General features: G+C 59.4%; 39 protein-coding genes and 2 pseudogenes. 28 read left to right on the forward strand and 13 right to left on the reverse strand.

What is annotated here, in order from left to right; translation table 11 throughout:
• The 5 genes and pseudogenes from MUW49_RS07135 to MUW49_RS07155 form a co-directional block, all read left to right on the forward strand.
• A pseudogene (locus tag MUW49_RS07135) lies at nucleotides 1–121 on the forward strand (ISAs1 family transposase); the annotation flags it as partial.
• A 53-nt stretch (nucleotides 122–174) separates the two neighbouring features.
• The gene (locus MUW49_RS07140) at nucleotides 175–486 is read left to right on the forward strand and encodes a PilW family protein (RefSeq protein WP_348521184.1); all 312 of its coding nucleotides are present in this window, start codon (nucleotides 175–177) and stop codon (nucleotides 484–486) included.
• Nucleotides 483–926: a type IVa pilus pseudopilin TppD gene (gene tppD / locus MUW49_RS07145; protein ID WP_069785400.1), complete on the forward strand. Its 444-nt coding sequence runs from the start codon at nucleotides 483–485 to the stop codon at nucleotides 924–926. Before MUW49_RS07140 ends, tppD begins: the two co-directional genes overlap by 4 nt.
• Before the next feature lie 11 nt (nucleotides 927–937).
• Complete coding sequence (locus MUW49_RS07150) at nucleotides 938–4,510, forward strand: PilC/PilY family type IV pilus protein (RefSeq protein ID WP_128296386.1); 3,573 nt, start codon at nucleotides 938–940, stop codon at nucleotides 4,508–4,510.
• Nucleotides 4,507–4,791, forward strand: a complete 285-nt coding sequence (locus MUW49_RS07155; protein WP_128296385.1) for a TapY2 family type IVa secretion system protein — start codon at nucleotides 4,507–4,509, stop codon at nucleotides 4,789–4,791. Before MUW49_RS07150 ends, MUW49_RS07155 begins: the two co-directional genes overlap by 4 nt.
• Before the next feature lie 13 nt (nucleotides 4,792–4,804).
• Here the strand turns inward: MUW49_RS07155 and MUW49_RS07160 are convergent, their stop codons facing one another.
• Nucleotides 4,805–5,308 carry a GspH/FimT family pseudopilin gene (locus tag MUW49_RS07160; protein ID WP_010673109.1) on the reverse strand — a complete coding sequence of 168 codons (504 nt, stop codon included), beginning with the start codon at nucleotides 5,306–5,308 and terminating at the stop codon, nucleotides 4,805–4,807.
• A 137-nt stretch (nucleotides 5,309–5,445) separates the two neighbouring features.
• Here MUW49_RS07160 and MUW49_RS07165 point away from each other — a divergent pair, with 137 nt between their 5' ends.
• From MUW49_RS07165 to luxS, 4 genes are read left to right on the forward strand one after another with little or no spacing between them, the layout of a single operon-like run.
• Nucleotides 5,446–7,068, forward strand: coding sequence for an NAD+ synthase (locus MUW49_RS07165; protein WP_124243877.1), 1,623 nt, complete (start codon nucleotides 5,446–5,448; stop codon nucleotides 7,066–7,068).
• A gap of 9 nt (nucleotides 7,069–7,077) precedes the next feature.
• Nucleotides 7,078–7,416, forward strand: a complete 339-nt coding sequence (gene glnB / locus MUW49_RS07170) for a nitrogen regulatory protein P-II (RefSeq protein ID WP_005308848.1) — start codon at nucleotides 7,078–7,080, stop codon at nucleotides 7,414–7,416.
• Between the two features lie 46 nt (nucleotides 7,417–7,462).
• Entirely contained in the window at nucleotides 7,463–8,065 is a 603-nt protein-coding gene (locus tag MUW49_RS07175) for a transglycosylase SLT domain-containing protein (protein ID WP_041214486.1), read from the forward strand.
• 17 nt (nucleotides 8,066–8,082) lie between these two features.
• Complete coding sequence (gene luxS, locus MUW49_RS07180; RefSeq protein WP_010673112.1) at nucleotides 8,083–8,592, forward strand: S-ribosylhomocysteine lyase; 510 nt, start codon at nucleotides 8,083–8,085, stop codon at nucleotides 8,590–8,592.
• Nucleotides 8,593–8,653: 61 nt separating this feature from the next.
• On the opposite strand, the gene MUW49_RS07185 is transcribed toward luxS, so the two are convergent.
• Nucleotides 8,654–9,676 carry a GGDEF domain-containing protein gene (locus MUW49_RS07185; RefSeq protein ID WP_041214487.1) on the reverse strand — a complete coding sequence of 341 codons (1,023 nt, stop codon included), beginning with the start codon at nucleotides 9,674–9,676 and terminating at the stop codon, nucleotides 8,654–8,656.
• A gap of 133 nt (nucleotides 9,677–9,809) precedes the next feature.
• On the opposite strand from MUW49_RS07185, the gene rnr reads away from it, so the two are divergent.
• The 4 genes from rnr (at nucleotide 9,810) to MUW49_RS07205 (ending at nucleotide 14,133) form a co-directional block, all read left to right on the forward strand.
• Nucleotides 9,810–12,203, forward strand: a complete 2,394-nt coding sequence (gene rnr / locus MUW49_RS07190) for a ribonuclease R (RefSeq protein ID WP_010673114.1) — start codon at nucleotides 9,810–9,812, stop codon at nucleotides 12,201–12,203.
• Complete coding sequence (gene rlmB / locus MUW49_RS07195) at nucleotides 12,200–12,949, forward strand: 23S rRNA (guanosine(2251)-2'-O)-methyltransferase RlmB (RefSeq protein WP_103244209.1); 750 nt, start codon at nucleotides 12,200–12,202, stop codon at nucleotides 12,947–12,949. Before rnr ends, rlmB begins: the two co-directional genes overlap by 4 nt.
• A gap of 7 nt (nucleotides 12,950–12,956) precedes the next feature.
• Entirely contained in the window at nucleotides 12,957–13,526 is a 570-nt protein-coding gene (locus MUW49_RS07200) for a Crp/Fnr family transcriptional regulator (RefSeq protein WP_069784675.1), read from the forward strand.
• Between the two features lie 151 nt (nucleotides 13,527–13,677).
• Nucleotides 13,678–14,133: a GNAT family N-acetyltransferase gene (locus MUW49_RS07205; RefSeq protein WP_069784676.1), complete on the forward strand. Its 456-nt coding sequence runs from the start codon at nucleotides 13,678–13,680 to the stop codon at nucleotides 14,131–14,133.
• A gap of 189 nt (nucleotides 14,134–14,322) precedes the next feature.
• On the opposite strand, the gene MUW49_RS07210 is transcribed toward MUW49_RS07205, so the two are convergent.
• Nucleotides 14,323–15,171 (reverse strand): hypothetical protein, encoded by an 849-nt coding sequence (locus MUW49_RS07210; protein ID WP_102983751.1) that lies wholly within the window; start codon nucleotides 15,169–15,171, stop codon nucleotides 14,323–14,325.
• 100 nt (nucleotides 15,172–15,271) lie between these two features.
• Complete coding sequence (locus MUW49_RS07215) at nucleotides 15,272–16,495, reverse strand: Nramp family divalent metal transporter (protein WP_104451878.1); 1,224 nt, start codon at nucleotides 16,493–16,495, stop codon at nucleotides 15,272–15,274.
• Between the two features lie 236 nt (nucleotides 16,496–16,731).
• Here MUW49_RS07215 and rpsF point away from each other — a divergent pair, with 236 nt between their 5' ends.
• From rpsF to MUW49_RS07235, 4 genes are all read left to right on the forward strand, one after another.
• On the forward strand, nucleotides 16,732–17,118 hold the full coding sequence (gene rpsF / locus MUW49_RS07220) for a 30S ribosomal protein S6 (protein ID WP_005331771.1): 387 nt from the start codon (nucleotides 16,732–16,734) through the stop codon (nucleotides 17,116–17,118).
• Between the two features lie 32 nt (nucleotides 17,119–17,150).
• Nucleotides 17,151–17,381, forward strand: a complete 231-nt coding sequence (gene rpsR / locus MUW49_RS07225; RefSeq protein WP_005313392.1) for a 30S ribosomal protein S18 — start codon at nucleotides 17,151–17,153, stop codon at nucleotides 17,379–17,381.
• Between the two features lie 52 nt (nucleotides 17,382–17,433).
• The gene (gene rplI / locus MUW49_RS07230) at nucleotides 17,434–17,880 is read left to right on the forward strand and encodes a 50S ribosomal protein L9 (protein ID WP_010673120.1); all 447 of its coding nucleotides are present in this window, start codon (nucleotides 17,434–17,436) and stop codon (nucleotides 17,878–17,880) included.
• A 101-nt stretch (nucleotides 17,881–17,981) separates the two neighbouring features.
• Entirely contained in the window at nucleotides 17,982–18,725 is a 744-nt protein-coding gene (locus MUW49_RS07235; protein WP_102949180.1) for a ferredoxin--NADP reductase, read from the forward strand.
• Nucleotides 18,726–18,779: 54 nt separating this feature from the next.
• On the opposite strand, the pseudogene MUW49_RS07240 reads toward MUW49_RS07235, so the two are convergent.
• Together MUW49_RS07240 and MUW49_RS07245 are read right to left on the reverse strand one after the other, a co-directional pair.
• A pseudogene (locus tag MUW49_RS07240) lies at nucleotides 18,780–19,108 on the reverse strand (hypothetical protein).
• A gap of 40 nt (nucleotides 19,109–19,148) precedes the next feature.
• Nucleotides 19,149–19,427, reverse strand: coding sequence for a hypothetical protein (locus MUW49_RS07245; RefSeq protein ID WP_050485177.1), 279 nt, complete (start codon nucleotides 19,425–19,427; stop codon nucleotides 19,149–19,151).
• A gap of 246 nt (nucleotides 19,428–19,673) precedes the next feature.
• On the opposite strand from MUW49_RS07245, the gene MUW49_RS07250 reads away from it, so the two are divergent.
• Complete coding sequence (locus tag MUW49_RS07250) at nucleotides 19,674–20,669, forward strand: hypothetical protein (RefSeq protein ID WP_039040004.1); 996 nt, start codon at nucleotides 19,674–19,676, stop codon at nucleotides 20,667–20,669.
• A gap of 6 nt (nucleotides 20,670–20,675) precedes the next feature.
• Here the strand turns inward: MUW49_RS07250 and fos are convergent, their stop codons facing one another.
• Nucleotides 20,676–21,077: a fosfomycin resistance glutathione transferase gene (gene fos, locus MUW49_RS07255; RefSeq protein ID WP_244812573.1), complete on the reverse strand. Its 402-nt coding sequence runs from the start codon at nucleotides 21,075–21,077 to the stop codon at nucleotides 20,676–20,678.
• A 29-nt stretch (nucleotides 21,078–21,106) separates the two neighbouring features.
• Nucleotides 21,107–21,274: a hypothetical protein gene (locus tag MUW49_RS07260; RefSeq protein ID WP_005308905.1), complete on the reverse strand. Its 168-nt coding sequence runs from the start codon at nucleotides 21,272–21,274 to the stop codon at nucleotides 21,107–21,109.
• A 56-nt stretch (nucleotides 21,275–21,330) separates the two neighbouring features.
• Between MUW49_RS07260 and MUW49_RS07265 the strand changes: the two genes are divergently transcribed.
• Genes MUW49_RS07265 through gshA form a run of 4 tightly spaced genes read left to right on the forward strand, consistent with a single transcriptional unit; the run spans nucleotide 21,331 to nucleotide 27,235 of the window.
• Nucleotides 21,331–22,305, forward strand: coding sequence for an NADP-dependent oxidoreductase (locus MUW49_RS07265; protein ID WP_167825820.1), 975 nt, complete (start codon nucleotides 21,331–21,333; stop codon nucleotides 22,303–22,305).
• Entirely contained in the window at nucleotides 22,302–22,739 is a 438-nt protein-coding gene (locus MUW49_RS07270) for a VTT domain-containing protein (protein WP_029313803.1), read from the forward strand. Before MUW49_RS07265 ends, MUW49_RS07270 begins: the two co-directional genes overlap by 4 nt.
• A 25-nt stretch (nucleotides 22,740–22,764) precedes the next feature.
• The gene (locus MUW49_RS07275; RefSeq protein ID WP_039040007.1) at nucleotides 22,765–25,578 is read left to right on the forward strand and encodes a pitrilysin family protein; all 2,814 of its coding nucleotides are present in this window, start codon (nucleotides 22,765–22,767) and stop codon (nucleotides 25,576–25,578) included.
• 58 nt (nucleotides 25,579–25,636) lie between these two features.
• Nucleotides 25,637–27,235, forward strand: a complete 1,599-nt coding sequence (gene gshA, locus MUW49_RS07280; protein ID WP_113978522.1) for a glutamate--cysteine ligase — start codon at nucleotides 25,637–25,639, stop codon at nucleotides 27,233–27,235.
• Between the two features lie 118 nt (nucleotides 27,236–27,353).
• On the opposite strand, the gene MUW49_RS07285 is transcribed toward gshA, so the two are convergent.
• Nucleotides 27,354–28,673, reverse strand: coding sequence for an anaerobic C4-dicarboxylate transporter (locus tag MUW49_RS07285; RefSeq protein WP_041210978.1), 1,320 nt, complete (start codon nucleotides 28,671–28,673; stop codon nucleotides 27,354–27,356).
• Nucleotides 28,674–28,803: 130 nt separating this feature from the next.
• On the reverse strand, nucleotides 28,804–30,246 hold the full coding sequence (gene aspA, locus MUW49_RS07290; protein ID WP_010673133.1) for an aspartate ammonia-lyase: 1,443 nt from the start codon (nucleotides 30,244–30,246) through the stop codon (nucleotides 28,804–28,806).
• A gap of 449 nt (nucleotides 30,247–30,695) precedes the next feature.
• On the opposite strand from aspA, the gene MUW49_RS07295 reads away from it, so the two are divergent.
• Nucleotides 30,696–31,175 (forward strand): FxsA family protein, encoded by a 480-nt coding sequence (locus MUW49_RS07295; RefSeq protein ID WP_223933497.1) that lies wholly within the window; start codon nucleotides 30,696–30,698, stop codon nucleotides 31,173–31,175.
• A 22-nt stretch (nucleotides 31,176–31,197) separates the two neighbouring features.
• On the opposite strand, the gene MUW49_RS07300 is transcribed toward MUW49_RS07295, so the two are convergent.
• Entirely contained in the window at nucleotides 31,198–32,532 is a 1,335-nt protein-coding gene (locus tag MUW49_RS07300; protein WP_223933513.1) for an MATE family efflux transporter, read from the reverse strand.
• A 242-nt stretch (nucleotides 32,533–32,774) separates the two neighbouring features.
• Here MUW49_RS07300 and MUW49_RS07305 point away from each other — a divergent pair, with 242 nt between their 5' ends.
• The 5 genes from MUW49_RS07305 (at nucleotide 32,775) to MUW49_RS07325 (ending at nucleotide 37,542) form a co-directional block, all read left to right on the forward strand.
• Nucleotides 32,775–33,068, forward strand: coding sequence for a co-chaperone GroES (locus tag MUW49_RS07305; protein WP_005309514.1), 294 nt, complete (start codon nucleotides 32,775–32,777; stop codon nucleotides 33,066–33,068).
• Between the two features lie 43 nt (nucleotides 33,069–33,111).
• Complete coding sequence (gene groL, locus MUW49_RS07310) at nucleotides 33,112–34,746, forward strand: chaperonin GroEL (RefSeq protein WP_042864436.1); 1,635 nt, start codon at nucleotides 33,112–33,114, stop codon at nucleotides 34,744–34,746.
• A 94-nt stretch (nucleotides 34,747–34,840) separates the two neighbouring features.
• Entirely contained in the window at nucleotides 34,841–35,338 is a 498-nt protein-coding gene (locus tag MUW49_RS07315) for a molybdopterin-binding oxidoreductase (protein ID WP_029313815.1), read from the forward strand.
• A 25-nt stretch (nucleotides 35,339–35,363) separates the two neighbouring features.
• Complete coding sequence (locus tag MUW49_RS07320) at nucleotides 35,364–37,295, forward strand: GGDEF domain-containing phosphodiesterase (protein ID WP_029313817.1); 1,932 nt, start codon at nucleotides 35,364–35,366, stop codon at nucleotides 37,293–37,295.
• Between the two features lie 58 nt (nucleotides 37,296–37,353).
• Complete coding sequence (locus MUW49_RS07325) at nucleotides 37,354–37,542, forward strand: hypothetical protein (RefSeq protein WP_010673139.1); 189 nt, start codon at nucleotides 37,354–37,356, stop codon at nucleotides 37,540–37,542.
• A 64-nt stretch (nucleotides 37,543–37,606) separates the two neighbouring features.
• Here the strand turns inward: MUW49_RS07325 and rluA are convergent, their stop codons facing one another.
• Both rluA and rapA read right to left on the reverse strand, forming a co-directional pair.
• Nucleotides 37,607–38,263 carry a bifunctional tRNA pseudouridine(32) synthase/23S rRNA pseudouridine(746) synthase RluA gene (gene rluA, locus MUW49_RS07330; RefSeq protein WP_069784683.1) on the reverse strand — a complete coding sequence of 219 codons (657 nt, stop codon included), beginning with the start codon at nucleotides 38,261–38,263 and terminating at the stop codon, nucleotides 37,607–37,609.
• A gap of 119 nt (nucleotides 38,264–38,382) precedes the next feature.
• A complete protein-coding gene (gene rapA, locus MUW49_RS07335; protein ID WP_161470501.1) occupies nucleotides 38,383–41,250 on the reverse strand; it encodes an RNA polymerase-associated protein RapA in 2,868 nt (955 codons plus the stop codon).
• Nucleotides 41,251–41,804 lie beyond the last annotated feature (554 nt).

A 41,804-nucleotide genomic window follows, 5' to 3' on the forward strand; every position in this document is an offset into this window, starting at 1 on the left:
GCTGCGAGCCGAAACCAGCCGTAAGGCAAGCTTGCGGAAGAAGCAGCAATTTGCGGGCATGAGCAGCCCATATCTGGAAAAGGTACTGGATGCTGGGTTAGCTGAACTGGCATCAATTTAACAATATGTTCACGCTCTCGCCCTGGGGGTGGTTCTTTATTAATTGGTGGAGCAATGGCCGAAGGCATTGAACAGATGAGAATATTGCTTGGTGTTGATGACAGCTTAGTCCCTGATGGCGAAATTGATCGCTATGTCGCTACCAACAATGTCACAGGGCAGGAGTGGAGTGAGGGGCGAGTCATCGCCGCTAGAGTCTTTGTGCTCGTGCGTTCGTTACAAGTTTCCAGTCGCTATGTCAATAACAACACCTATCAGGTTGGCGATATTCAGGTCCCGGGTAACGGCGATGGTTATCGTCGTTTGCTATTGGAGTCGAGCGTCTCATTACGTAATCCAGCGGTGATTGCAGGAGGAGGGAAATGAAATCCCAGAGCGGTGTGGCTCTGATCATAGCCCTGATCATTCTGGTGCCCCTGACCCTGATTGCCGTGGTGGTGATGCAATCTTCGGGGCAAGACCTCAAGATGGCAGGCTCGTCTGCCAGCTTCCGCCAGGCAGAGCACCGACTCGAAGGCATTATCGAAGCCGCTATACAGAGCAACAACATATCGACGGTGATTGCCGGCATGAGCGACACTCCGGGGGCCAGTGCGGCGATCAGCATCAATAGCAGCAATGCTTCGGCCGCGGTCGCTCTTGCTAATCGCACCGAAACCGTGTGCAAGAGAAAGATTGACGCCAGCAGCAGCAATGTGATTCCTAAGTGCAAGTATGTCGAGCTGCAGGCCAATGTGAATTATGGAAAATATGTTCGCCCGTTGACTTGGATTGCGGGTGTAGAACAACCACTGCTCACCGAATAGGAGCGAAGGATATGTGGTTACGACGACTTGGAGTGATTTTATGCTGGTGTAGCCTTGTGTTTGGCATTACATCGACGAGAGCCGATGACACCGAACTGTTTATATATGACTTTAACAAGGCCGGGGATTTTCGCCCCAAGGTGCTGCTGATATTTGATACATCCGGCAGTATGAAAGAAACAATGCAGGTGAGTGAAGCCTATGATCCCGCAACAATATATCCAGCATTACCTAATGACCCCGACACAAACAATAGCAAAAAGTACATATATTTCTCTTCAAATAGCAGTGTGCCTAGTATTACCAGTTCTGCCCGCTTCCCTGACAGCGTAAATGCATGCGCGACGTCAAAGCTCCCCTTGTCCAATGTAGGGCAGTTTGTTTCAGCTGTTTGGGTTTATAAGGAAACCAATTTTCTTTTTTGGCGATATTGGTCATGGGATTCCATCAGAGGTGAGCAAGAAAAAGATATAAAATTGGTAGATTGTCAACAGGATGTTACGGTAAGGAATACAGCCAATCCCTATAGTGGAACTTTGACAGTAGGGGCTGGTTACCCCATCAGGGGGAACTCTACCGCAACGGCAGCGTATACTGCAGATGTTACCAATGTCTATAATAACAATACAGGCATTACACTGTATTCTTCCAATTATATACGTTGGTATCACGGGCCAGGTAAACCAGTCAGCCAATCAAGGCTGAGTATTGCCAAAAATGCGGTGGCTGAGTTAATTTCATCAACACCTGGTGTGGATTTTGGTTTGGCAGTTTTTAATGAGAATAGCAGTAGAAACACAAATACCAATGGTGGTCGTATTGTCCGTAATATATTAGGAAGTGAAACAATCCTGGGTAATGGTAAGACAGGTGAGCAGGACTTGCTTGATAAAGTCAATGCATTGAATGCGGATGGCAACACGCCGTTGTGCGAGACCTTACAGGAGGCCTATCAATTCTTTGGAGGGATGAGTGTTGTCTACGGTACTCAGGGGGGTAGTTTATCGCCTGCCAGAGATACATCAGCTGAAAAGTCTGATGGTACTTATAAGGCTCCTTATGACAATTGTTCGAACAATGGTTATGTTATTTACATCACCGATGGTGAGCCGACTAGTGATGGTTCCTCTGATAATACTGTGATAGGTCTTATCAACACATTATCTGATAATGACAAGCGGGCTTATGGTACAGCAGTGTCATATGGTTCAGGTAGTAGTCGTGGGTCTAGTTATTTGGCTGCACTGGCTGGCTATATGAAGCACAATGATATTAACAGTACGATGGGTGATAAGCAGACGGTAACTACCTTCACTGTTGGGTTTGGTGATGAAGCCATTACCGGAGCGGGTAATTTGCTGGCCGAAACGGCACGGCGGGGTGGAGGGGAATATTATCCGGCAACCGATGCATCTGCCTTAAGTGATGCGCTGAAAGCATCACTATTGGCAATATTGCGTATCAATGCATCACTGGTGTCACCCGCCATCGCCAGCAATAACTTTGATAGAACACGTAGTAATAACAATATTTATTACGCGATGTTTGAACCAGACGCCGGCCCTAAGTGGAAAGGCAATCTAAAAAAATTAATGCTCTCTTCTGATGGTTATGTGGTGGATGCGAGAGGATTGCCGGCAATTAAACCTGATGGTGCTATTATCGATAACGCTCAAACCTTCTGGTCATCGGGCCGCGATGGCAACAAGGTGGCTGAAGGGGGAGCCCAAGAGATGCTGGCGGGGAAAAGCAATCGCAGTCTCTATGTCATCAACAATGCCCAGAACCGCCTCGATCAGCTGACCAAGGCCAATCTGGTGACGCAGGCTGGCAGTGAGGCGGCGCTCATGACCTTCATGCAGGCAGTTACGACGACTGAACTCGATTCCCTGATCAACTGGACCAAGGGGCTGGATGTCGACAACGAAGACTTTGATACCTCAACCCTGAACCGCCGCCATATCATGGGGGATCCCCTGCACTCCCGTCCGTTGGTGCTGAACTATGGCCCACAATCCGGCAGCCCGACGGATGCCCCCGACTTGCGGATAGTGTTTGGAACCAATGCCGGTTTCCTTCACATGTTCAAGGACATGGGTAAAACCGTAGACGAAAGCTGGGCCGCCATTCCCTATGAATTTCTGGCGAATCAGCAGGCGCTGCGTGCCAATGCCGAATCCGCTGACCACATTTATGGCGTCGACTCATCTCCCGTCGCCCTTATCAAGGATGCCAACCGTAATGGTGTATTGAAAGCCTCGGAAAGCGACTTTGTCTGGGTGTTCACCGGGCTGAGGAGTGGGGGCAAGGCTTATTACGCCTTCGACGTCTCCAGCCCGGATGCGCCGTCACTGAAGTGGCGTCTGAACAGTCTGACGACTGGTTTTGGTGAGCTGGGGCTGACCTGGTCGGTGCCTGAAGTCGCGCTTGTACCGGGAATCAGTGATCCCGTGCTTATTTTTGCTGGCGGTTATGACGTGAACAAGAGCTTGCTGGGATTGGGATCCAGTGACAGCATGGGGAGAGGTATCTACATCGTCAATGCCAAAACGGGGGCGTTGATATTCAGTGCAACCCCTTCTGATACTAGCAATCTCCAGGTCACAGAGATGACCGACAGCATGCCCGGATCGGTTGCAACACTCGACAGTGATGGTGATGGCAAGACCGACCGCATCTATGTTGGAGATACAGGAGGCAATCTTTGGCGCATGGATCTCCCCAGTACCAACAAGTCGGACTGGAGTGTATTCAAATTTGCCAGTCTGGGGTCGGACTCAACGCTGGCAGATGACCGCCGCTTCTTTACACAACCCATAGTAGTGCGCACCATCAACAAGGAAGTGACTCGTTCCGTGGTGGGGGGCAATATGGTCTATTCCTATCAGGATCGCCCCTTCGATGCGGTGCTGATCGGCAGCGGCGATCGCAACCGCCCTTCGTCTGAATCGACCGTCCGCAATGGCTATTTCATGTTGCGTGACTATGATGTCATGCCGCGTGCCACGAATGCGACGGTCAGAGACCCTATCCTGGTATCAGACCTCTACGATGTGACCAATGATCCTTTGTCGGTCCAGACGACAGTCGAAGGCACGCTGGCAATCAAGGCGGGTATTACCAGTGCCAAGGGTTGGGTCAACTGGTTGAACGCGAGGGGAGAGAAGTCTCTGGGGGCCGGGGTGGTCTTGCAGGGCAAGCTTTACTTCACCTCCTTCCTGCCTCAGGTGCAATCGTTCCAGCAATGCACCATTCAGTCTATAGGCGCGGCGCGTCAGTATATGGTGGACATGCACTATGGCAGCTCCTTCCGCTATGTGGTCGATCTCGATGGCAATGAAACTCCAGAACGCTACGTTGAAGTGCAAAACAAGGTGGCAGACGATCTGGTGGTACATGCCGGGGATGATGCCAAAATCCGCATCCTGGGGGGCGGCACCGGGGAAGAGGTCATCCTGAAAGATGAAGGGGATGGTGAGCCTGAGCGGTGTACCAGTGGCGGTGAGTGCGCCCAGGGGGCGGAAGAGGCTGAAATGGACATGTCGCCCAAGAAAATTTACCTCTACGAAGGAGAGGCGCAATGAAAACACGCAGCGGGGTGTTGGGTTTGTGCCTCTTGATATCCGGGTCTGTCTTGGCAGATGACATAAAATGTTATGTCGAGCTGGTTAACGGCCAGAAGGTTGTCCTGCACGGTACTGTGGCAGACAACACGCCAAAGGCGGTGCAGGATAAATTCAAACAAAGAGGATACGAGGTGGATGGTGCGGTACAGCCTGTGAAGAAAATCCTGGAATGCCGAACAGCGGAGGAAAATTTCCAGTCAAAAGAGGGTCAGCAACAGGATGCCCGTCAACTGCGATAGCGAAGAACTTCATTCAGAGGCAGATATTTGCCTGGGTAGATTGGGTGGTGCGGCCGGAGGGAGAGATGACCAGATTTATCTGGGCATTTCCCGAACGACACAGCGTGATGGTGGCATTGGTACCCAGGCTGGTGCCATCAGGGCTGAAGGTAGTGGAAGTTCGATTGTTTGCAGCAGTCAGCGAGTCAGATAGCTGAGGGCTTCTTGCCAGGATCTGCTCACCGTTATTGAAAATGTCATTGCCATTACCGTCGACGAACACGAGGAATTGGGTCGGATTGGCGGTGACACAATTGTCACTGGCATTGGCAAGGCACACAGTGACAGATTGCTGGTTGTCGATGGCTTGGCTGCGAGCAAAACGCAGATATTTCAAGAGTGTGCGAGATTCAAATTTCAAGGCATTCTCATTGAGCAGGCTCGACATGGCCGGTGCACCAATACCAAGCAAGATGACCCCCAGACTGACGGCGATCATCAGTTCCAGCAGGGTGAATCCTTTCTCGTCCTTGATCATGGCAGTATCTCCCTCGATTAGTTACATCTTATCTCCAGACAGCCAGAACACCAGCGCAAAGCCCAAGTGTTGAGCTGGCACAGCCAGCGCCTTTTCTTTATCATTCCCCATCATTTTCGAATTCAAGATGCATCGCCATGGCAAAAGCCCTCTCTCTGATGCTTGCCCAGTTAAATCTGACGGTAGGCGCCATCGAAGATAACTGTGACAAGGTACTGGCGGCAGCAGCCCTGGCCGATCAGCAAGGGGCCGATCTGCTGGTTTGCTCCGAGCTGGCCCTGACAGGATACCCGCCTGAGGATCTGCTGTTGCGCGCCGACCTGATGATCCGGGTCGAGGCTGCGCTGTCCCGCATCGCGGCATGGCAGGGACAATGTGCCATTCTGGTGGGCCATCCCTGGCGCGAAGAGGGGGCGCTTTACAATACGGCGTCTCTCTACGAGCGCGGTCAACTGCGGGCACGTTATTTCAAACAGGACTTGCCCAACTACGGGGTGTTCGACGAGAAGCGCTACTTCACTGCGGCGGCCGATACCTGTGTGGTGCCGTTCCGTGGCCATCAGCTGGGTTTGCTCATCTGCGAAGATCTCTGGCAGCCGGGTCCGGCGCTGGCCGCCAAGGCGGCGGGGGCCGAGCTGCTGCTCACCATCAATGCCTCTCCTTATGATCAGGAAAAACCCTGGATCCGCCGCGAGCTGATGGCGGAACGCTGCGATCAGACCGGCCTGCCGCTCATCTACCTCAACCAGGTATGCGGCCAGGACGAGCTGATCTTCGACGGCTGCTCCAAGGTGTTCAACAGCCAGGGCGAGCTGACCCACAAGCTTGCTCCATTTGCCGAAGAGCTGGCGCTGGTGCGCTTTGCCGATGGTCAGCCGGTGAAGGAGCGGGAACCCGCCGCACCGCTGGAGCCGTTGGCCGAGACCTATCAGGCCCTGGTGCTGGCGGTGCGCGACTATGTCACCAAGAACGGTTTTCAGGGCGCCGTGCTGGGCCTCTCCGGTGGTATCGACTCGGCGCTGACCCTGGCCATTGCGGCCGACGCCATCGGGGCGGACAAGGTGCAGGCGGTGATGATGCCGTTCCGATACACCGCCCAGATGAGCGTGGAGGATGCCAAGGAGCAGGCCGAGCGGATGGGGGTGGAGTTCAACATCATCTCCATCGAACCCATGTTCGAAGGCTTCATGACGCAGCTGGCACCTCTGTTTGAAGGGACCGCCCGCGACACCACCGAAGAGAACCTGCAGGCCCGCTGCCGCGGTGTACTCTTGATGGCGCTGTCCAACAAGCGCCGCCGTATCGTGCTGACCACTGGCAACAAGAGCGAGATGGCCGTGGGATATGCCACGCTGTATGGCGACATGGCGGGTGGCTTTGATGTGCTCAAGGACGTCCCCAAGACCCTGGTCTTCAAGCTGTGCGAATATCGCAACAGCGTGGAGTACGTGATCCCGCAGCGGGTCATCGATCGTCCCCCGTCGGCCGAACTGGCACCGGATCAGGTGGACCAGGACAGCCTGCCCCCCTATGACATTCTGGATGCCATCCTCAAGCGCTACGTGGAAGAGGATGCGTCTGTCGCCGACATGGTGGCGGAAGGTTTCGAAGAGGCGGTGGTACGCAAGGTGATCCGCCTGGTGGATCTCAACGAATACAAGCGCCGTCAGGCCGCCGTCGGCCCCCGCATCACTGCTCGCAACTTTGGTAAGGACCGCCGCTATCCCATCACGTCCGGGTTCGGCAAACAGAACTGGTAAGGAGTCACCATGAAGAAGATTGAAGCCATCATCAAACCGTTCAAGCTGGACGATGTGCGCGAGGCCCTGGCCGAGATCGGCATCAACGGCATGACAGTGTCCGAGGTCAAGGGGTTCGGCCGCCAGAAGGGCCATACCGAGCTCTATCGCGGTGCCGAGTACATGGTCGACTTCCTGCCCAAGGTCAAGGTGGAGCTGGTGGTGCAGGACGAGGATCTCGATGCCTGCCTGGAAGCCATTCAGAACACAGCGCGTACCGGCAAGATCGGCGATGGCAAGATCTTCGTCTGCGAGGTGGAACGCGTCATTCGTATTCGTACTGGTGAAGAGAACGAAGACGCGATCTGATGTGGTGGATGTGCCCTGTGATGAACAGCAAGAGTCTGTTGCCCTGATGTCGTTGTACCGTATCGGGGTCGTGGCGGCGTGCTTGATGGCACTCACCGCGTGCAGTACCCGGCCGCCGGCACAGCCGGAAAACCTGTGCCAGATCTTTCGGGAGAAACCCGAGTGGCACGAGGCGGCGCTCAAGATGAACGAGAAGTGGGGGACACCTGTCCAGGTAGTGATGGCCATGATGTACCAGGAGTCCTCCTTCGTGCATGATGCCCAGCCGCCAATGCAGTATTTCCTCTTCATCCCCACCGGGCGGGCCAGTTCAGCCTACGGCTATGCCCAGGTGAAAGACGAAACCTGGGCCGACTACCAGCGGGAAACCGGCAACGGCTGGAGCGATCGCGACGACTTTGCCGACGCCATCGATTTCATGGGCTGGTACACTCACAAGGCACAGCGGCTCAACGGCACGTCCAAGTGGGATGCCTATGGCCAGTATCTCAATTATCACGAAGGCTGGGGGGGCTACCGACGTGGCAGCTACCGCAGCAAGGGATGGCTGATGAAGGTCTCCCGCAAGGTGGAGGCCCGTGCCCAGCGCTACGGTGCCCAGTATCGACAATGCAAAGATCAGCTCTCCAGCGGGGGCTGGTTCTGGTAACCAATCAGGAGTCAGAAATGCCGTTATTGGACAGTTTTACCGTCGACCATACCCGCATGGCCGCCCCGGCAGTGCGGGTGGCGAAGACCATGCAGACCCCGAACAAGGACACCATCACCGTGTTCGACCTGCGTTTCTGCGTGCCGAACGAGGAGATCCTCTCCGAGCGCGGCATCCATACCCTGGAGCATCTTTTTGCCGGCTTCATGCGTGATCATCTCAATGGGAATGGGGTGGAGATCATCGACATCTCTCCCATGGGTTGCCGCACCGGCTTCTACATGAGCCTGATCGGTGCGCCGGATGAAGCCCGTGTTGGCGCTGCCTGGCAGGCAGCCATGAGCGACGTGCTGACCGTGCAGGATCAGGGCAAGATCCCCGAGCTGAACGAATACCAGTGCGGTACTTACAGCATGCACTCGCTGGAAGAGGCCCATGCCATCGCCCGCCATGTGCTGGAGCGCGGTATCGGTGTCAACCACAATGACGAGCTGGCCCTGCCGGAAGAGAAGCTGAAAAGCCTCTGATCCCGAGAAGGGAAGCATGAAAAAGGCCGGTCAATGACCGGCCTTTTTGCATCTGGTGGGATCAGGAGGGCAGTGGCATCACCCGATTGCGTCCCAGCTCCTTGGCCTTGTAGAGCAGCTTGTCGGTACGCTCGATCAGGGTGTCTGCCGTCTCCTGGGGGATGTATTCCCCCACACCGAACGAGGCGGTGATGTGATCGATGCGTCGCCCGGATTTGCGATCCAGAATCGACATCCGCTCGATGACGCGACGCAGGCTCTCGGCCATCTGGCGGGTCAGCGCCAGGGCGCGGTTTGGCACCAAGAGGGCAAACTCCTCACCCCCCAGGCGATAGGCGGTTATGCCCTCCTTGCTGGCCTCTCGCAGCCGCTTGCCGACGATGCGCAGCACCTGGTCCCCCAGCAGATGTCCGTATTCGTCGTTGAAGTTCTTGAAGCGATCGATATCGGTCAGGATCAGGGAGAAGGGCTGCTTGCTACGGATGAGGCTGTCCATCTCGAGATCGAAGGCGCGTCGATTGAGCAGAGACGTGAGCGGGTCCTCGGTGGCGAGCTTCCTCGTCTCGTTCAGGGCCTGTTTCAGCTCCTTTATCTCTTTCTCGGCGCTGCTGAGCTGGTTGCGAAAGTGGAGGGTGGACATGCGTACGTCACGTGACTCGCGCACGAGATCCCGCAGGATCCCCATGGTGTCTTCCAGGCTGAGCCCCTCGTCATCAATCTTGCTCAGCTTGTCGAAACTCTTGTCGAGCATCTCCTGAAACAGCCCGGTATCGGAGATGGCATCCTGCATCGAGTGACTCAGCTCGCTGGCCATGGCCGCCAGATTAAGTTTCATCGCCTCCATCTGCTGCTCGTCCTGAGCCGCAAGGTGCTGGTGGTAGAGACGCTCACAGGTGGTCAGGGAGAAGGTCCCCTGTTGTTTTATCGCCTGATCGACGGCATGGTTGAGTTCGGGCATGTCGCCGGAGACATAGCTGTACCAAAGGTGATAGTTGTTCGGCGTGGTGGGAATTTGATACTTGATCATCAGGGGAACCGCCTGTTTCAAATAGGCGGCAGATTGGGCGAACGAGTCCTTGCTCATGAGTTCCGAGTCTCACATACCTGCAAACTGTGTCCAGTATGACAGAGAGAATGGCCAAAAGGCAGTCGATGGATGCCATTAGCTCCCCCCTCCGATATAATGTCTGCGTTATTACCTACCCTAAGGCCTGCTTATGTCTCAAAAAGATCCTTTCCTCCAACGCGAGGCCGAAAAATACGAAAACCCCATCGCCAGTCGCGAGATGCTGCTGGAGCTCATCAAGGGCCATGAGAAACCCATGTCCCGGGAAGAGCTGGCCAAGGTCCTCAAGCTGACCGATGAAGAGCCGTTGGAAGCCTTGCGACGTCGTCTGCGCGCCATGGAGCGCGACGGGCAGCTCGTGTTCACCCGCAACCAATGTTACGCCCTGCCGGATCGCCTGAATCTGGTCAAAGGCTATGTGCTTGGCCACAAAGATGGATTCGGTTTTCTGCGCCCCGAGGGTGGTGGAGCGGATCTCTTCCTGAACAACCGCGAGATGCAGCGCCTGATGCATGGCGACTATGCCCTGGTGCAGCCGACCGAGATCGATCGCAAGGGTCGTCAGGAAGCGCGTCTGGTGCGCCTGCTCAAATCCCGCGAGGCAGACATCGTCGGTCGTTACTTCGTCGAGAACGGCGTCGGTTTCGTGGTACCCGATGACAGCCGCATCGGCCAGGACATCATCATCCCGGAAGGGGAGAACAAGGGGGCTCGCCAGAGCCAGGTCGTGGTCGTGCGCATCAACCAGCGCGCCACTGCCCGCTTCAATGCGGTCGGCACCGTCTTGGAAGTCCTGGGTGAGAACATGGCGCCCGGCATGGAGATCGAGATCGCCCTGCGTACCCACGGCATTCCGCACACCTGGCCGGAAGAGGTGACCAAGGAGGTCGCCGGTCTCGGCGAGCAGGTGCCGGAGAAGGCCAAAGAGGGTCGCATCGACCTGCGCGCCCTGCCGCTGGTGACCATCGACGGGGAAGACGCCCGCGACTTCGATGACGCTGTCTTTTGTGAAGCCAAGCGTGGAGGCGGCTGGCGCCTGTGGGTCGCCATCGCGGACGTTTCTGCCTATGTGAAACCGGGCACGGCCCTCGACACCGAAGCCTATCAGCGCGGCAACTCGGTCTATTTCCCCGAGTTCGTGGTGCCCATGCTGCCGGAGGTGCTCTCCAACGGTCTGTGTTCCCTGAACCCGCAGGTCGACCGGCTCTGCATGGTGTGCGAGATGACCATCTCCGCCGCCGGCCGCATGTCCGGCTACAAGTTCTACGAAGCGGTAATGAACTCCCACGCTCGCCTGACCTACACCAAGGTAGCGGCGATCCTGGACGGGGATCCCAAGCTGCGTCAGCAGTATGATCCGCTGGTGGGCCACATCGAGGAGCTGAGCAACCTCTACAAGGCGCTCAAGCATGCTCGCCATCAACGCGGTGCGGTGGAGTTCGAAAGCGAGGAGACCCGCTTTATCTTCAACGCCCAGCGCAAGATCGACCGTATCGTACCGCTGGTGCGCAATGACGCCCACAAGATCATCGAAGAGTGCATGATCCAGGCGAACGTGGCGGCCGCCCGCTACATCGAGAAGAACGAGGCCGCCGCCCTGTTCCGGGTGCACGACCGTCCGGGCGAAGAGCGTCTCACCGGTTTCCGCGACTTCCTGGCCGAACTGGGTCTGGAGCTCAAGGGGGGCCTGGAGCCCGAGCCGAAGGACTTTGCCGACCTGGCCGCCAAATTCGAAGGGCGCCCGGATGCGGAATTGCTCTCCACCATGCTGCTGCGCTCCATGCGTCAGGCCATCTATCAGGCCGACAACATCGGTCACTTCGGCTTGGCCCTGAAGTCCTACGCTCACTTCACCTCGCCGATCCGTCGTTACCCGGATCTCATCCTGCACCGGGCGATCAAGTACCAGACCGCCAAGGAGCAGCAGGGCAACCTGCGCCACAAGTGGACTCCGAGCGGTGGCTACCACTACCAGCTGGAAGAAGTGGACCCCATGGGCGAGCACTGCTCCATGACGGAGCGCCGTGCCGATGACGCCACCCGCGACGTGGCCGACTGGCTCAAGTGCGAGTACATGCTGGATCACGTGGGTGACGAGTTTGACGGCGTTATCGCCAGCGTCACCGGCTTTGGCTTCTTCGTGCGTCTGGCGGAGATCCACATCGACGGTCTGGTGCACGTCAGCACCCTCACCAACGACTACTACCAGTTCGACCCGCTGCACCAGCAGCTGATCGGCGAGAACTTCCGCCGCCGCTACCGTCTGGGTGACAAGGTGCGGGTCAAGGTGATGGGCGTGAACCTGGACGATCGCAAGATCGACTTCGTGATGGTGGAAGAGCCCCTCAAGGCCACCGGCAAGAACGCCAAGGAGATGGCGCGCAAGCAGGCCGAGATCAAGAAAGAGAAGGCCAAGAGCGCCCAGCGCCACGAGAAACGCAAAGAGGGCAAGGAGAGCGGTAAATCCGACAAGGGTGGCCGTGCCAAGCCCAGCAACAGACGACCGAGCAAAAAGGCTCGCGACAAGGCCAAGAGCACTAAATGAGTACTGAACTGATCTACGGCATTCACGCCGTCTCCGCGCTGCTGGAGCGCACCCCGGAGCGCTTCATCGAGGTGTGGGCTCTCAAGGGCCGCGATGACGAGCGGCTGCATCCCCTGCTGGCCGAGCTGGAGTCCCTCGGTATCAGGGTGCAGAGCGTGAACCGCAAGACGCTGGATGACAAGGCGGAAGGCAACAATCACCAGGGCATCATGGCCAAGGTGATTGAAGCGTCCAAGCTGGCCGAGCACGACCTGGCCAGCCTGCTGGACGATCTGGCGGCGCAAGAGACAGCGCCCTTCCTGCTGGTACTGGACGGGGTGACCGATCCGCACAATCTCGGCGCCTGTCTGCGCAGTGCCGATGCGGCCGGGGTACATGCGGTGATCGTGCCGCGGGACAAGGCCACAGGCCTCACGTCCGTGGTGCGCAAGGTCGCCTGTGGCGCCGCCGAAGTGGTGCCGCTCATCCAGGTCACCAACCTGGCCCGCAGCCTGCGCGAGCTGCAGGAGCGCGGCGTCTGGATCGTGGGTACCGCCGGTGAGGCGGATCACGATCTCTATCAGGCCAAACTCACCGGCCCCATGGCGCTGGTGATGGGGGCCGAAGGCAAGGGGATGCGCCGCCTGACCCGCGAACATTGCGACGAGCTGGTGAGCATCCCGATGGCGGGGGCAGTATCCAGCCTCAACGTCTCGGTGGCGAGCGGTGTCTGCCTGTTCGAAGCCGTGCGCCAGCGCCGCGTCTGACAAGACGATGACCGACAGACCCCCCTTTGTCTGGGAACGGGTTGCAGATGAGCAGGAGGCCGAGCGCCTCCTCTCTTTTGTCCGCTCCCTGACCTTGCCCCCTCGCACCTGCCTCTGGCATGCCGGTGACAGTCCGGCACTGCTGGTCAGGGTGGAGGAGGGGTTGCTGCGGGCCAGGGTGGTGCTGGCGGATGGCCGCGAGTACATCAAGGAATTCTATTGGGAGGGGGACGAGTTTCTCGACTTCCACCACCTGCTCAGCGGTGAGCCCGCCCGCTACAGCGTGGAGGCGCTGGAGCCTTGCCGGCTGCAGCTTCTTCCGCTGGCGGATCTGCGCCGACTCCCTTGCTGGCCCGCCTGGTATCACCATCTCCTTGAAGTGCAACTGCGCATCAAGGAGGAGAAAGAGCTGTTGCTGCTGACCGGGGGTCCAGAGGCGCGCTATCAGCATTTTCTGCGAAGCTTCCCCGCGCTGGATGCCAGGGTCCCGGATCACCAGATTGCCGCCTATCTGGGGATCACCCCCATCAGCCTGAGCCGCATCCGCAGGCGGCTGAAAACGCGCGTTCAGGGTTGAGCCAGAAGGGATTGCCGATGAACCTGGGCAGAGATCGGCTCTTTGTCGGCCATGTCCGCATTGGATGAGAAGGGGGGCAACTTAACCAAGGTTAATGCCCCTCGTCGGGAGCAAGATTATGCTGTCAGACCCCATTAAACAGGAGTCATTCATGAACTGGAGTATGAAATCCTGGTCCGAGCTGACCACGGATGAATTGTATGAGCTGCTTGCCCTGCGCGCCGAGGTGTTCGTGGTGGAGCAGACCTGCCCTTTCCAGGATCTGGACGGGCTGGATCGCCGTGACGGCGTGCTGCATCTGCTCGGCCGTGAGGGAGATCACCTGGCGGTCTATGCCCGCATCATGGCGCCCGGCATTGGTGATGACAGCGGCGCAGCCATCGGCCGTGTGGTCACCTCTCCCACGTCGCGGGGGGGCGGACTGGGTCACCGCCTGCTGGCGCAAGCGGTCAGAGAGTGCGAGGCACGCTGGCCTGCACACAGCATCTGGCTCGGTGCACAGGCCCACCTGCAAGGTTTCTACGGCCAGCATGGTTTCGTGGCCGAAGGGGAAGGGTATCTGGAAGATGACATCCCTCACATGGGGATGCGAAGGGAGCCTACCTGACATCGTCAGGCGCCAGGAAAGGGGCAAGTGGCCCCTCACCCGTGGCGCATCGCATGGTTTTTTTGCTACCCCGTGGCCATGTGGTCGTCAGCCCGGGGTGAGATACCGCCGCGCTGATCTGCCTGCGGCTCTCTCTGTCGGGACACCGCCCCGGTCAGGGCGGTGCGGCATCAGGAGGGCTGGGGTGGTTCAGGGAGTGACCCGGGTGGTGAGGGTAAATCCCTCTTCACTGGAGGCCAGCGTCACCTGAACCTGGCCCAACTCGGTCAGACTGCCCACATGGGTGCCGCCACAGGGAATGGTGATCTCCCGACCCTCCAGCATGCCATGCCAGTAGCGGGAATCGATGATGGCCTCACCGGCCCGGCTGCGGCGGATCTCGCCTCCCTCTTTGAGCCAGCGCATCAGCTGCTCGTTGACCTGGAGCGCTATCCTGTCGAGGTCGGCCAGCAGTGCCTCGCTGTTGATTCCCTTTTTTCGAAGGCTCTTGCCGATCCGGTACTGCTCCTTTGATCCTCTGGGCTCGACCCGGGAGTGCTGGATGGCGAGGCGGTCGAAATCCGGCTGCCCGAGAGCGTCAAGCTCGCTCGTCTCCTTTCGCCAATAGGGCGTGAGCGCCCGATTGAGGGCCAGTGCCACCAGGTGGCAGGCGCTGTGGCCAAGGCTCAGGGCATGGCGTGCCTCGGCATCCACTGTCAGTTCCACAGGCGAGCCAATGGCAAGGTGATGGGAACCGGCGAGGGGATGCACCACCACGAAAGCCCACCCATCAGCCCCTCGCTTGACCGGAATCTCCGTATCCACGAACAGCTCGCCCTCGGGACTGATGGCGCCCATGCGGCAGGGGCCCACGGCCGCTTCCCCCCCTTCCCAGCGCACTGTGCCCACGTCACCGGGTTGATCGGGCCAGAGGTGGCTCTGGGGATGAAAGGGGGTGAGGTCGGTGACCAGCAGGGTCGGATCCCCCTGTTTGCAACAGACGACGCTGGCCTGTTCCTGATGGTGGCCCAGTACGAAGCTGGCTCGGGTATGTTCCATGGCAGGGCTCCCGCAACGAGATGATGAGAAGGGAAAGGGGCAGCATACGCGAAAGTGCGAAGAGGCTCATCAACCCGGGTCAATGAGCCTCAAGATGGCGTTAGAGGGTGGTGACCAGCAGATAGGCATTGAGGCCGATCACCAGGGCGACGATGAGGCGCCCCACGGCCTGGGTGACGGGGTGATTGCGATGTGCCCCCATCAGGGCGCGATCACCGGTCAGGATCAGCAGCGGAATGAGAGCGAGGGCGATGCCGAAGCTCAGCACTACCTGGCTCAACACCAGAATTTCCGTGGTGTTGAGGCCCATGGCGATCACCACGAAGGCGGGGGCCATGGTGATGGCTCGGCGCAGCCAGAGAGGGATGGTGAAGCGCACGAAGCCCTGCATCACCACTTGGCCGGCCAGCGTGCCCACCACGGTAGAGCTGATGCCGGAGGCGACCAGGGAGAGGCCGAACAGGGTGGCGGCTGCCGGTCCCAGCAGGGGCGTGAGGGTCTGGTAGGCCGTTTCCAGCTCGGCCACCTGCTGGTTGCCGGAGCTGTGGAAGGCGGCCGCCGCCATGGCCATCATGGCCAGGTTGACGAAGCCGGCGATGGTCATGGCGATGGCCACGTCGACCCGGGTGCTGTGCAGTCGCTGGGTCACCGTGCCCTGCTCCTGGGTGTGCTGGGTCAGGGCCGAGTGGAGATAGATGACATGGGGCATCACGGTGGCACCAAGCACGCCGGCAGCAAGATAGACAGCATCACCATTGGGGAGACCGGGGAAGAGTGCCCCTTCCAGCAGACTCGGCAGATGGGGGCGCGAGAACACCAGCTCGACGATGTAGGCGGCGGCCACGAACAGCAGCAGGCCCCCCACCACGAACTCCAGCGGCTTCTGGCCGCGGGATTGCAACATCAGGATCCCCCAGGTGACCACCGCGGTGATGCAGGCACCTTCCAGCAGGGTGATGCCGAGCAGCAGCTTGAAGCCGACCGCAGCGCCGATGAACTCGGCGAGATCGGTGGCCATGGCGATGATCTCGGCCTGCACCCAATAGGCCCAGACTGCGGGCCTGGGCAGGCGATCACGAATGTGTTCCGCCAGGTTCTTGCCAGTGACGATACCGAGCTTGGCCGAGAGGGTCTGCACCAGCATGGCCATCAGATTGGCCCACACCACTACCCACAGCAGTTGATAGCCGAAGGTGGAGCCGGCTTGGATATTGGTCGCAAAATTGCCCGGGTCGATATAACCGATGGCGGCGATGAAGGCGGGGCCGAGCAGGGTCAGCTTGAATTTGCGGGCCGGGATGGCCGTGGTGAGCGCAGGTTGCATACTGTCATCCTCCGTGGGGATATGAGGAGAGTATGGATCTAAATGATAATTGTTATCAATTAAAGTTTTGTATCGGGCTCATCGAGAAAAACATCTTGCTTCGCCAGTTGCAGTGGGAGAGGTGATTTCGTACAATACGCCGCCCTAGAAAGCAGCGTCTAAACATCACTATGTTCCTTGCCTCCGAGGTCTGGCTGCACCTGGGCGGAGGCTGAATTAATCCGTAAGGAGCTAAAATGCGTCATTACGAAATCGTCTTCATGGTTCATCCGGACCAGAGCGAGCAAGTACCTGGCATGATCGAGCGTTACACCGGCGCTATCACCACCGCTGGTGGTACCATTCATCGCCTGGAAGATTGGGGCCGTCGTCAACTGGCTTACCCGATCGACAAGCTGCACAAGGCTCACTACGTTCTGATGAACGTAGAAGCTGAACAGGCCGTTATCGATGAGCTGGAAACCAACTTCCGCTTCAACGATGCCGTTATCCGCAACATGATCATGCGCACCAAGCACGCCGTGACTGAAGTTTCTCCGATGGCCAAGGCCAAGGAAGAGCGCTTCACCCGTCGTGACGACGAGCGTCGCGAAGATGCTGTTGAAGCGTCTTCCGAAGAGTAATTCTTAGATCACCGCATTAGAGGATAAAGGCCATGGCACGTTATTTCCGTCGTCGTAAGTTCTGCCGCTTCACCGCCGAGAACGTTACCGAGATCGACTACAAAGATATCGTTACTCTGAAAAACTACGTCACTGAATCTGGCAAGATCGTACCGAGCCGTATCACCGGTACCCGCGCCAAGTATCAGCGTCAGCTGGCACGCGCCATCAAGCGTGCTCGTTACCTGGCTCTGCTGCCGTACACCGATCTGCACAACAAGTAAGAATCGGCCCGGCGCTTACGCCTAACTCAACGAAATTTATAGAGGAAAGGTAATGCAAGTTATCCTGCTCGATAAGATCGCCAAACTGGGCGGTCTGGGTGACCAAGTTTCCGTTAAAGCTGGTTATGCCCGTAACTACCTGATCCCGCAAGGCAAAGCTGTTATGGCCACCAAGGCCAACATCGAAGCCTTCGGTGCTCGTCGCGCTGAGCTGGAAGCCAAACTGGCTGCCAACAAGGCTGCTGCCGAAGAGCGCGCTGCCAAGCTGGGTGAGCTGGCTGCCGTTGTCATCGCCTCCAAGTCTGGCGACGAAGGCAAGCTGTTCGGTTCCATCGGTACCCGTGACGTGGCTGAAGCCATCACTGCTGCCGGCGTAGCCGTTGCCAAGAGCGAAGTCCGCATGGGCAACGTTCTGCGTAACACCGGTGAGTACGAAGTTGTTGTTCAGCTGCACGCTGACGTCAAAGCAACCGTACAAATCCAGGTTGTTGCTCTGTAATAGCGTTCCGCTCTTGCAGAAAAACCCGCGCACATGCGCGGGTTTTTTATTTTCAGATCAAGGGGTAAAGTGAAGGTCTGTTCCTCTGGAGGAGAACCTTTATGGCTGCCTGGGTTGAAGGTCGGGTCATCGAGCGCATCGAGTGGACACCCACCTTGCTCTCCCTGCGTGTGGAGGCGGAACTTGCCCCCTACAAGGCGGGTCAATTCACCAAGCTGGCCCTGGAGCAGGGCGAGCGTCGCGTCCAGCGTGCCTACTCCTTCGTCAATCCTCCCGGCACGCCCTATCACGAATTCTATCTGGTGGAGATCCCCGGCGGTGAACTGAGCCCCTCTCTCGGTTCTCTGCAGGTGGGCGACAGCCTGCTGGTGCAGTCCCAGGCCACCGGTTTTCTGACCCTGGATGAGATTCCCCCGGGACGGGATCTCTGGCTGCTCTCAACCGGCACCGCCATCGGCCCCTTCCTCGCCATGCTGGCCGAGGGACAGGTCTTCGACCGCTTCGAGCATCTGGTGCTGGTACATGGGGTGAGAAAAGGGGAAGAGCTCAGCTATCAGCCGCTTATCGCCAGTTTTGCCGAGCAGCATGGCGAGCGTTTTCGCTATGTTCCCTTCGTCAGTCGTGAGACCTGGCCGGAGGCGATGGCAGGGCGCATCCCGGCAGCCATCGTCGATGGCAGCTTGCAGGCGAGGGTGGGGCTGAACTTCTCCCCCGAGTTGAGCCAAGTGATGATCTGCGGCAACCCCGCCATGGTGAAAGAGACTCAGCAGACCCTGCTCGGGCTGGGGCTTGCCAAGAACCTGCGTCGCGCTCCCGGCAATATCAGCATGGAAAACTACTGGTAGGGGAGATGACTCCAGGGGCCACAGGCCCCTCAACCATGTCCATGGGTATGCTGGTCAGTGTTTTTGGTGGCCGTTGCCGCCGTGCTTGTTCCTGGGCTTGTCATGGCCCTGACCCGGGTTGTTGCCACTGTGAATGCTGCGGTTGTAATGGTCGCGGTATTTGCCATCCATGTTGTCGCAGTTGAGCTGGATACGGCTGGTCCGGGTGCTGACATCCAGGCAGTTGTGCTGCCACCACTCGTACTCCTTGTCGTCCCAATCCAGGCTTACCCGGCCCTGGTCGGTGGAGATCCGGATGTCGTCACCGTGTTTGGAAGGGGGGCAGCAAAGGCCATTCCCTGAACCAGAAGCAGGGAGAGCAGCAGTGCGCCGCGGGAAGTCATGGTCATGTGGGTCATCGCATCAAGGCTCCTGTCAGGGGGATCATTGATCCGGTTGCGTGCTGATCTGGTTGGTGCTGGGGGGCTGGTTGCGCTGCGTCTCATCCTCCAGATTGAGGTTGATCCTCTTGCAGTCGGCGGCGGCCGTGTCACCGCTCCCGAGATCGAAGCAGTTGCTTTGGGACCAGTCAAACTGCGTGTCATTCCAGTCCAGATTGAAGGTCAGCGCATCCACGGAGAAGGTCTGGCTCCCTTCGTCCTGTGCCAGGGCGCTACCGGTGATCAGAAAAAGAGAGAGCAACAAAGCCGTCGTTCTGTTCATGATGTCCTCGAGTCGTGTTCGGTGGAAATGAGTGTAATGCGGCGGGCTTAACCCGAGCATAACCGCAGATGTCCTTCAGGTTCGGGGTCGATTGTAGTGTTTTTCTGCTGCCGATTTGCACGTTTTGGTCGCACTCTGGGCAGCTGATCGTCCATGGGCGGGAATTCGGGGATTTGCCCTTCTCTCCGGGGGAGTGGCGACTATAATCGGCAGCCAACTTTTCCTGCAGATGTTTCCCGTTTCATCATGACTACTCAGGCTTGCGCCGCATTGCGTTACCCCAAGGGATGGTTCGCCCTCACGACTGTCTACAGTTTTACCGGGCTGGCCATTCTGGCTTCCATCGTCTTCTCCCTGCTGCTGTTTCTCTCCATCGACGAAAACCCCCTGATGAAGTGGCTGTTCGGCGGGCTGGCCATCATCTTCGAGCTGGGCAAGTTCTACGTCTGGTACGAGTACGGCGAGTGCAAGGCGAGGCGGGATCTGGGCGGCGCCTTCTGGTCGCTGCTGTTCTACAGCGTGCTGGCCGCCATCTCCATCGGGGGCAGTATCGGCGGCATCAATAGCGCCACCAACACCATCCTGAGCCAGCAGGCGCGTCACGAGCGGGAGATAGCCCGTTTCGACGAGCAGATAGCCAGCATAGAGCGGCAGATCCAGCTCAACGAAGAGGCGGCCCGCAAATACATCGAGATGGCGCGTATCTCGAGCGGCGTCAGCGGTCTGCAGCAGGCCAACACCAAGCTCAGGCTGCGTCAGGACGAGCTGCGCCAGGAGCGGGACGCCAAGCCGCTGGGGGAGCAGTCCTCCATGCTGGGGCTGATGAGCAGCCTGGCGGACGGGGTGGGCATGAGCATCGGTCAGGTGCAGTTCCTGCTGGTCTGCTTCCTGTCTATCCTGCTCGATGCATTTGGTGCTTTTTTCGTCAGCCTGATCGGTGAGGAGAACCGCTTCCGCCGTCAATGGATGTGGCAACGGGAGAAGGCGCAAGCCGAGGCCCGGGTCGCAGCGCCGACCCCGGAGCCGCCAGCCATCAGCAGACCCATGCCCGAGCCAGCCGTGGTCGCCCAGGTGCGCGGCGCGCTGGAGAGCGGCGAGCTCAAATGCAGCAAACGCAAGGTGGCAGAGGCATTGTCACTGTCTCTGGAGGAGGTGGACCGGGTGTTCCAGCATCTGCTGGCGCAGGGCGTGCTGGGGCAGGGCAGCAATCGTCACTACCATCTTCGTGCCGAGCAGGGGTGATCCTGCTCAGTCGAACCAGATCAGATCCTCATAGGGCTGCTGTCTGAGGGAAGCGAGCCGGCTATCCAGGTTGCCTGCATGGATTTCCAGCCGGTGCCCGTCGGGATCCAGCAGATAGAGTGAATCCCCTTCGCTGCTGTTCTTCTTCCACTCCACGACGCCCGCCGCGCGCAGACGGGTGCAGAAGGCAGGAAACTGTTCAGGCGAGATGCCAAACGCGACATGGCTGTAATCTCTGGCCGGTTGGGGGGGATCGCAGGAGAGACAGAGCCAGAGATCGCCGAGGGTGAGATAGGCTCCCCGTGCCCATCTCACCCTGGGGCGACATCCCAGCAAGTCGACATAAAAGGCAACGCTGCTGTCGAGATCGCCGGTTGTCAGTGTGAGATGGTTCAGTCCATGCAGCATCTTCTCTTCTTCCCCCTTGTCCCCGAACCCTAGTGAGTGAGCACCATCATCAGGCTGAGGAAGGCGGCAAGCCCGCCGCCGATGCCGATGATCCAGTAAAAGCCCTTGGCCCCCTGTTTGAGCGGAATGCGGAAGTAGAGCAGAAACGCCCACCACCCCAGGGCCAGCAACAGAGGAATAAGAAACATTCGAGCCATGGTGTCCTCGCTGTTATTCTGTTGACCCTTGATCAATCAACAGGATGGATTGTGCAATGACGCAGCTACAGATTACCGCATTCGGCGACCCCTCGGTACTCAGGCTCAACCCTTCCCTGGACAAGGTGCCCGCGGAGGGAGAAGTCCGGGTGCGCATCTGCTTTGCGGGGGTCAACCCCATCGATGCCAAGACCCGGGCCGGTCTCGGCTGGGCGGCCGCCCAGAACAAGGACAACCTGCCCTGGACGCCGGGTTATGACGTCTCCGGTGTGGTGGAAAAGGTGGGGCCCGGCGTGACCTCCCTGGCCGAGGGGGAACTGGTGTGCGGCATGGTGGGTTTCCCCCTCGCCGCCGGTGCATATGCCGAATCCGTGGTGGCCCGCGAGGAGGAGCTGGTCAAGCTCGATGGGGTGAGCCTCAGGCAGGGAGCGGCCCTGCCGCTGGCGGGTCTCACCGCCTGGCAGGGGCTGCTGGAGCACGGTGGCTTGCAGTCGGGGCAACGGGTACTGATCCTGGCCGGTGCCGGTGGCGTCGGCCATCTGGCGGTGCAGTTTGCCGCCGCCTATGGTGCCCACGTGGTTGCCACGGCAAGCGGCGACAATCACAGCTTCCTTCATAGTCTCGGGGCGAGCCGGATGGTGGATTACCACCAGGCCGGGTGGTGCACCGAAGCGATCACCGATGGTCCGTTCGATCTGGTGCTGGATCTGGTGGGGGGCGAGAGCGGCAAGGCGGCGCTGGCCTGCGTCAAGCCGGGCGGCCGTCTGGTGACGGTCCCCACCATCACGGCCCAGCAGATCAAGGACGCGGGGGCCGAGCTCGGCGTCGAGGTTGTCGGCATGCTGGTCCATCCCGATCGAACGCAGCTGACCCAGATGCTGACGCTGCTTCGCCAGGGGGAGGTGAAGATCACCGTCTCCGGTGAATACACGCTGGCAGAAGGGGCGCTGGCCCATCAGGCCATCGAGCAGGGCCATGTGCGCGGCAAGCTGTTGCTGCGCATGTCCGCCGCAGACGGCCAGCCCGGATGATAGACTTCACCGGGATGGGGCTGGGAGGGCTGTTTCTGAGCGCCTTCACCTCCGCCACCCTGTTGCCCGGCAGCTCGGAAGTGCTGCTGGGCGCCATGGCGGTCAAGGGGGAGTGGAGCATGACCAGCCTGCTTTTCTGGGCGACGCTGGGCAATACCCTGGGTTCCATGACCACCTGGTGGCTCGGCTGGCTCGCCACCCACAAGAAAAAACCGGAAGATTTTCAAGGCCGTGGGGAACAAAAAGCCCTTGGTTGGCTCAAACGTCATGGCCACTGGTGTCTGCTGCTTGCCTGGACGCCTGTGGTCGGCGATGGTCTCTGTCTGCTGGCTGGTTGGCTGCGCCTCTCCTTCTGGCGCTCCCTCATCTTGATCGGGCTCGGCAAATTGCTTCGTTATGCCCTGGTGTTTCTGCTGGCCAGTCAGATCTTCTAGCCCTTTTGTCACTCACGAGGTACCCGTGAACAAACTCATTCCATTAAGCATGCTGCTGGGCTTCTCCCTTCCCGTGCTGGCGGCCCCGACCCTGGTGTCCGAGCAGGTCAAACAAGAGGGCAAGCTCGGCATTCCCTATCAGATGTACAAGCTGGACAACGGTTTGACCGTGATCCTGGCCCCCGACCACTCCGATCCCCTGGTGCATCTGGATGTCACCTATCACGTCGGCTCCTCCCGGGAAACCGTGGGCAAGTCGGGCTTTGCCCACTTCTTCGAGCACATGATGTTCCAGGGCTCCAAGCACGTTGGTGATCAGGAACACATGCGGATCATCAACGAGGCGGGCGGTGACATGAACGGCACCACCAACAAGGACCGCACCAACTACTACGAAACCGTGCCGGCCAACCAACTGGAGAAGGTGCTCTGGCTGGAGGCGGACCGCATGGGTTTCCTGCTCGATGCGGTGAGCCAGAAGAAGTTCGAGATCCAGCGCGCCACCGTCAAGAACGAACGGGCCCAGCGTATCGACAACCAGCCTTATGGCCTGGTGGGCGAGCGGGTGGGGGAGGCACTCTATCCGCGCACCCACCCCTACTCCTGGCAACCCATCGGTTATGTGGAGGATCTCGACCGGGTCGACGTCAACGACCTCAAGCAGTTCTTCCTGCGCTGGTATGGTCCCAACAACGCGACCCTGACCCTGGGCGGCGACTTTGATACCAAGCAGGCGCTGGCCTGGATTGAGCAGTACTTCGGTTCCATCCCGCGCGGTCCGGACGTGGCCGAACCGACGCCTCAGCCTGCCACCCTGCCGGCAACCCGCTACGTGACGCTGGAAGACAAGGTGCATCTGCCGCTCCTGTATATCAGCTACCCGACCGTCTCCCTGGGTGACCCGCAGGAGCCGGCGCTGGACATCTTTGCCGATGTGCTGGGGGGCTCTGCCAGCTCCATGCTCTACCAGTCCCTGGTGAAAACCGGCAAGGCCATCGAGGCGGGTGCCTCCCACTCCTGCGAAGAGCTGGCCTGTACCCTGACGGTCTATGCCTACCCCAATCCGGCGGCGGATGGCAGCCTCAAGACCCTCAAGGGCGAGGTGGACAAGGTGATCGGCGAGTTCGCCCAGCGCGGCATCAAGCCTGCGGATCTGGAGAAGGCCATCAGCAGCTATCGCGCGTCCGCCATCTGGGGACTCGACAGCATCGAGGGCAAGGTCAGCCAGCTTGCCATGGGGCAGGTGCTGGCCCGGGATCCCGACTATGTGTTCAAGAATCTGGATGCCATCGCCCGGGTCAAGGGGTCTGACGTCAAGGCTGCCTACGACAAGTTCATCCAGAACAAGCCTGCCGTGGTGCTGAGCGTGGTGCCCAAGGGCAAGAGCGACTGGCAGGCCGCCAAGCCCAATTTCACTCCCGCCAAGCGGGAGCTGCCGGATTACAGCAAGCATGACAAGGTGCTGGCCGAGCGGCCGGTGAAAGATGACTTCGATCGCAGCGTGCAGCCCAAGGCGGCCGATGCGGTGAGCGTCAAGGTGCCCGCCATCTGGCGTGGCAAGCTCGACAAGGGGATCGAGATCATCGGCACCCACAGCGACGAGATCCCGGCCGTCTCCATCATGATCGCCCTGCCGGGTGGCATCCGGGCCGAAGGCAAGGGAGAGCTGGGGCTGGCCAGCCTCACCGCCGCCATGCTGGAGCAGGGGACGACGCGCCTCTCCGAGGCCGAGCTGAGCGACGAGCTGCAAAAACTCGGCGCCAGCATCAGCGTCTCCAGCGCCCAGTACAACAACCTCATCACCATCAGCAGTCTGGCGGACAAGCTGCCCGAAACCCTGGCGCTGGTGCGGGAAGTGCTGCTGCAACCCGGCCTGCGGGAAGCGGACTTCGAGCGGCTCAAGACCCAGATGCTGCAAGGCATGAAACAGAGCGAGCAGCAACCCGAGTGGCTGGCGGGTCAGGCGTTCCGCGAACTGGTCTATGGCAAGCAGAACCGCCTCGGCCAACCCTCTGACGGGGTGCTGGCGGACGTGGAGAAGCTGACCCTGGCGGATGTGAAGCGCTTCTATGAGGCCTATTACAATCCGACCAATGCCAAGGTGGTGGTGACAGGTGATGTGACTGCCCAGCAGGTGGAATCCGGTCTCGCCTTCCTGACCCAGTGGCAGGGAGCCGCCCCGACCCTGGGGGATCTCAAGCCCGGGGGAGAGCAGGCCAAGCCAGGCATCTATCTGGTGGACAAGCCGGGGGCCCCCCAGTCGGTGATCCGTATCGGCCGTCGCGCCATGCCGTTTGACACCACGGGAGACTATTTCATCGCCAACCTGATGAACTTCAACCTGGGTGGCAACTTCAACAGCCGCATCAACCTCAACCTGCGGGAAGACAAGGGCTACACCTATGGTGCCAGCTCGGGCTTCCAGGCCAACCGCGAGGCGGGTGTCTTCGCGACCGGCGCCAATGTGCGCACCGATGCGACCGTGGATGCCATCCGCCAGTTCCTCAAGGAGATGGACGGCTACCGCAAGAGCGGGCCGACCCCGGTGGAGCTGGCCTACATGCGCAGCGCCGTCTCCCAGCAGGATGCGCTCTCCTACGAGACCCTGGGGCAGAAGGCTGGCTTCCTGCTGCAGATGATCATGTACGACCTGAAGCCGGACTATGTGCAGGCCCAGAACAACCTGATCAAAACGGTGTCACCCGAGACGCTGAAGGCCAGTGCAGCCCGCTGGCTGGATCCGGCCGAGATGGTGATTGTGGTGGTGGGAGACAAGCAAAAGCTTGAAAAACCCCTGAGCGAGCTTCATCTTCCCATCTATCCACTGCAACTGCCCTGAGGGGCGTCGCAACAATAAGTGCCGCCCCGGGTGGGGCGGCCACACATGAGCCGTGAATATGACTACTACTAGCTTGTCGCTCACCGAGTTGCTGGCTGCGCTGGGCACCCCGGAACGGGTGACCGCCCTCAAGGGGATCCGGCGCGGGATCGAGCGCGAATGTCTGCGCATCACCCCCGAAGGGACCCTGGCCCAGACCGATCACCCCAGAAGCCTGGGGTCGGCCCTGACCCATGCCAACATCACCACCGACTACTCCGAGAGCCTGCTGGAGTTCATCACGCCGGCCACCGACTCCATCGAGAGCCTGATCGAGCAGCTCGGCGACATTCACCGCCACACCATTCATCATCTGGGAGAGGAGCGGATCTGGCCCCTCTCCATGCCCTGCTTCGTCGGTGACGAGGAGAGCATCCGCCTGGCCCAGTACGGCAGTTCCAACATCGGGCGGATGAAGACCCTCTATCGCCAGGGGCTGAAGAACCGCTACGGCAGCCTGATGCAGGTGATCGCCGGGGTGCACTTCAACTTCTCCATGCCGGACAGCTTCTGGTGCGAGTGGCAGGATCTGGTGGGAGAGGGCTGCTGCAGCCAGCGCTTCATCTCCGACAAGTACATGGGGCTTATTCGCAACGTCTACCGCTTCGGCTGGCTGGTGCCCTATCTGTTCGGCGCGTCTCCTGCCATCTGCGACTCCTTCCTCAAGGGGCGCAAGAGCAGCCTGCCGTTCCAGAAGACCGGCAAGGGCACCCTTTACCTGCCCTATGCCACGGCTCTGCGCCTGTCCGATCTCGGTTACACCAACAGCGCCCAGGCGGGGCTCAAGATCAGTCATGACAGCCTGCCCGCCTATGTGAGCAGTCTGCGCCGGGCCATCAACACCCATGATCCCGACTTCGCCAGGATAGGGGTCAAGGTGAACGGCGAGTACCGCCAGCTCAACGACAACGTGCTGCAGCTGGAAAACGAGCTCTACGCGCCGATCCGCCCCAAGCGTACCCCCCGCAGCGGCGAGAAGCCCTCGGATGCGCTGGAGCAGCGCGGCATCGAATACATCGAGTTGCGCACGGTGGACGTCAATCCTTTCACCCCGTTCGGTATCGAGGTGGATCAGATCCGCTTCTTCGATCTCTTCCTGGTCTGGTGCCTGTTGCGCCCTTCCCCCGTGCTCTCGGATGACGAGGTTGCCCGCAACCGCCGCAACCAGAACAAGGTGGTGCTGGAGGGGCGTCGCCCCGGCCTGACGCTTGAAGATGAGCAGGGCAATGCCATCGGCCTCAAGGAGTACGGCCTCAAGCTGTTCGACGAGCTGGCCGAGGTCGCAGCGCTGCTGGATCGCTGCTGTGGTCGCAACCGCTATCGCGAGACGCTGGCGATGCACCGTGAGAAGCTGCTCGACCCCGAGCAGACCTACTCCGCCCGCCTGCTCAAGCAGTTGCTTTCAAGCGGTCAGGACAACGGCTGCTTCGGCGATGCGCTGGCGAGCCGCTACCGGGAAGAGATGCTGGCCGGCGAGCTGCAGTACTGGGACGAGGCCTACTTTGCCGGCGAGGCACGGGACTCCCTGGCCAAGCAGCGGGAGCGGGAACGCAGTGACAGTCTGTCGTTCGACGACTTCCTGGCTGACTATTTCGGTACCCGCCAGACCACGGCCTGAGGATGCCGCCAAGATGACGAAAGCCGCTCCCGGGAGCGGCTTTTTCATGGGAGCCCGGCGGTGGCCTGGCATAAAAAAACGGCCCGTTCGGGCCGTTTTGCATGGGGTGGTTCACCGGTCAGAGGATGAGACCACCGAAGAAGAAGCCGAGCGCCACAGCCATGGCAATGGTGGCCACACCCGGGATGAAGAAGGGGTGGTTGAACACGGCCTTGCCGATGCGGGTGGAGCCGGTGTCGTCCATCTCGACCGCGGCCAGCAGGGTCGGGTAGGTCGGCAGCACGAACAGGGCGCTCACGGCGGCGAAGGAGGCGATGGCCGCCAGCGGGCTGACACCCAGTGCCAGGGCGGCAGGCATCAGGGCCTTGGTGGTGGCACCTTGCGAGTAGAGCAGCATGGAGGAGAAGAACAGCACCACGGCCAGCAGCCAGCTGTATTGGCTCAGCAGATCGCCGGCGAACGCCTGGATCTCGACCATGTTGCCCTTCACGAAGACGTTGCCCAGCCAGGCTACGCCCAGCACGCAGATACAGGCGGACATACCGGACTTGAAGGTCGGCATGTTGGTGATCTGGGCCGCGTCCAGTTTGCAGAACAGGACCATCAGGGTAGCGGCGGAGAGCATGATGCCCATGATGGCGCCATCGCGGGGGATCGGCGGGCTGCTGATGAGGCCGACGTTGCCGGAGATGGCGGTGGCATAGGCCATCACGGCCACGATGGAGGCGACGAAGATGCCGACGGAGAGCTTGGCATAAGGCTTGATCTCAACCTGGCTGGTACCGCGCAGCTTGATGAGTCCCTTGGCTTTGCGCTCCAGATAGACTTCGTCCTGATCCAGTGGCTTGCCCAGCAGGTTGGCGATGAAGGCCCCCAGCAGACAGGCGATGAAGCTGGACGGGATGCAGATGGCCAGCAGGGTCAGGTAGTCGACGCCAAGCGGCTCCAGCATGCCGGAGAAGGCGACCACGGCCGCCGAGATGGGGGAGGCGGTGATGGCAATCTGGGAGGCAACGACCGCGATGGAGAGCGGACGGGAGGGGCGAATGCCCTGCTCCTTGGCCACTTCGGCGATCACCGGCAGGGTGGAGAAGGCGGTGTGACCGGTACCGGCCAGCATGGTCATCAGGTAGGTGACGACCGGCGCGGCGAAGGTGATGTGCTTGGGATTCTTGCGCAGGGCTTTTTCGGCCAGGTGCACCAGATAATCCATCCCGCCAGCCAGCTGCATACAGGCAATGGCGCAGATGACGGACGCGATGATCATGATCACGTCCCACGGGAGATAGGTCACCAGCTGATCGCTCGGGATGGGCATGCCCAGCCCCCAGGTCAGTACCAGTACCCCAAGACCACCGGCAAAGCCGATACCGATGCTGCCTATCCGGGCCCCCAGATAGATAGCGGCGAGCACGACAAGTAACTCGATTCCAATCATAGCGAACACTCCATTTTCCAGTTTTTTTAGGTTTTATTAGGCTGAAAAGCCAATTCCCGATGGGGCTGTGGAGAGACCGCTCGGGAATTGACTTTAAATGGGCCGGGATAACCCCGGCCCATCTGCTCGCTTATACGGTGGCTTCGCGGGTGTAACGCTTGGCTTTGTATTGCGGGTTCATCAGGTTCTCGATGGAGAGGATCTCGTCCAGCTGTTCGGCGGTCAGCAGGCCGCGTTCCAGCACGACTTCGCGGACGTTCTTGCCGGTTTGGGCACAGATCTTGCCGACGATGTCGCCTTCATGGTGACCGATGAAGGGGTTCAGGTAGGTCACGATGCCGATGGAGTTCAGCACGTGGTTCATGCAGATGTCCGGGTTGGCGGTGATGCCTTCCACGCACTTCTCGCGCAGGGAGATGCAGGCTTTTTCCATCAGGCTCAGGGATTCGAACATGGCCTGACCAATCACCGGCTCCATGACGTTCAGCTGCAGCTGACCGGCCTCGGCGGCGAAGGTGATGGTGACGTCGTTGCCGAATACCTTGAAGCAGGACTGGTTGACCACTTCCGGAATGACCGGGTTGACCTTGGCCGGCATGATGGAGGAGCCAGCCTGCATTTCCGGCAGGTTGATCTCTTTGAGCGCGGTGCGCGGGCCGGAGGAGAGCAGACGCAAGTCATTACAGATCTTGGAGAGCTTCATGGCCAGACGCTTGACCGCACCGTGCAGCATCACATAGGCGCCGCAGTCGGAGGTCGCTTCGATGAGGTCCTCTGCCGGCACGTAGGCACGACCGGTGATCTCGGCCAGACGCTTGATGGCAAGACCGGAGTACTCGGGCGGGGTGTTCAGACCGGTACCGATGGCGGTGGCGCCCAGGTTCACTTCCAGCAGCAGCTCCTGGCAACGCTTGATGGATTTGATCTCTTCACGCAGGGTGACGGCGAAGGCGTGGAACTCCTGACCCAGGGTCATGGGCACGGCGTCCTGCAACTGGGTACGGCCCATTTTCAGGATATGTTTGAATTCCTTGGCTTTGACATCGAAGGCCGCGATGAGGGCTTCCAGAGCGTGCAGGGTGGTGTCGGTGCTGTTGACCACGGCCACGCGGAAACCGGTGGGGTAGGCATCGTTGGTGGACTGGCACTTGTTGACGTGATCGTTGGGGTTGATGACGTCGTAGCGACCCTTTTCAAGTCCCATCAGCTCGAGGGCGATGTTGGCCAGCACTTCGTTGGTGTTCATGTTGACGGAGGTACCGGCGCCGCCCTGATAGACATCGACCGGGAACTGATCGAAGCACTTGCCGGTGTTCAGCATCAGGTCGCAGGCTTCGACAATCTTGTCTGCGATCTCGGGACGGATGGTGCCCAGCTCACCGTTGGCCAGTGCAGCCGCCTTCTTGGTCAGGACCATGCCACGAACAAACTCGGGAACGTCAGAAATCTTCTGAGTGCTGATCTTGAAGTTTTCAACAGCGCGCAGGGTGTGCACGCCGTAGTAGAGGTCGTTGGAAACTTCTTTGGTGCCCAGCAGGTCTTCTTCAATGCGGACGTTCTTGATGTCGCTCATTGTTATGCCTCAGAAATCAAATAAATGGAAACGATCCTCACCGAGTGGTCGCGATTTCCCTACGCACATTTCATCCTGAAGCACCACACATCGGGTGGGGCAGTTGGGAGCCAGTTGCTCCCTGTGCAATGACTGGTGTTGATGTTACCCCAATTGAGGTATCCGGTATTAGACCTGGATCACTAAATTTGAGGCAACCTCAAATTTCTTGTGGTCATTAAACAGATATTGCAATCGGGCGATTAACTTTGACAGAACAACCACCTCAATCCCAGTTGGGCGGACAAATATTTATCCGTATTCCGGGGCCTGCGGCAGGAGAGGCTTGAAAAATGATCAAGCAACCCCATTTTAATGTCAGAAGACCTGAACCCGGCGCGTCAGCATCAGCGATGTGCGGCTGCCGACCGGACACCCCGGGTCCATTCATTCATCGCTCCGAGGTTGCTATGGGCAAGTTGTTACTGTTGTTGGTCGGGCTGGTATTGCTGGAGCTCACCGTCATGATCAAGGTGGGCTCCGTGATCGGGGCCTTGCCGACCGTTGGCTTGTTGGTGCTGACCGCCGTGCTGGGATCGTCGCTGGTGCGCAGCGAGGGGATCAAGACCCTGCTCACTGCCCAGCAGAAGATGCAGCTGGGGGAGATGCCCGGCCGCGAGGTGATGGGTGGCATGATGCTGGCGTTGGCGGGCTTGCTGCTGATTATCCCGGGGTTTGTGAGCGATATTGTCGGCATCCTGCTGCTGCAGCCCTGGCTGCGCAACATGCTGGCCGACAAGCTGATTGGCAGCAATCAGTTCAGGATGCCGATGGGGGGCTTCCAGGCTCGCCAGCAGCCGTTCGAGCCGGGTCCCGGCGATGACAGGCCCGGACAATCCCCGCGAGGGGGTGGCAACACCATCGAAGGGGAGTTCGAACGCAAAGAGTAATCGCGAGCCTCGGGCTGTGCCGTCAGGATCTCCCCTGATGGCACAGCCGCTCGAATCTGTGGCGGGCATACCCCCATGCCAGCAATCCGGCGGCCAGGTTCGCCAGCAGCATCCCCAGATAGATCCCCTGTTCTCCCCCCAGTTTTGCCCCCAGCCAGGCCCCTGGCAGCAAGAAGACAAACAGTCTGATGCCGTTTATCAGCAGTGACACCGCCGATGCCCTGACGCCGTTGAGGGCCGAGGCCAGCAGCATCACCATGCCCTGAAAGCCGTAGCCGATGGGGACCAGATGCAGATAGAGCACGATGAGGCGCACCACTTGCGGATGATCGCTGAACAGATCGGCGATGAAGGGGGCGAGAAGCCAGGTCAGCACGTAGACCCCAAGCTGAAATATCAGGGCAAAGCGCATGCAGAGCAGCAGGGCGGCCTTGGCTCGGGCCGGATTCCCGGCGCCGCAGTTCTGCGAGATGAAGGGGGCCAGCACGGAAGAGAGCGCCATCATCACGATGAGCAGCAAGGCCTCGACCCGGGATGCCGCGCCGTAGGCGGCGACCACCTCGGTTCCGAGCCCGGCGAAAATGATCATCAACACGGCGTTGGCCAGTGGGTTGAGCATGTTGGTAAACGATGCGGGCACCGCCACATGGAGCAGGGCGCGCCAGTGGGCCAGCAACTGCGGGCGCGGGGAGAGGCGCCAGCGCAGCAGGCCCTCGCGGTGGCGCAATATATAGAGGCTGACCAGCATGGCCATCAGCCAGGAGAGGGAAGTGGCGATGGCGGCTCCCCGAATGCCCCACTCAGGGAAGGGGCCCGGCCCGAAGATGAGCAGAGGATCCAGCACGCCGTTGACCAGACCGGCGACCCCCATCACCAGACTGGGGGTCTTGGTATCCCCCGTGGTCCGGATGGCCGCATTGCCGACCATGGGCACGACCAGCATGGGGACGGTCAGATACCAGATGAGCATGTAATCGTGGATGAGGGAGATGAGCTCGGGGCTGGCCCCCAGCAGGGTGAACAGAGGAGTAATGGTCATTGCCCCCAGCCCGGCGAGCAGACTCACCAGGATGACGGCGAGGAACAGGCAGTCTGTGGTGATGCGGGCTGCCTCGTCGTGGCGACCCTGCCCCAGGGCATGACCGAGCAGGGCGCACAGGCCCGCGCCCAGCCCCATGGTCAGGGAGGTGACCACGAAGGTGACCGGGAAGGTGAAGCTGATGGCGGCCAGCGCCTGGGTACCCAGCATGCCGATGAAGAAGGTATCGACCAGGTTGAAGGCCAGGATGGCGATGATGCCCAGGATCATGGGGCCCGTCATGCGCAGCAGCATGGGCGTCATGGGGGCGGTCAGCATGGGGTTGGGTCGGCTCAAGGCAGAGTCTCTAGGTGCTTTGGGCCTGAATGCTGGCCGTCTCCATCCGCCTTCCTGATTGGGGATGGGTGATCCATCGAAGGTGTTCATAGTACGTGAAAATATTTTTTTTGTATTTGCCCTTGAAGGGCTAGCCCTGTTGCCCCAGATCAGGGGCATGACAAATTTGGCCGATTGCGGCCATTCCTCAAGCAACACAGAGACTCATTTTGGGAGAGTTATCGATGAAAATTCGTCCACTGCACGACCGCGTCATCATCAAGCGCATCGAAGCTGAAGCCAAATCCGCTGGCGGCATCGTCTTGACTGGCACTGCGGCCCAGAAGTCCACCCGTGGTGAAGTTCTTGCCGTGGGGACTGGTCGAATTCTGGACAATGGGGATGTCAAAGCACTGGCCGTCAAGGTGGGTGACAAGGTGATCTTCAACGAAGGCTACGGCGTGAAGACCGAAAAGCTGGATGGCCAGGACGTACTGATCCTGTCCGAGACCGACATCCTGGCGATTGTCGAAGAGTAATCACCCTCCCTCTTTTCCCGAATTGATTTAAGGATTGAAGAACATGGCAGCTAAAGAAGTTAAGTTTGGCAACGAAGCTCGCATCAAAATGCTGGAAGGCGTCAACATCCTGGCCGATGCCGTCAAGGTGACCCTGGGCCCGAAAGGCCGCAACGTGGTGCTGGACAAGTCCTTCGGCGCCCCGACCATCACCAAGGATGGCGTCTCCGTTGCCCGTGAAATCGAACTGGAAGACAAGTTCCAGAACATGGGTGCCCAGATGGTCAAGGAAGTCGCTTCCAAGGCCAATGATGCCGCCGGTGACGGTACCACCACTGCCACCGTACTGGCTCAAGCCATCGTCAACGAAGGCCTGAAGGCCGTTGCCGCCGGCATGAATCCCATGGATCTGAAGCGTGGTATCGACAAGGCCGTTGTGGCTGCCGTTGCCGAGCTGCAAGCTCTGTCCACCCCTTGTGCCGACAACAATGCCATCGCCCAGGTAGGCACCATCTCCGCCAACTCCGACGAGAAGGTCGGCAAGCTGATTGCCGAAGCCATGGACAAGGTCGGTCGTGACGGCGTCATCACCGTGGAAGATGGTCAGGGCTTGGAAGACGAGCTGGCGGTGGTAGAAGGCATGCAGTTCGACCGCGGCTACCTCTCCCCTTACTTCGTGAACAAGCCGGAAACCGGCTCCGTCGAACTGGATGACCCCTTCATCCTGCTGGTGGACAAGAAAGTCTCCAACATCCGCGAAATGCTGCCGGTGCTGGAAGGTGTGGCCAAGGCGGGCAAACCGCTGATCATCGTGGCCGAAGACGTGGAAGGCGAAGCACTGGCGACCCTGGTGGTCAACACCATGCGTGGCATCGTGAAAGTGGCCGCCGTCAAGGCGCCGGGCTTCGGTGATCGCCGCAAGGCCATGCTGCAGGATATCGCCATCCTGACCGGTGGTACCGTGATCTCCGAAGAAGTGGGCATGGAGCTGGAAAAAGCGACCCTGGAAGATCTGGGCCGTGCCAAGCGCATCGTCATCACCAAAGAGAACACCACCATCATCGATGGCGTGGGTGATGCTGCCCTGATCGAAAGCCGCGTGGCCCAGATCCGTCAGCAGATCGAAGAGACCTCTTCCGATTACGACCGTGAGAAGCTGCAAGAGCGCGTGGCCAAGCTGGCCGGCGGTGTTGCCGTGATCAAGGTGGGTGCTGCCACTGAAGTTGAAATGAAAGAGAAGAAAGCCCGTGTTGACGATGCCCTGCACGCCACTCGCGCAGCCGTGGAAGAAGGCGTGGTTGCCGGTGGTGGTGTAGCGCTGGTGCGCGTTGCTGCCAAGCTGGCCTCGCTGCGTGGTGACAACGAAGACCAGAACGTCGGCATCAAGGTTGCCCTGCGCGCCATGGAAGCCCCGCTGCGTCAAATCGTCATCAACGCCGGCGAAGAAGCCTCCGTCATCGCCAATGCCGTGAAGAACGGTGAAGGCAACTACGGTTACAACGCCTACACCGAACAATACGGCGACATGCTGGCCATGGGTATCCTGGATCCCACCAAGGTAACCCGTTCTGCCCTGCAGTTCGCCTCGTCCGTCGCTGGCCTGATGATCACCACAGAGTGCATGATCTCCGAGCTGCCGAAGAAAGATGCACCTGCCATGCCTGATATGGGTGGCATGGGCGGTATGGGTATGATGTAATCCCGTCAAGTCATCAAACGGCTCGCTTTTGCGGGCCGTTTTTTTTAGTGCTACTAAGCTGAAGTTGTTGATAGTGAAATGATCTGAGGTGAACATGCGATACTTAGGGCTTCTCCCGTTACTCCTTTCCCTGGCCTTGCCGGGCATGGCGCAGGCGACACCACAGGGGCCGGTCATTCTCAAGGTGACGGGGAATCTGGATCCTGCCGATCCGGCAGATGGAGAGGTGCTGTTCGATATGGCCATGATCCAGGCGCTGCCGCAGCATGAGGTGGTGACGAGCAATCCCTGGGTGGACAAACCGCACAAATACGTGGGGCCGAAACTGGCGGACGTGCTGACTGAGGTGAAGGCCAACGGCAAGAGCATCACGCTCACCGCCCTGAACAGTTTCCAGATCCGGATCAACTGGGATAAGGTCAAGCAATACGATCCTATCCTGGCCTGGCAGGATGACGGGATGACCATGCGGGTACGTGACAAGGGGCCGCTCTGGTTTATCCTGCCACTGGATCAGCATCCCGAACTCAGGCGTTCCGAGTTCACCGACATGATGATCTGGCAACTGAGTGCGATCGACATTCAGCAGTAAAAACGGTGGTTTACGGGAGTACTGGGTGAAAGCGAAGACCAGGGCCTGGCCCTTACTCGGCGTTCTTTATCTATCCATTCTGTTGTTCACGGGTAGCACCCTCTATTGCCTGGTGCAGATACAAAATGCGACCCGGGTGATGGAGAAGTACACCTATGACGTCTCCTGGGCATTGATGCAGTTGCAGCTCGAGCTGGGCCGCTTTCTCAATGCCGTCGAGATTTACCACTATGGCGGCATAGACCAGGAAGCCCTGCTGCTCCGCTATGACATTCTCTGGAGTCGTACCCCCATTCTCCTGAGCGGCCAATTGAGAAAAAGCCTCGCGGACAATCCGAAGACGCTGCGGCTGGTGAAACTGACCGAAAGCAGCATCCGCAAGCTGGAGCCTGATTTGGTCAGGCTCAAACCGGGGACGCCGGATTACCAGCAAGTCATGATGACACTGGCGCCCTTGCAGGAACCCCTCTCTTACTCTCTTGCTTCCGTCATGCAGAACAACATCAACGTCTATACGGGCAACGACGCGCGTTTTGGCCAGTTGCGCAATGCCCTGTTGTTCATGGTGTCGGGGCTGGTGGTGTCCGTCATTCTGCTCAGCGGCCTGCTGGTGCGAGAAGCCAGGCGCCATTTCAGGACCGCTAGGATCGATCCCCTCACCGGGCTCGCCAACCGGCTGGCGCTGCTGGAAAAGATGGATGCCTATGTCACCCGTGACACCTCCTTCGGACTGGTGCTGGTCGACATCAACGACTTTCGTGATATCAACAGCAAGTTTGGCTACAACACAGGGGACCTCCTGCTGCAGGAGGTGGCAAAGCGGCTGCGCGCCCTGTGCGAAAACGGGGAGTGGGTGGCGCGTTTGGGGGGAGATCAGCTTGCCATGCTGCAACGGGAGGGGAGCGATCTTCGTCAGGTCAGGGAGCTCGTGGCCAGAGTGCTCCACTCCATCAAGCAAGACATCATCATCGACAACTACCCTTTCCGGCTTGAGGTCGGTATTGGTATCGCCTTCTTCCCGACCGACAGCAACCAGACCCAGGAGTTGCTCAGCCGGGCGGAGCAGGCCCTCTCTCACAGCCGCAAGACCCATGTTCCCTATGTCATCTATGACAGTTCCCTGCTCAACGAGACGGCCAGGCGCAAGCATCTTGCGTCTGACATGGTGATGGCGCTGGAGCACAATGCGCTCGAGCTCTATTACCAGCCCATCGTCAATCTGGAAAGTGGCCGCTGTGAAGCCGTGGAGGCGCTGCTGCGCTGGCGCCATCCCGAGCTTGGCTTTATTCCCCCCAACGAGGTGATCCAGGTGGCGGAAGAGTTCCAGCTGGCCGAGAAACTGGGTGGCTGGGTATTGAATACCGCATGTGAACAACTGCATCAGTGGCAGCACCTGGGTTTGGTGGACTTGCAGATGTGCGTGAACATCTCCCCGGGCATGTACCAGCGCAACCTCTTGAAGCTGGTGGCCAGAGCGCTGATGGAGCACCATATTCCCGCATCCAGCCTGGTGCTGGAGGTGACGGAAGACACCACCATGCGCGAGGTCAAGAACTCGCTGCAGTTGATGCAGGATCTCAGCCAGCAAGGGGTACATCTGGCCCTTGACGACTTCGGCACCGGCTACTCCTCCCTCAGCTATCTGCAGAAGCTGCCGGTGAGCAAGGTGAAGATAGACAGGTCCTTCATCCAGGGTATCGACACCTCGATCGAGGCGGCCGAACTGGTCGCCAACATCTGCCGTATGGGCTCCATGCTTGGCAAGAAACTGGTATGTGAAGGGATCGAGACTCAGGGGCAGCTCGATGTGCTGCGTTCATTGACCGACATACATCTGTATGGGCAGGGATATCTGTTCAGTCGCCCGGAGCATGCTGAAAAGGCCTATCAGACATTGCTGGAGATGGAAGAGCGCTGGTTGGCCCGGCGCTCGCCGGACAAGGCATATCTGCGTTGAACGATATGGCTCATGTCTCACCGGGCCCGGCCGATAGTCTCTTGGCAGGAGGTACACAATGGATATTTCTAGTTCTGCAAATGCGTCGTTCGGTTCTGCACTGATGGTGGCCAGCCTGGCCAAAAAGCAGCAGACCCAGGAAGGCGAATCCGCACTGAAACTGCTGGAAACAGCAGCGCAATCCGCTCCGGCTGCGCCGACATCGGCCAGTGCTTCCCTCGGAAGCAAGATCGATATCCGCGTCTGAGCGATAAAAAAGCCCCCATCTCTCGATGGGGGCTTTCTTTTTATTGGGCTGTTATCTGCCAGGCTCAGACCGGGAAAGGGGCCGGTGCCTCGAAGGTCATCCGCTCGCCGCTTCTGGGGTGGCTGATGGTCAGGCTGGCCGCATGAAGATAAAGGTGCGGTGCAGCCGCCAGCGCATCCGGGTTGGCGTAGAGGTTGTCGCCGAGGATGGGGTGACCCAGCTCCAGCATGTGTACCCGCAGTTGATGGGAGCGACCGGTAATCGGGGTCAGCTTGATCAGGCTGTTGCCGTTCTCCACCTTCAGCTTTTGCCACAGGGTGAGGGCATGACGCCCCTCCTCAAAATCCACCTTCTGCTTCGGCCGGTTGGGCCAGTCGACGCAGAGCGGCAGATCCACTTCACCTGCATCCAGCGCCGGTTCACCCCACACCCAGGCGAGGTAGTGCTTCTCGGTCTCCCGCTCGCGGAATTGCCGGCTCAGCTCCCGGTGGGAGTTGGGGTTGAGCGGGATCACCAGCACGCCGGTGGTCGCCATGTCGAGGCGATGGGCAGCCGCCGCCTTTGGGTGCTGCTGCTTGACCCGATGGAGCACGCTGTCTTCATTCTCGGGGCCGCGCCCGGGGACGCTCAGCAGGCCAGTGGGCTTGTTGACCACCATGATGTCCTTGTCCTTGAACAGGATATCGAGCCAGGGTTCCAGGGGCGGGGAGTATACAAACATAGCGTCTCGCATCTTGGGTCAAAGCGGGGGCAAGCCCCCATCAGTTATGGGTAACCACGACAAAGCGGCCTTGTGTATCCAGTTTGAGCTGGGTCTGGCCGCTGTCGGTCGCTACCTTGTCAGTTATGGGTAACCACAATAAAGCGGATGGCATCCAGCTTGAGTTGGGTCTGGTCGATCAGGTGGTGCAATTCTGCCTGCAAATTGCGCAGATAATCCAGTTCGCTGTCGCGCACATTCGGGTTGACCGCCTTGAGTGCCTCCAGCCTGTCCAGATCCTGCTGCAGGGTCTGCGCCATCTGGGCACGGGCCTTGTCTACAATCCCGGCTTTCAGTTCGTTGGCAATGACCTCGCCCTTGCCAATCAGGCCGTGGATCACCGGCTGGGATGCGGTAACCAGCTTGCTGCCAAGGTGGCGGTTGACCGGTGTCAGCTGGCGGTTGAAGGCATCAAACGCCACCTTCTCTCCCAGATTCTGGCCGTTCTTGTCCATCAGCAGACGGATCGGCGTCGGCGGCATGAAACGGTAGAGCTGGGGATGGGCCGCAGACTCGGCAACGAAGATCAGCTCAAGCAGGATGGAGCCGACCGGCAGAGCCTTGTTCTTGAGCAGTGCCACCGAGGTGGCACCGATCTCGGAACCCAGGATCAGGTCGATACCGCCGCGCATCATGGGGTGATCCCAGGAGAGCAGCGCCATGTCATCCCGCGACAGGGCGGTGTTGCGATCGAAGGTGATGGTCATGCCGTCTTGCGGCAGGCCCGGGAAGCTCGGCACCAGCATGTGATCCCCGGGAGTCAGCACCAGCGCATTTTCACCACGATCATCCTGGTTGACGCCGATCTCGTCGAACATCTTGAGGGCGAAGGAGATCATGCCGGTGTCGTCATCTTCGGCGGCGAGCTTCTCGACCAGCTGCTGGGCGGCCTCGCCACCGCTGGAGTGGATTTCCAGCAGGCGATCGCGACCCTGTTCCAGCCGGGCCTTGAGCGGCTCGTGCAGTTCGCGGGTCTTGACCAGCAGGGCGTCGAGGGGGCCCTGCTCGCCGGTGTTGGCGGCCAGCAGCTCGAACAGCTCCTCACGTACCGCTTCGAACACCGGGCGGGCCGTCGGGCAGGTCTGCTCGAATGCATCCAGACCATCGTGATACCAGAGCAGCAGGGCGCACTGGGCAGTCCCTTCCAGATAGGGAACGTGGATCTCGACGGTATTCTGCTGACCGATACGATCCAGTCGGCCGATACGCTGTTCCAGCAGATCCGGGTTGAGTGGCAGATCGAACAGCACGAGATGGCTGGCAAACTGGAAGTTGCGACCTTCTGAGCCGATCTCGGAGCAGAGCAGCACCTGAGCGCCCCCCTCAGCTTGAGCGAAATAGGCGGAGGCCTTGTCCCGCTCGAGGATCGACATCCCTTCGTGGAACACGGCGCCACGGATCCCTTCACGTGTGCGCAGCGCCTCTTCCAGGGCGATGGCGGTGGCTGCTTCGGAGCAGATCACCAGCACCTTCTGCTGACGGGCGGAGAGCAGCAGTTCCAGCAACCATTCGACGCGCGGGTCGAACTGGGTCCAGGTAGCGTTGTCGCCTTCGAACTGCTGGAAGATCTTCTCGGGATAGAGGTAGCGCAGGGCACGGGTCTGCAGATCGCCGCCATTGCCACCCATCATGCCCATCACCTTGATGGCGGTCTTGTACTGCTCCGGCAGCGGCATGGGGTAGACGTTGAGGTGGCGCTCCGGGAAGCCCTGAATATTGGCGCGGCTGTTACGGAACAGCACCCGGCCGGTGCCATGCTGATCCAGCAGCTTGGCAACTGCCTGCTGACGGGCGGCCGCATCAGTGAGATCCAGCCCATCCAGCTGGCTGGCGAGGATCTGCCTGGCTTCATCGCTCAGGGTCTCGCCATCCAGCAGCTCTTGCGCGGCGCTGGCAACCTGACCATAGGCCTGCTCCTCGGCGAGGAAGGCGTCGTAGTCGTAGAAACGCTCGGGGTCGAGCAGGCGCAGACGGGCAAAGTGGCTCTGGTGGCCCAGCTGATCCGGGGTTGCGGTCAGCAGCAGCACGCCCGGCACCTGTTCGGCCAGCGCTTCCACCATTTCATAGGCACGGCTCGGCGCCTCTTCGCTCCACTCCAGATGGTGCGCTTCATCGACAACCAGCAGATCCCACTCGGCTTCCAGTACCTGTTCGAAGCGACGACGCTTCTTGCGCAGGAAGTCGAGGCTACAGATCACCAGCTGTTCGGTCTCGAAGGGGTTCTCCGCATCGGCGAACGCCTCGATGCAGCGCTCCTCGTCAAACAGGGAGAAGTGCAGGTTGAAACGGCGCAGCATCTCGACCAGCCACTGGTGCTGGAGCGTTTCGGGCAGCAGGATCAGCACCCGATGGGCGCGGCCGGAGAGCAACTGCTGGTGAATGATCATGCCTGCTTCGATGGTCTTGCCCAGACCCACCTCGTCTGCCAGCAATACGCGCGGGGCGTAGCGGTGACCCACTTCATGGGCGATGTAGAGCTGGTGCGGGATCAGACTGACTTTCCCGCCAGCCAGGCCGCGAGTCGGGTTGCGGCGACGCTGGTGCTGGTTGACCAGCGCTTCGTAGCGCAGGGTAAAGCGGGACATCCGGTCAATCTGGCCGGCGAACAGGCGATCCTGCGGCTTGTTGAACTTGATGAAGTTGTTGAGAAACACTTCCTTGAGGGCAATCGGCTCACCATTGTCGGTGCGAACACCTACATATATAAGCAGGCCATCTTTCTCCTGCACTTCATCGACCGTCATGGTCCAGTCTTCGTGGCTGGCTATCTGATCGCCCACATTGAAGCTGACCCGGGTGACCGGTGCCTCTTCTTTGGCATACATACGGTTTTCACCGGTAGCCGGAAACAACAGGGTAACCATGCGTCCTTCAACAGCAACGACAGTCCCCAAACCCAGATCCGTCTCTGTATCACTAATCCAACGCTGGCCAAGTGCAAAAGGCATTAAACTCTCCAAAGCCCAAGAGTGTGAGAATCGCAAAGGGGCGCTATGTTACCCGAAGGCGGAAAGCCGATCATCATGGTTGTGCTGCAAGGGAAAGCCAAACTGATACAAGCTTGATCTGTCAACCTGCCGGCCTCAATACAGCATCCGGAATACCAATCTGCAGACCCTTTTCGTGCATTAATTCATCGTCGTGGTCGCTTTGTAAGCGGTTGAACGATGAAAGCCATCTTTTTGCAATTATCTCCTTGCCAGAACGAATTCGCTCCCTATAATGCGCCTCCATCGACACGGCAAGCGGCAACGCAAACAAGCCGGTCGGTAGCCTCGAAAAGCCTTTGAAAATAAGGCTTGACTCGAGAAGGCGGTTGAGTAGAATGCCACTCCCGCAGCAGCCAAAAGCTGCGTCGCTCTTTAACAATTTGAATCAAGCAATCTGTGTGGGCACTCACAGCATCGAGCATCAAAAACAATTTTTGATATCAATGTCTGATGAAGTGACCAAAGCAACTTTTAAGTTGCAGCAGTTAATTCAGCAATTCATTGAGCCGCCT

Source organism: Aeromonas sp. LsrichE-8G (genome assembly GCF_022869435.1).
Classification (GTDB): Bacteria; Pseudomonadota; Gammaproteobacteria; order Enterobacterales; family Aeromonadaceae; genus Aeromonas; species Aeromonas caviae.

Excerpts from the sequence above, each read along its gene's own strand:
- MUW49_RS07140 (WP_348521184.1), top strand. The coding sequence starts at position 175 with ATGGCCGAAGGCATTGAACAGATGAGAATATTGCTTGGTGTTGATGAC.
- tppD (WP_069785400.1), top strand. The coding sequence starts at position 483 with ATGAAATCCCAGAGCGGTGTGGCTCTGATCATAGCCCTGATCATTCTG.
- MUW49_RS07150 (WP_128296386.1), top strand. The coding sequence starts at position 938 with ATGTGGTTACGACGACTTGGAGTGATTTTATGCTGGTGTAGCCTTGTG.
- MUW49_RS07155 (WP_128296385.1), top strand. The coding sequence starts at position 4,507 with ATGAAAACACGCAGCGGGGTGTTGGGTTTGTGCCTCTTGATATCCGGG.
- MUW49_RS07160 (WP_010673109.1), bottom strand. The coding sequence starts at position 5,308 with ATGATCAAGGACGAGAAAGGATTCACCCTGCTGGAACTGATGATCGCC.
- MUW49_RS07165 (WP_124243877.1), top strand. The coding sequence starts at position 5,446 with ATGGCAAAAGCCCTCTCTCTGATGCTTGCCCAGTTAAATCTGACGGTA.
- glnB (WP_005308848.1), top strand. The coding sequence starts at position 7,078 with ATGAAGAAGATTGAAGCCATCATCAAACCGTTCAAGCTGGACGATGTG.
- MUW49_RS07175 (WP_041214486.1), top strand. The coding sequence starts at position 7,463 with ATGTCGTTGTACCGTATCGGGGTCGTGGCGGCGTGCTTGATGGCACTC.
- luxS (WP_010673112.1), top strand. The coding sequence starts at position 8,083 with ATGCCGTTATTGGACAGTTTTACCGTCGACCATACCCGCATGGCCGCC.
- MUW49_RS07185 (WP_041214487.1), bottom strand. The coding sequence starts at position 9,676 with ATGAGCAAGGACTCGTTCGCCCAATCTGCCGCCTATTTGAAACAGGCG.
- rnr (WP_010673114.1), top strand. The coding sequence starts at position 9,810 with ATGTCTCAAAAAGATCCTTTCCTCCAACGCGAGGCCGAAAAATACGAA.
- rlmB (WP_103244209.1), top strand. The coding sequence starts at position 12,200 with ATGAGTACTGAACTGATCTACGGCATTCACGCCGTCTCCGCGCTGCTG.
- MUW49_RS07200 (WP_069784675.1), top strand. The coding sequence starts at position 12,957 with ATGACCGACAGACCCCCCTTTGTCTGGGAACGGGTTGCAGATGAGCAG.
- MUW49_RS07205 (WP_069784676.1), top strand. The coding sequence starts at position 13,678 with ATGAACTGGAGTATGAAATCCTGGTCCGAGCTGACCACGGATGAATTG.
- MUW49_RS07210 (WP_102983751.1), bottom strand. The coding sequence starts at position 15,171 with ATGGAACATACCCGAGCCAGCTTCGTACTGGGCCACCATCAGGAACAG.
- MUW49_RS07215 (WP_104451878.1), bottom strand. The coding sequence starts at position 16,495 with ATGCAACCTGCGCTCACCACGGCCATCCCGGCCCGCAAATTCAAGCTG.
- rpsF (WP_005331771.1), top strand. The coding sequence starts at position 16,732 with ATGCGTCATTACGAAATCGTCTTCATGGTTCATCCGGACCAGAGCGAG.
- rpsR (WP_005313392.1), top strand. The coding sequence starts at position 17,151 with ATGGCACGTTATTTCCGTCGTCGTAAGTTCTGCCGCTTCACCGCCGAG.
- rplI (WP_010673120.1), top strand. The coding sequence starts at position 17,434 with ATGCAAGTTATCCTGCTCGATAAGATCGCCAAACTGGGCGGTCTGGGT.
- MUW49_RS07235 (WP_102949180.1), top strand. The coding sequence starts at position 17,982 with ATGGCTGCCTGGGTTGAAGGTCGGGTCATCGAGCGCATCGAGTGGACA.
- MUW49_RS07245 (WP_050485177.1), bottom strand. The coding sequence starts at position 19,427 with ATGAACAGAACGACGGCTTTGTTGCTCTCTCTTTTTCTGATCACCGGT.
- MUW49_RS07250 (WP_039040004.1), top strand. The coding sequence starts at position 19,674 with ATGACTACTCAGGCTTGCGCCGCATTGCGTTACCCCAAGGGATGGTTC.
- fos (WP_244812573.1), bottom strand. The coding sequence starts at position 21,077 with ATGCTGCATGGACTGAACCATCTCACACTGACAACCGGCGATCTCGAC.
- MUW49_RS07260 (WP_005308905.1), bottom strand. The coding sequence starts at position 21,274 with ATGGCTCGAATGTTTCTTATTCCTCTGTTGCTGGCCCTGGGGTGGTGG.
- MUW49_RS07265 (WP_167825820.1), top strand. The coding sequence starts at position 21,331 with ATGACGCAGCTACAGATTACCGCATTCGGCGACCCCTCGGTACTCAGG.
- MUW49_RS07270 (WP_029313803.1), top strand. The coding sequence starts at position 22,302 with ATGATAGACTTCACCGGGATGGGGCTGGGAGGGCTGTTTCTGAGCGCC.
- gshA (WP_113978522.1), top strand. The coding sequence starts at position 25,637 with ATGACTACTACTAGCTTGTCGCTCACCGAGTTGCTGGCTGCGCTGGGC.
- MUW49_RS07285 (WP_041210978.1), bottom strand. The coding sequence starts at position 28,673 with ATGATTGGAATCGAGTTACTTGTCGTGCTCGCCGCTATCTATCTGGGG.
- aspA (WP_010673133.1), bottom strand. The coding sequence starts at position 30,246 with ATGAGCGACATCAAGAACGTCCGCATTGAAGAAGACCTGCTGGGCACC.
- MUW49_RS07295 (WP_223933497.1), top strand. The coding sequence starts at position 30,696 with ATGGGCAAGTTGTTACTGTTGTTGGTCGGGCTGGTATTGCTGGAGCTC.
- MUW49_RS07300 (WP_223933513.1), bottom strand. The coding sequence starts at position 32,532 with ATGCTGACCGCCCCCATGACGCCCATGCTGCTGCGCATGACGGGCCCC.
- MUW49_RS07305 (WP_005309514.1), top strand. The coding sequence starts at position 32,775 with ATGAAAATTCGTCCACTGCACGACCGCGTCATCATCAAGCGCATCGAA.
- groL (WP_042864436.1), top strand. The coding sequence starts at position 33,112 with ATGGCAGCTAAAGAAGTTAAGTTTGGCAACGAAGCTCGCATCAAAATG.
- MUW49_RS07315 (WP_029313815.1), top strand. The coding sequence starts at position 34,841 with ATGCGATACTTAGGGCTTCTCCCGTTACTCCTTTCCCTGGCCTTGCCG.
- MUW49_RS07325 (WP_010673139.1), top strand. The coding sequence starts at position 37,354 with ATGGATATTTCTAGTTCTGCAAATGCGTCGTTCGGTTCTGCACTGATG.
- rluA (WP_069784683.1), bottom strand. The coding sequence starts at position 38,263 with ATGTTTGTATACTCCCCGCCCCTGGAACCCTGGCTCGATATCCTGTTC.
- rapA (WP_161470501.1), bottom strand. The coding sequence starts at position 41,250 with ATGCCTTTTGCACTTGGCCAGCGTTGGATTAGTGATACAGAGACGGAT.